Raw genomic sequence first — 57671 nt, forward strand, 5'->3', positions numbered from 1 at the left:
CTCGGCGAACCAGCCGGTGCCGAGGCCGAACTCGACGCGGCCGCCGGACATCCGATCGACCTGCGCGACCTGGATCGCCAGCGGGCCGGGCAGCCGGAAGGTGGCGGCGGTGACCAGCGTGCCCAACCGGATGCGGCGGGTCTCCCTGGCCAGGCCGGCGAGGGTGATCCAGGCGTCGGTGGGGCCGGGCAGACCGTCGGAGCCGCCCATGGCGAGGTAGTGATCGGAGCGGAAGAACGCGTCGAACTCCAAGTCCTCGGCAGCTTTCGCGACGGTCAGCAGGGTCTCGTAGTCCGCGCCTTGCTGCGGCTCGGTGAAGATGCGCAGTTTCATGAAGTCCATCGTGCCCGAGGGATCTGGGTGATTCGCGCCGCGCACCCCGGAGAGTGGCCGATGCCACTAGGGTCGGCTGCGAACGCACCGGCGCACGCCCGTCTTCGAGGAGGACCACCGTGACCGAAGTCCCCGTTGCGCGCGTCGTCGTCATGGGCGTCTCCGGGGCGGGCAAGTCGACCATCGGCGGCAGGCTCGCGCACACCTTGGGTGTCCCGTTCGCCGAGGGCGACGACTTCCACCCACCGGCCAACGTGGCCAAGATGCGAGCGGGCGAACCGCTCACCGATGCCGACCGCGTCCCTTGGCTGGACAGCATCGCCGCCTGGCTGGCCGAACGAACGGCCGGGGGCGTCGTCAGCTGTTCGGCACTGAAGCGCGACTATCGGGATCGGCTACGGGCGGCAACGCCCGACATCCTGTTCGTGCACCTGACGGCCTCCCGCGAAGAGCTTGCCCGCCGGATGTCCACGCGCCGTGACCATTTCATGCCGGCGAGCCTGCTCGACTCCCAGCTGGAAACACTGGAACCGCTGGGAGCAGACGAACGCGGCATCGCCGTCGACGCCACCCGAGCGCCCGCGGACCTGGTCCGCGAGACGATCGCGGTCCTGCACAGCGCCCGCCCATCCTGAATCCGGGAATGTGGCTCGCGTGTCAGCTGGTCCGAGTGGTCGATGGGGTGTCGGTCCATGCGGAGATCACGCGGTGAAGGTTGGCCAGGACGTAGGTGTCGGTTTCGGACCGGATCCTGCGTTGCAGGAGCGGGAGAACTACCCGGTCGTCGCGCAGTTCTGCCGTCTGGATCGCTTGGCGGCGTACCTGCGGTTGTTCGTCGGCGAAAGCACGTGCGATCAGATCCGTTGCGTCACCGTGTGTTTCGGCCAGATAGTACAGGGCTGACGCACGGGTGCGCGGATCCGGTCGTGCAACCAGCGGGGCCAGGTCGGCGACCGTCAGGTCGCCGCTCTCGGCTAGCGCCCACATCGCTTGCCGTGTCACTTCCGTGTCATGGTCTTCGAACAGTGCACGGGCTCGCTCGGCGAGATCGGGTGTGCCAAGGACCCGCAAAACACTGATGGCTTCAGCCCGGACCGAGGCGTCTGGATCGTTCAATGCCGTTCGTGCAGCCGCATCGATCGGGATCTTCGATCTCCATGCGCACCCTAGAACGGTGGCCCGCACGAGTACGGACGGGTCTGCCACCGCGGCCGCCAAGGTAGGTATCGCTGCCGCGGAGAGCCGCGGGAGACATTGCAGCGAGGTGGCCGCACGGGCGCGTCGCTCGGCTGACGGATCGGCCGAGAGGATACCGAGCAGGATGGCTTCGTCTCCGGGAAGTTTGTCGCTGAACCAGTCGACGTTGTAACCAGCGAGCAGTTCATCCAGCCAGCGCTCGTACCATGTCAAGAAGTCGGGATCTTCCAGGACGTATGGAGCCGGGACACCGTTGTGATCGATGGCAACCAGCCGACCGCGCCCAGGTCCGGATATCACGAGCTGGGTGTAGCTGGTGCAGCCGTGATGAACAACAGAGAGCGTTCCCTGTAACGGGTCCGGGCGGTCCTGTTGTCCCGAGAACCGATTCCACCAGTCATCGGAGTACGCGATCCCGGGTACGAACGGACTCGGCTCGGCGAGGTATCCGGTGAAGCAGTCGGCTACCTCACCGTATGCCTCGGCCAACTCGAGCAACCCGTAGCTCGGTCCGGCGCCGCCGTCTGCAATCTCGAGCAGGAACCGGCGATAGCCTTCCGGTAGGACGACATCGTGCTCGGTTTCGAACGCCGCGACGGTCGACTCCGACAGCGGCGGATTCAGCCGAAACCCATGCGTGCGTGCACCGAACGCTTCCAGCAATCCCGGATCGGCTGCGGCCCGCGTGAGCTTGTCCACGATCCGCGACAACTGTGCGTCCACACCGTCCATACTGCCCACTGTAAGGCCGCTACCTCTTACATCGGCGAAACCATCACACACCCAGGCGCTCACCGCACGGCAGCATTCGATGAGCAATCAACCATGCCATGCATAGGCAGTTGTAGGCGGGCAGCCGCAGGGTCCCTCCGTGGTCTGGGCACCGCAGGCGCTGGGACGCGGGGCTCGGCTACGTAAGGGCGGGATCGCTTATTTCGGTTGACGGGCAGGGCACAGTGGATTGTTGTGGAACGCAATGACGATGCGGACTCGATCCGTCGCATGGCTGGGCTGGCTACACCGATGGCGCTGCGGGTTGCGGTGACTCTGAGGCTTCCCGATTCGCTTCTCGGTGATGGAGCTTCCGTCGACGAACTCGCGGCCGAACTCGGGGTCGCCCCGGTTGCGCTCGAGCTTTTGCTGAGCCACCTGGCAACCCTCGGTGTCGTCGAACGGACCTGCACTGGTTACCGGACGACCGAGTACGGAGCGAACCTCTGTGCCGATGCAGGCAACGGCTTGACCGACCTTCTGCATCTGGATGCCGCGGGCGGGCGGGCGGAGTTGGCGTTCATCGAGCTGGCCCACAGCATCACCACCGGCCAGGCGGCCTATCCGCGCCGCTACGGGCAGGACTTCTGGGCCGACCTCGCCGAATATCCGTACCTGCGTGCGTCGTTCGACCGGCAGATGACCCACCGCATCCGCGATCAGATACCGCAGATCGTCGCTGGTTTCGATTGGTCGCGGTTTTCCACCATCGTCGACGTGGGGGGTGGCCAGGGCAGCGTGCTCGCCGCGATCGTCGCCGCTCACCCTCGGATGTACGGCCACCTGGTCGATCTCGAACCGACTGCTGCCCAAGCCAGGCGCACCTTCAGCGCGCACGGTCTCGAGGCGCGGACGCAGGTGACGGCGGGCAGTTTCTTCGACCCGCTCCCGGCGGGAGCGGACGCCTATCTCTTGGTTGACATCCTGCACGACTGGGACGACGAACACGCCCACCGCATCCTGAACCGCTGTGTCGAGGCCGTCCGCCCAGCCGGGCGCGTGCTGGTCGTCGAACCGGTCGGTGGGCTCCGGGCCGCCAGCGAGTTCGATCTGGCCATGCTCGTGATGTTCGGTGGTCGCGAGCGCCGGATCGACGAGTTCCGCGCCCTGGCTGCGCCGCACGGCCTGGTCCTCGACGCGGTGACCGATCTGACCGATCAACGCTGTCTTCTCGACTTCCACCTCGCAGCCGACGAATAGGTGCGAGCGCGGTATCAGGCCCGAATCAGGGAGCCGAAACTCCCGGCGGCGGGCATTCGCCGGAGACCACCGGCAGACAGATCCCCGTCGCATCCGACAACATCAGTCCGCCACCGAACAGCAACGCGGCCAGCGCGAGCGCTCCGAAGAAGAGGACCCACAGCAGCGCGGGGATATGGGTCAGGCGCGCCAGTTGATCGGCGTCGGAGTCGACATTGCCCGGCTGGCCCCAGCGGTGCACCCGCCCGCGTTGCATCTCGACGACGGGGCGCAGCCCGGCCAGCAGCAGGAACCACGCCGCGAGGTAGGCGAAAGCGGCCTGCGTCGTGTCGGTTCCGAACCAGGACACCGCGAACACCGTGGCGCCCAGCGCGAGCACCGTGCACAGGCCATAGATGTTGCGGACCTTGATCAGCACGGCGGCGAGCAGCGCGATGGACGTCCAGAGCATCAGCGTGATGCGTTCGGCGCCGAGCAGGGCCGCGAAGCCCAGGCCGAGCAGCGGCGGCGCGGGGTAGCCCGCCATGGCGGTGAATATCATGCCGGGGCCGTACGGTTTTCCGCTGGAGACGGTCAGCCCCGAGGTGTCCGAATGCAGCGTGATGCTGTTGAGTCTGCGACCGGTGAGCAGCGCGGTGAACGCATGGCCGCCCTCGTGCGCGATGGTGACGACGTTGCGGGTGAGGCGCCACAGCGGGCTGTAGCCGACCAGCACCAGCGCCGCCACTCCGGTGACGACGACCAGCTGCCAGGGTGGCGGGGTCTGCGTGGTGGTGAGCCGATCCGCGATGGAGGCGCCGCGGTCGACCAGTTCGGCGGTGTTCACCGCCGCACCCTATCGGTCGCGCGCCGGAATCGCACCGGGGCGAAGCCGCGCGGGTGTCCGTTCAGGTGAGTGGTACGGCCGTCCCGGAGTCGGAGGAGCGCCGCGCGGCCTCGAGCACTCGCAGCGCCGCGACGGCGTCGCGCGGATCCACCGGGACCGGCGCGCCGTCGAGGATCGCGGCGGCCATCTCGGCGTAGAAGGCGGGATAGTCGCCCGCGAGCGTCGGATACGGCGACAGATCCGGTTCGGCACCGAGCAGTCCCCACCGCTCGGATTCGACCGCGCCCCATTCGTCCTCGCGTGGGTCGCGGCCCGCGCGCAGCGCCTCTTCCTGCGGGTCGAGTCCGTAGGTGACGTATCCGGCGTCCGCGCCGAGTACCCGGAAGCGCGGGCCGAGCTGGGGCGTCACCGCGCTCATCCACAGGTGCGAGCGGACACCGCCGTCGTGGGTCAGCGCGAGGAAGACGTCGTCGTCGGTCTGAATGCCGGGGCGGCGACGGTCCAGTTCGCCGTACACCGAGCGGACCGGGCCGAACAGGGTAAGCGCTTGATCGACCAGGTGGCTGCCCAGATCGAAGAGCAGACCCGCTCCTTCGGCGGCGCTGCCGACCTCCCGCCATCCGCCCTTGGACACCGGACGCCACCGCTCGAACCGGGACTCGAAGCGTCGCACCGCGCCGAGCCTGCCGTCCTCGACCAGTGCGCGGACCGTCCGGAAATCGCCGTCCCAGCGCCGGTTCTGGAAGACCGACATGGCGACGCCCGCCCGTGCGGCGCGTGCCACCAGCTCCTCGGCCTCGGCGACGGTGACCGCGAACGGCTTGTCCACCACCGTCGGAATCCCGGCGTCCAACGCCCGCGCCGCCAGCGGCGCATGGGTGCGATTGGGCGTCGCCACGACCACGAGGCCGATGCCGCGGAGGTCGTCGAACAGCGCGTCGGCGTCCGGGAACACCCGCACCCCGTCGTGCGCGCGGCGGGCCTGCTCCGCTCGCTCCGCCGATCCGGTGACCACCGCCGCCACCCGCATGCGCGGTTCTGCGGCGATCAGCGGTGCGTGAAACACCGCGCCCGCCAAGCCGTATCCGACGATTGCCACCTCCAGGCTGCTCATGCGGCCGACGCTACCGCCAGGCTCCGGCGTGCCGGCGCAGCGGCACGGAGCGCTCGACGCGGTGGGTGTCTCAGCGCGCGCGGTTCGGCGCGAAAGCGGTTCGGTCGGTCAGCAATGCGACCACGGTGAGCAGCCAGGCGCCGACCGCGACAACCAGCAGCAGCGCGGCCACCGCCTGCCACCCAAGCAGCGAGAACCGGGTGCCGAGCAAAGGTTCGTCTATCTGGCGATCCGAGGGACGGACGATCAGCCGCGGAGCGTGTCCGGAGCATTCGGTCGGTGTTCGCGATCGGCTTGTCCTTGCCGGGGTGGGGGCGTGCGGCTGGGGGCATCGGCGGACCGGAAGTGCTCGGCGAGGACAAGTCCGATTGCGCGGAGCGCGTCCGGGTCGGTCATCCGTTCGTGCCGGGCGGGAATGCGGTGTTCGGTGATAGAGCCGGTGATGTGGTTGTTCCATGCGAGAGCCGGAGAGGGGTCGTCGTCTGGGTGGTCCGCGGTGGAGCTGAAGTAGATCAGGTCACCGTCGAAGGACACCAGCCGGTGGTTCCTGGTGAGGTCGATGAGCCGGGTGAAGTCGCGGTGCAAGGTCACGAGATGCTCGGGGGTCAGGGCGGTGAAGAGTCCGCCCTGCCGGTGCAGCAGCTCGGCCGCGACCTCGAAGGTGAGGTCGGAGGGGAGCTCGGAAGCGGCGAGGCCGCCGAACTCGGTAAGCAAATCCACGGTGGTGGGTGTGGGAGTGCTGCCGGTGCGGTCGGTGACGACTCGGGTGTCCATCATGGCCAGGGTCGTGACGTGCTCACCGTCGCGGCGGAGCTGGACGGCCATCGCGTGGGCGATGGTGCCGCCGAGCGAGTAGCCGAGCAAGTGGTAAGGGCCGTGCGGCTGGACGGACCGGATCTCCCGCACGTAGCGGGCGGCGAGTTGGTCCAGCGTGTCGAACCGCGCGGTGGGGTCGGTCAGCGTCGGGGATTGCAGTCCTTGGACGGGACGGTCGGGGTCGAGGTGCTGCACGAGTCCGCTGAAACCCCAGGCCAATCCGATGGCCGGGTGGACGCAGAACAGTGGTGGGGCGGTGCCGGCAGCACGCAGCGGGAGCAGGACCGACAGTGCGTCGCCGGGATCCTGTTCATCGAGGCCGCGCAGGCGGGTGTCGATGCGGCGGGCCAGCAATTGCGGTGTCGGGTCGGTGAATACCCACTGCACCGGCACAGTGGCACCGGTCGATTCCGCCAGCCGCGCCACCAGTTGGGTGGCGGCCAGCGAGTTGCCGCCGAGGGCGAAGAAGCCATCGTCGACGCCGACTCGTTCGATGTCGAGAGTCCGGGTGAAGGCATCACAGACAGTGGCCTCGAGCGGGGTGGACGGCGACCGGAATCGGGCGTGCCGCCGGTCGGGTGCGGGTAGGGCTTTGTAGTCGAGTTTGCCGGTGGAGGTGAGGGGGATCCGGTCGAGGGTGAGGATCGTGGTGGGGATCATGTGGGTGGGTAGCCGGGTCGCGAGGTAGGTGGTCAGTGCGATGGTGTCGGGTGTGGTGTGCGGGGTGGGTACGACGTAGCCGGTGAGTTGATTGTTGCCGTTGGGTTGGGTGTGGATTGTGACGGCGGCGTGGGTGACGCCGGGGTGGCTGCACAGCGCGGCTTCGATGTCGCCGCGTTCGATGCGGTGGCCGTGGATTTTGAGTTGTAGGTCGCTGCGGCCCTTGTATTGCAGCGTTCGGTCGGCGGTCCAGGTGACCAGGTCGCCGGTGCGGTACATCCGTGTCCCTGGCGGCCCATAGGGGTCGGGGACGAATCGGGCTGCTGTGGTTGTGGGTTGCTTGTGGTAGCCGCGGGCGAGTCCCGGTCCGGACACGTACAGTTCGCCGACTACTCCGGGTGGGACCGGGCGTAGTCTGCGGTCGAGTACGACGGCGGTGAATCCGCGGGTCGGGCCGCCGATTGTCATTGGGCCGTTTGTGGTCCAGGGAGCGCCGGCGCAGCTCATGACGGTGGACTCGGTAGCCCCGTAGGAGCTGATCACCGTCCGGCGCGGTATCCACTGTGCTGCCAGGTCCGGTGGGCATGTCTCGCCGCCGACGAGAAGGGTGCCGAGGGTGTCGAGTTCGTCGGGGGGCAGCGATGCGAGCACTGTCGGGGTGAAGGCGGCATGGGTGACGTGTTCGGCTTTGATCACTTCAGCCAGCTCGGTGCCAGCGACTACCGCTGCGGGTGCGAGGACCAGTGTGGCGCCGGCGGCTGCGGCGCTGAGCAATTCGAGGACCGAGACGTCGAAGGTCAGGGCAGCGGCGCCCAGCACTCGTGAGGCCGGGGTGAGTCCGAACCGTTCCCGTGTTTCGGCGGCCAGGTCCGCTATCCCGCTGTGGGTGACCACGACACCTTTGGGAATCCCGGTGGAGCCCGAGGTGTACATCAGGTAGGCCGGGTTGTGCGGCCGTAGCGTGGTTGTGCGGTCGTGGTCGGTGATCGCGGCGGAAGACGCCGACGCTGACTTCGCGGCGAAGGAGGGGTCGTCGAGGGCGAGCCATCCGGTGGTGTCCGGCAGCTGGTCTCGGTGGATCCCGAGTGTCAGCCCTACAGCGGCACCGGAATCGGTGAGCATGCTGGTGATCCGGGCCCGGGGATGGGTGGGGTCGATCTGGACGAACGCGCCACCGGCTTTGGCGACCGCCCAGACCGCGATCACGGCGTCGATGGAGCGCGGTAACGCTATGGCTACCAACGATTCCGGTCCTATTCCTGTCTCGATCAGTACCCGCGCCCACCGATTCGAGGTCTCATCGAGTTCGCGGTAGGACAGCCTTACGCCGTCGCAGACCACCGCTTCCGTGTCCGGCGTCATTGCGGCCGTCAACACCTGAGGCAATACCGACATCATCGCACCGGGCTGACCGCGAACGGGTACCAGCGTGGCTCGTTCGACCGGCGATAGCAGCTGCAGCTGGGTCAGGGGCAGGTCGATGTGTTCGGCGATGGTGTCGAGCACTCGCAGCATTCGGTCGGCGATGGCGTCGATCTGGTGTTGTGTGAACAGTTCCGGCAGGTATTTGAAGGTCAGGTGCACTCGGGCGTCCTGGTGGACAACCAGGCCGAGCGGATAGTGCGCGGCGTCGCGTCCGTGCACGTCGAGGACATGCATTCCGGCGATGTCGGTGTCTTCGGACAGCCCGGCCCGGTCGACCGGGTATGACTCGACGACGGTCACGGTGTCGAACATCGCGCCGGGACCGGCCACGCGCTGGATCTGAGCGAGCCCGAGGTGGTGATGATCGAGCAGCGAGGCTTGTTCGGTTTGGATTCGCCGTAATAGCTGGGCCAGAGTTTCGCGGTGATCGAGCCGGATCCGGACCGGCACGGTGTTGACGAACAGCCCGATCATCGATTCGATGCCGGGAATCTGCGCCGGGCGCCCGGAGACGGTGGTGCCGAAGACCACGTCCTCGCGGGCGGTCGAGGTGGCGAGCACGATCGCCCAGGCGGCTTCGATGAGGGTGTTGAGGGTGGCCTCTTGTCGATGGGCCACCGCGACCAGCGCCGCGGTGCGCTGTTGGCTCAGCTGTACCTGGACTTCGCGCGCGGCGATGGTGGGCCGGCGGCCGCGGTCCGCGGGCGCCAGCAGAGTCGGCTCGGCTGTGCCCTCGAATGTCCGCGCCCACGCGGCTTCCGCCGCGTCTCGATCCTGGGTGTTCAGCCACATCAGGTAGTCGCGGTAGGGACGTACCGGGGGCAGCACCGTGGGGTCGCTGTCGCTGGCGTAGAGCGTCAGCAGTTCCCGGATCAGCAGTGGTGTGGACCAGCCGTCGATCAGGATGTGATGCATACTCAACAGCAGCCGATACCGCCGGGGTGCGGTGCTGATCAGGGTGAGTCGCAGCAGCGGCGCCGCGGTCACGTCGAAGCATGCGCGGCGGTCGGTGTCCATGAGCTGTTCGAGCGCAGCTTCTGCGTCGTCGCGCCCGGCCAGGTCGATCTCGGTGAACGGCACGTCGACGTGCTGGTGTACCACCTGGACCGCTTCGCGTGCGCCATCGCGCACGAACGCGGTCCGCAGGTTCGGGTGCCGTCCGATGAGAGCCTGCGCGGCGCGGCGCAGCCGGTCGGTGTCGACGCGCCCACCGAGTTCCAGACAAAGTTGCACGATGTAGGCGTCGAGGGTGCCGTCGGCGAGCTGGGCGTGGAACAGCAACCCTGCCTGCAGCGGCGTGAGCGGCCATATGTCGTCCAGTGTCGAACGTCCGGTCTCGAGCCGGTCGATCGCGCCTTGGTCGAGGTCGACGAGGGCGACGTCGGAGGGGGTTAGCCCGCCTGCGCCGGGGCGGGACGCGTGTGCGGCCAGAGCGATCACCGCGTCGCGCCACAGTCCCGCGAGGTCGGTGACCTCGGCGGAGGTGAGCACGCCGGTCGGATACTCCCAGGCGGCGGTAAGGGTAGGCCCGTCCGATGTATCGATGGTGGCCGCATTGATGCCCAGCAGGGCTGCGACGGGTGCGTCGGGATTCTGGACGCTGCCGCCGCCGGGGCCGTCGCCTACGGGCATCCACCCGATGTCGCGCAACGTTGCGGGAGTGGTGTCGAGCCGACCGAGATAGTTGAAACTCACTTGGGGGGTGGGCAGTTCACGCAGGATGCGGGCGGTATCGGCGTTGAGGTGGCGCAGCAGCCCATAGCCGATCCCGTGATTGGGGACCTGCCGGAGCTGTTCCTTGACCGACTTGATGACGGCCGCGGCGGCACCCTCGGCGGCGAAGGCTTCGTCGATGTCGATACCGGACAGGTCGAGCCGGACCGGGTAGGTGGTGGTGAACCACCCGAGGGTGCGGGTGAGGTCGGCACCGGGGAGCACCGTGTCGTGGCGGCCGTGGCTTTCGAGGGTGAGCAGCGTCTCGGTGACGGTGTTGCCGTGGCGGCGCCGCCATCGAGTCAGCGCCAGCGCGAGCCCGGCGACGAGGGCGTCGTCCACGTTGCCGTGGAACGCCCGGGGCAGGGTAGTGAGTACGGCGCGGGTCACCGCGGTGGGGAGCGCGACCTCGACGGTGGCGACGGTAGCTTGCACGTCCACGACCGGGTCGATCGGGCGGGCACCGATCGGCGGATCGTCAGCGGCGAGCGTGGACTGCCACCAGTCGAGTTCGTCGAGACTCCCGGCGGCGGTGTCCAGAGCATGCGCCCAGCGTCGCATCGAGGTGCCGACGGGCGCGAGCCGCGGCCGTTGCCCGGCACTCAGCTGGGCCCACGCCGCGGCGAGATCGGGGACGAGGATCCGCCACGACACGCCGTCGATCACCAGGTGGTGCGCGACGACGAGCAGCCGTCCCGGCTGTCCGGCCCAGTCGAACCAGACCAGCTGCAGCACGACTCCGGTTGCGGGGTCGAGACGTTCGGCCGCCGCGTTCGCCTCGGCGTCGGCAAGCACCGCGAAGGCGCTGCTGTCCGGCGCCACATCCACCGGCACGCGCCGGATCAGCCCGGCGGCCGGCATCGCGGTCGGCTGCACCCGTAGCGTCCACCCCGACGTGTGCGCGGGTTCCGGCTGTAGTCGAGCTCGCAGCATGTCGTGGTGATCGATCACCGCCTGGACGGTGGCACCGATTCCGGCGGCGTCGATGCCGGTCGGCAGAGTGAGCATCACCCACTGGCAGAAGCGGTCGAAGCCGCCGCGCTCGATCATCCAGCACATGATCGGCGTCACCGGTACCGGTCCCACACCCCCGCCCGGCAGTTCCGCCGGGAGGGAGGTCGCCGCGGCGCTGTCGTCGAGAACGGCGATCTCGGCCAGCCCGGCAACCGTCTTGCGCTCGAACACCTCGCGCGCGGAGAACACCACACCGGCCGCCCTGGCTCGGGTCACCAACTGGATCGACATGATGCTGTCGCCGCCGAGGGCGAAGAACGAATCATCGGCACCGACCGTGTCGATACCCAACACCTCGGCGAACAGTTCCGCCAGCGTCGTCTCCACTTCGGTGGCCGGTGCCCGGAATTCGGCTCGGCCCGTGGTGAAGTCCGGCTCGGGCAGAGCGCCGCGGTCGAGCTTGCCGTTCGCCGTCACAGGCAGCGCGTCGAGCACCATCACGGTCGCGGGCACCATGTGCGAGGCCAACCGCTCCGCGGCGAACGCCAGGACCGCGGCCGCGTCGAGGTCCGCGTGGTGCTCGGGCTCCACGTACCCGATCAATCGGTCGCCGGTGGCGGGGTCCCGGTGCACATTCGCCGCTGCTCGGGCCACACCAGGGCAGGCGACCAGAGCCGATTCGACCTCGCCGAGCTCGACGCGGAAACCACGAATCTTGACCTGGAAATCCGACCGGCCCACGTAATCGAGCGCCAGACTCCCGTCCGGTAGTCGCAGCCACCGCACCAGGTCGCCGGTCCGATACATGCGTTGCCCCGGGCCCGCGAACGGATCGGCGACGAACCGCGATGCCGTCAGACCCATCCCGTTGCGGTAGCCGCGGGCCAGGCCAGGGCCCGCGAGATACAACTCGCCCACGACCCCGATCGCCACCGGCCGCAGCCACGCGTCGAGCACGACCTGGCCGACCCCGCGGATCGGTCCGCCGATCGTCACCGCCTCACCTGCCGCTATCGGCGCACCGGCATCGGTGAGGATCGTGGCCTCCGCCGGGCCGTAGGTGTTGAAGAATCTCCGGCCCGGTGCCCACCGCGACACCAGTGTGGGTGAGGGCGCTTCGCCACCGGTCACGATGGTCCCGAGGTCGTCGAGCCCCTTGGGATCGACCGTCCCCAAGGCCGCGGGCGTCAGCGCGATATGGGTCACCTTCGTGCGCAACATGATCTGCGCCAGCTCGCTTCCGCCGTAGACGGTCGGGGGCGCGATCACCAGCCGCCCGCCGGCCGCGAACGCCAACAGGTGTTCCAGGACCGCCGCATCGAAACTCGGAGACGCGAAAGCCAGCACCCGCGCGTTCGGCCCGATGCCGAACCGCGAACGTTCCTCGGCCACCAGATTCGCCAACCCTCGATGCGACACCACCACACCCTTCGGCACACCTGTCGAGCCGGACGTGTAGATCACGTACGCCGCATTGTCGACCCGCACCGCCGCCATTCGCTCCGCATCGGTCACCGGCGCCGATGACAACCCCGCGGCCTCCGCTTCGACCTCTGACTCGTCCAGGACCAACCACGGCACAGGCCCTGGCAGCCGATCACGCCACTCCGACCGTGTGATTCCCACCGCCACACCGGAATCGGTGAGCATGTACTCGATCCGGCTCGCCGGGTACTGCGGGTCCACCGGCACGAACGCTGCCCCCGACTTGGCCACCGCCCATACCGCCAGTACCGAATCGACCGACCGCGGCAAACCAACCGCAACACTCGCCTCCGGCCCCACACCCCGACCGATCAACAATCGGGCCAACCGATTCGACTCCGCGTCCAGCTCGTCGTACGTCCACCACCGATCCCCGCACACCACCGCGACCGCCCCCGGATCCCTTTCCACCGCCGCCCCCAGCAACTCTGGCAACACCTGCTCCGGCACCGCCGGATCACCCGAAACCGGCGTCAACTCCCGGTGTTCGGCCGGGGAGAGCAGATCCAGCCGCGCCAGCGGCAGATCCGGGTCGGCGGCAATGACGCCGATGACGCGCAGGACCCTCTGCAGCGTCGCATCCATCGTGTCCCGGTCGAAGAGTTCGGGCAGGTAATTGATTTCGACGTGCAGTCGCGTGTCGACCCGCGCAACCAGCCCCAGCGGATAGTGCGCGCCGTCGGTGCCGGTCACGTCGAGCAGCCGCATGCCTGCGATATCGGTGTCCGAGGTCAGCCCGCCGCGATCGATCGGGAAGGACTCGAACACCGTGATCGTGTCGAATACCGCCGCGGGCCCGGCCACCCGCTCGATGTCGGTCAGACCCACGTAGTGGTGATCGAGCAGCCCGGCCTGCTCCGCCTGGATTCGGTCGAGCAGCTGCCCCACGCTCTCGGCGGGATCGAGGCGGACGCGCACCGGCAGTGTGTTGATGAACAGCCCGATCATCGACTCGATGCCCGCGATCTGCGGGGGCCGTCCGGACACCGCGGCGCCGAACGTCACATCCTCCCGGGACGTGAACGCGCCCAACACGATCGCCCATGCCGTCTGGATCACGGTGTTGAGGGTGACGCCACGGGCCCGCGCCAGGCCGGCCAGCGACGCGGTCTGTTCCTCGGTCAGTTCGCCGAGTACCTCACGTGATTCGGTGTACGGTCGGCCGGGATCGGCCGGAGCCACCAGGGTCGGCCCGTCGGCGCCGTCGAACGCGCGGGCCCAGGCGTCGAGCGACGCGGCCGGGTCCCGCCCGACGATCTCCGCCAGGAAATCCCGGTAGGGGCGTATGCGAGGCAGGATCGCGGCGTCGCCGTCGGTGGCATAGAGGATCAGAAACTCCTTCAGGAGCAGCGGCGTCGACCAGCCGTCGAGCAGCAGGTGATGATTGGTCAACACCAGCCGGTAATGCTCGGGCCCCGTGGTGACCAGCATCCAGCGGAGCAGTGGGGCACGAGCCGGGTCGAACCGGGCCGCCCGGTCCGCGGCCATCAGTCGATCCCACTCGCGATTCCGTGCACTGTCCTCGAGCCCGGACAGGTCGAGCTCCGACCAAGGGACCTCGACGTTTTCGTTGACCACCTGCACCGGTCCGGCGCCGGTGTCGGTGACGAATGCGGTGCGCAGATTCGCATGCCGGTCGAGCAGCACCTGCCCGGCTCGGCGCAGCCGCTCCGGATCGACCCGCCCGCGCAGCTCGAGGACCAACTGCACCAAGTAGGCGTCCATCGACTCCTCGGACACCAGCGCATGGAACAGCAAACCCTCCTGCAACGGAGTCAATGGCCAGACGTCGCTCAACGCCGGATAGCTGTCTTCGAGTCGCTCGATCTCGGACTGCCCGAGCCTGACCAGATCCAGATCCGACGGCGTCCGCCCCCCGGCCCCGGCGCGATGGATATGTGTCGCCAACGCGGTCGAGACCCGGTGCCACGACTCCGCCACCTCGCGCACCTCGTCGACGGTGAGCACCCCGGCGGGATACGACCAGATCGCCCGCAACCGTGACCGGCCCGCATCGTCGAGGGTGAAGGCCTTGATGTCGAGCACCGCCGACACCGGCATATCCGGATCCCGCACGTCGGCGAGTTCGCCCCCCGGGAGGTCGTCGTCCACCGGCATCCATCCGGGCGACTGCATTCCTTCGGGAATCTTCGTGGAGACGTAGTCGAACGCGATCTGCGGCGTCGGCAGACTCCCGAGTATCGGTCCGGTGTCCTCGTTGAGATACCGCAAAAGGCCGTAGCCGATTCCGTTGTCCGGGACCGCGCGCAGCTGTTCCTTGACGGACTTGACCGCTGCCCCCATAGCCGGCCCCCCGGCGCACGCGTCATCGAGATCGATGCCCGAAAGATCCAGGCGCATCGGAAAACTCGTGGAGAACCAGCCGACCGTCCGGGTCAGGTCCGCACCCGGTACGGCGCCTTCCTCACGGCCGTGCCCTTCCAGACCGATCACCACGTTCGCGAGCGGGCCGCCGAAGGCGTCCGTTGCACGCTCGCGCCGCCACTTCGTCACCGCTACCGCCAGCGCGGCCAACAGCCCGTCGCCCACACTGCCGTGGAATGCCGCGGGTACGTCGGTCACCAGCGCCTCGGTCACCTCGGGGGACACGTCGACCTCGACCGTGCGGGCCGTGGCAGCCACATCCATCGCGGGGTCGAGGAGCCGGGACCCGATCACCGGATCGTCCCCGGCTGCCATCGCCTGCCACAAGTCGAGCTCGGCGATCCGCTCCGGGCGCTGGGCTGCCTCGATCAACCCGTGCGCCCACCTGCGCATCGATGTCCCGACCGGGGCCGGATCGGGTGGCTCGCCGGACTCGATCCGCGCACATGCGCCCGCGAGGTCGGCCACCAGCACCCGCCAGGAAGCCCTGTCGATCGCCGAATGATGCACCAGCACAAGCACTCTGCCCGGCTCCGCCGCGTCGACCGGATCGAACCAGACCACCTGCATCACGATCCCGGCGCCCGGATCGAGCCGGTCCGCGGCGGCCTCCAACTCCGCCGCCACCGACGCACGGAACTCGACGCTTCCCGGCTTCCCCTCCATCGCGACCCGGTGGACGACGTCGTCGGCGCGAACCTTCCCGACCGGCAGCACCTCCCACGTCCAGCTCCCCTCGGCGCCAGGGCGCAGCCGCGCGCGCAGCATGTCGTGCCGATCGAGTACCGCCTGCACCGTGCACGCCAGCCGCCGCTGGTCGATCCCCGCAGGCGGAGCAAGCACCACTGCCTGCGAGAAGCGGTCGAACCCCGGCTCCGCGCGTTCGATCAGCCGTTGCATGTTCGGCGTCGCCGGTATCGACCCGACACCCCCGCCGGGCAGTTCCTTCGGAAGGGAGGTCGCCGCGGTGCTGTCGCGGACGGCGATCTGGGCCAGCCCGGCAACGGTTTTGCGCTCGAACACGTCGCGCGCGGAGAACACCACACCCGCCGCCCTCGCTCGGGTCACCAACTGGATCGACATGATGCTGTCGCCGCCGAGGGCGAAGAACGAATCATCGGCACCGACCGTGTCGATACCCAATACACCGGCGAACGATTCGGCGATCGTGCGTTCGAGGGGTGTCTCGGGTGCTCGGAACGCCCTGGTGTCGGTGAACACCGGATCCGGTAGCGCCTTGCGGTCCAACTTGCCCGCCGCGGTCAAGGGAATCCGCTCCAGCACCATGATCGCGGACGGGACCATATAGGACGGCAACCGGCCGGTGAGGTATTCGGTCAGGATCGTGGTATCGATCGAGTTGCCGGGCGCGGCAACGACATACGAAACCAGCGACTGGGCCCCGGCATCGTTGCGATGACCGATCGTGGCGGCGAAATCGACGGTTTCATGGGCGGTGAGTGCCGCATCGATCTCCCCGAGCTCGATGCGCAGACCACGAATCTTGACCTGGAAATCCGACCGGCCGAGATGCTGGATCGCTCCGTGGGCCGTCCATCGGACCAAGTCTCCGGTGCGGTACATGCGTTCGCCAGGCGCCCATGGGCATGCGATGAAACGCGCGGCGGTCAGGCCCGCCCTGCGGTGGTATCCGCGGGCCAGCAAGGCGCCCGCGATATACAATTCGCCTGTCACGCCGACTGCTACGGGTTGTAGTCGTTGATCGAGCACCCATACGGAGGCCCCGCGAATCGGCTTACCGATGGTGACCGGTTCGTCTGCCGTCAATGGGGAAGTCAGCGTCGCGGCGATCGTGGTCTCGGTGGGCCCGTATTCGTTGACCATGCTCCGGCCGCCGTCGCTCCAGCGCTCGACCAATTCGGTGCTGCAGTCCTCGCCGCCGACCAATAGCCTTCTCAAACCCGGTAGCGGCCAACGATTGTGGTCGATGGTGGACAACGCCGAGGGTGTGATCAGGACGTGACTGACGTGCTCGCGGTCGAGTAGTTCGCCGAGTTCGTCGCCGCCGTAGACATCGCTGGGCGCGATGACCATGGTCGCGACCCAGTACACCGCGTCCAGTAATTCCAGTACCGACACATCGAAGCTCGGCGAAGCCAGATGCAGAATACGAGAGCCCGATTCGATTCTCATGAAATGCCGGTGCACAGCGGCGCAGTTGCGGAGTCCGCGGTGGGTGACCGCGACGCCTTTGGGTAGTCCGGTCGATCCGGAGGTGTAGAGGACGTAGGCGATGTCGTCGATACGCAGCGGGCGTACCCGGTCGCTATCGGTGACGGAGCGGTTCTCGGCCTCGGGGAGGTCCTCCGATATCAACCAGTCGATGTCGTCGGGCAATTGTGTTCGCGCGGATCTCACGGTCAGACCGATCGCCGCCTTGGAATCGGTCACCATGTGGGTGATGCGTTCGACGGGATTGGTCGGGTCGATCGGCAGAAAAGCGGCGCCCGATTTGGCGACCGCCCATACCGCGAGTATGGAATCGAGGGAGCGTGGCATGCCGATCGCGACAACATCCTCTGGGCCGATACCGCGCTGAATCAGTATCCGGGCCAGACGATTCGAACGCTCGTCCACCTCTCGATAGCTGAGCTGCTGCCCCTCGAAAACGATCGCCGTGGCATTGGGATCCCTTGCGGCTGCTGCCGTCAACAGGTCGGCCAGTGTGGCGGGCGCCGCTGCGGGTCCACCGGAGCGCGACAACAGATCAGCACGTTCGGCGGGCTCGAGCACCTCGATTATCCCGACCGGGACCGTGGGATCGGTGGCGACCGACTCGAGTACCCGGATCCACCGGTGTGCGAAAGAATCGATCGTCGCGGCATCGAACAAGTCAGTGGCATAGGTGACCGCTACCGCCATCTCGCCACCGTTGTGGTTGTCCGACAGTACGACCTGCAGGTCGAAACGAGACACTTCGTTGGGGAGGTCGACCACCGATACATCGAGACCGGGCAGTTCGAGCTTCACCTGTTCCAGATTCTGGAATGCCAGCATCACCTGGAACAGGGGGTGCCGGGACTGGGACCGTTGGGGAGCGAGTTGATCCACCAGTTGCTCGAACGGCACGTCGGCGTGTCCGAAGGCGTCCAGATCGATCCGCCTCACTCGATCGAGCAGGTCGGTGAATGGTTCATCGAGATCGATTCCGGTCCGCAATACCAGGGTGTTGACGAACATGCCGATCACGTCGTCGAGTTCGGCCGCGCCGCGCCCGGCGATCGGTGTGCCGATCGGAATATCGGTGGTACCGCTCAACCGGGCGAGCAGGACCGCCAACGCGCCGTGGATCACCATGAACAGTGACGAACTATGTTGCCGCGCAAACCTTTCCAACGCCTGCACCAACTCGGCATCCAAGGTGTAGTCGATGGTGGCACCCCGATTGGACGCCACCACCGGCCGTGGCCTGTCGGTCGGCAAACGAAGTTCTTCGGCCACTCCGTCCAGGGTTTCGGTCCAGTACCGGATCTGCTGGGCGCCCAGCGATTCCGGATCGTCGGGCGAGCCGAGGGTAGCTCGTTGCCACAGTGCGTAATCCGCGTACTGGACAGGCAGTGGTGCCCACGAAGGGACTTCTCCGCGCATCCGTGCGGTGTACGCGGTCGTCACGTCGCGGGCCAGCGGAGTCATGGAGAAACCGTCCGCGGCGATGTGGTGCACCACGACGGCCATCACGTATTCGGGCTCCTCGCTACCGGCAACGCGGAACAATCGGGCACGGACCGGCGCCCGGGTGCTCACGTCGAAGCCTCCGGTGACGAATTCGGTTACCGTTGCGTCCAATTGGCTCGGCGGAACCGACACCAAGGCCAGCTCGGGGTCTATCTCGTCGGCGGGTTCGATGAGCTGGATCAGCATTCCGTCGTGGTCCGGGTACCGCGTCCGCAAAGACTCGTGCCTGCGCAGCACGTCGACCATGGCCGATCGCAGGGCGTCGACACTCAACTCGCCACGCAACCGAATAACGATCGGCACGTTGTAGGCGCCCGAGCTGGTGTCGTACTGGTTGAAGAACCACATCCGTTGCTGGGCCGGCGCCAATGGCACGAGATCCGGGCGCGGCCCGGCGATCAGCGGTGGGCGTTGTCGCCCGGTGCTGGAATGCTGCTCGATGCGGGTAGCGAGCGCCGCTACCGTGGCTGCCTCGAACAACAGCCGCACCGGAATCTCGGTACCCAGCGCGGCCCCGAGTCGCGCGGCAACCCGGGTCGCGACCACGCTGTCCCCGCCGAGGGCGAAGAACGAATCGTCGAGACCGACGGTATCGATTTTCAATACCTCGGCGAATGATCTGGCGATCGTGCGTTCGAGGGGTGTCCGGGGTGCTCGGAACGCCTTGTAGTCGGTGAATACCGGATCCGGTAGGGCCTTGCGGTCCAGTTTGCCCACCGGCGTCAAGGGGATCCGCTCCAGCACCATGATCGCGGACGGGACCATATAGGACGGCAACCGGTCGGCCAGGTACTCGGTCAGGATCGTGGTATCGATCGAACCACCGGACGCGGCAACAACATACGAAGCCAGTGACTCGGCCCCGGAATCGTTGCGGTGGCCGATGGTAACGGCGAAACCGACGCTCTCATGGGTGGCGAGCGTCGCATCGATCTCGCCGAGTTCGACACGCAGACCACGAATTTTCACCTGGAAATCGGATCGGCCGAGATGCTGGATCGCTCCATCGGCTGTCCACCGGACAATGTCCCCCGTGCGATACATCCGCTCGCCGGGCGCCCAAGGACACGCTACGAAACGCTCGGCCGTCAAAGCTGCCCGGCGATGATATCCGCGGGCCAGCAGAGGACCCGCGACATACAACTCACCCGCCACGCCAACCGGCACCGGTTGCAGCCGCTGATCCAGCACCCATTGCCGGACACCGCGAATCGGGCCACCGATCGTGACCAACCCACCAGCCACCAACGGGGAAGTCAGCGTCACGGCAATAGTGGCCTCGGTAGGCCCGTATTCGTTGAAGATGTTCCGGCCGTAGCCGCTCCATCGCTCGACCAGCTCGGTGCCGTAGCCCTCGCCACCGACCAGCAGGTATCTCAAATCCGGTAGCGGCCAACGGGTGCGGTCGATGGTGGACAACGCCGTTGGCGTGATCAGGACGTGACTGACGTGCTCACGGTCGAGCAGTCGGCCGAGTTCGTCGCCGCCGAACACATCGCTGGGCGCGATGACCATCGTCGCACCCGCGCACAACGCCAACAGCAATTCCAGTACCGACACATCGAAGCTCGGCGATGCCAAATGCGCAATACGAGAATCGGATTCGATGCTCATGGCATCGCGGTGCTCGGTGGCGCAATTGCCGAGCCCGCGATGGGTGACCGCGACGCCCTTGGGCAGCCCGGTCGATCCGGAGGTGTAGATGACGTAGGCGATATCGTCGACACGCAGTGGGCGTACCCGGTCACCGTCGGTGACAGGACGGTCCTCGGCCTCATCGAGGTCCTCCGGTATCAACCAGTCGATGTCATCGGGCAATTGTGTTCGCGCGGATGTCACCGTCAGGCCGATCGCCGCCTTGGCATCGGTCAGCATGTGGGTGATGCGTTCGACGGGATAGGTCGGGTCGATCGGAAGGAACGCAGCACCCGACTTGGCGACCGCCCATACCGCGAGAACCGAATCCGGAGAGCGCGGCATGCCGATCGCGACGACATCTTCCGGGCCGATACCTCGCTGAATCAGGAGCCGGGCCAAACGATTCGAACGCTCGTCCACCTCCCGATAGCTCAGCTGCTGCCCGTCGAAAACGATCGCCGTGGCGCCGGGATCCCGTGCGGCTGCCGCGGTCAACAAGTCGGCAAAAGTAGTGGGCGCCGCCGTGGGTGTACCGGAGCGTGACAGCAGATCGGCTCGCTCAGCAGGCTCGAGCACCTCGATGCCCCCCACCGCAACCGTGGGATCGGTGGCTATCGACTCGAGTATCCGGATCCACCGGTGTGCGAAAGAATCGATCGTCGGGGCATCGAACAAATCAGTGGCATAGGTGACCGCTACCGCCATGCCGCCACTGTCATGATCGTCCGACAACACGACCTGCAGGTCGGAACGAGACATCTCGTTGGGCAGGTCGGCAACCGACACATCCAGACCGGGTAACTCCAGTGCCACCCGCTCCAGATTCTGGAAAGCCAGCACCACCTGGAACAGCGGGTGCCGCGACTGCGACCGCTGCGGAGCGAGTTGATCCACCAGTTGCTCGAACGGAACATCGGCATGCCCGAAGGCATCCAGATCGATCTGTCCGACCCGGCCGAGCAGGTCGGTGAACGACTCATGGAGATCGACCTCGGTCCGCAACACCAGGGTGTTGACGAACATATCGGCTACGTCGTCGAGCTCGGCCGCACGGCGTACGGCGACCGGTGTGCCGATCGGAATATCGGTCGAACCGCTCAACCGGGCGAGCAGGACAGCCAACGCACCATGAATAACCATGTACAGTGGCGAACCACGTTGCCGCGCAAATCTTTCCAACGCTCGAACCAAATCGGCACCCATCTTGTAGCCGATGGTGGCGCCCCGACTCGACATCACCGCAGGCCGCGACCTGTCCACCGGCAGAGAGAGCTCCTCGGGAAGGTCCGCGAGCGTGGCCCGCCAGAACGCCAGGTTCTCGCGGCGGCGCCGTACCTCGGCGCCGTGGCGGGCGCTGTCGGGGTGGACCTGCCCGAGATCGGTGCCGGGTGCGGCGGCGGCGAAGGCGTCGAGGAACTGCACGAATCTGGTGTAGTGCGCCGACAATTCGGGGCCGGTGTAGAGGTTGGGATTGGCCATGAAGTGGAGGATCGTTTGCGGCGGGTCTCCGGCCTGGTACAGGTCGACCAGCAAATCTTCGACCGGCCCGGAGCTGAGGATATGGAATTCCGCGGTCATCGACCCGAGCCGGAGTTGCTGGGGGAAGAACATGACATTCACCACCGGCCCCGCGAAACGCCGCTGCCCGTTGTGTCCCGCGGCGGCGCGAATGTCGGTGAGGCCGCACCGCTGGTGCCGCAACGCTCCAACCAGGTCGGACTGCACGCGCCGCACCAGCGTCGCGATCGTGTCGCCCGTACCGAGCGTAATCGGAAGCGGCACAACGTTGACGAAGACTCCAGCGGACCGCCGCAGCACCGCGGTGGTACGACCCGATACGGGAATATTGACCAGGACCTTGTCCCGGCCGGTCATACGGGCCAGATAGCTTCCGAATGCGGCGATCACCACCGCGGCTGGGCTCGCCTCCAACGCCTCCGCGGAATGATCGATCCGCCCTACCATCTCGGTGGGCAGTTCGGCTTTTGCCACGACACTGTCCGCGCGTGCGGGTGCGTGTCCGTCGGCCAGGCTGGACTCGTCCTCGACGTCGGCGAGCCTGTCCAGCCAATATGCTTGGTCGCTGGTGAAACGCTTGGACTCCCGGTAACTGCGATCGGCCTCGTAGAGGGTGCGCAGGTCTGCCGCCCGGTTCGGCTCCGCTGTCCGGCCCTGCACCGCCGCTGTGTACAGCGCCGCGACCCGGTTCATCGACGTCATCGCGGCGTAGCCGTCCCCTGCGACGTGGTGGCCTTTGAGGTACCACAGGAAATGCCGATCCCCGACCTGCACGACCACCCATGTCAGCAACCGGTCTCGGATCATGTCCATAGGCGAGGTGTACTCCCGGCGCATCCACTGCAAGGCCGCCGCCATGGGGTCCGGTTCGCCACGCATATCGATGAGCGGCCCCGTCGAATCCAGCGACGGGTCGAACAACTGATGCGGCTCACCATCGATCTCTACCAGCCGCATATACCCCCCCTGGAATTCGTGGCCTGCTTGAATCGAAACCTTGCGAAGTAAGTCGAGATCCAGATCCCCATGGAACTCGAGATACTGTGCCTCACATATCGGCACATCCGGGCTCAATTTCTGCGCCAGCCACAGCCCCCGCTGCCCCGCGGACAGCGGCACCGGCTGAGTGACCGACACGTTGGGCTCGGAGTCCCCGTCTGATCCCTGGTCGGGTGGGAACTGCGGTCGCGGAACGGTCATCACTTGCCTCCAGACCCGACCCGCGCCCAGTATAAGCCGACCGATTGGTATGCGTATACCCCCGAATCCGCGATCCGCATCGCGTAATATATCAAGATTTACGAAATTGATAGACGGCGCTCCGCGACTTCTCTGCGGAGATCGTTGAGGCGCATCAGGGTCCGTATAGCGATCCGCTCGACTACTGAATAATTCGCGACGTCTCGACACCTCGATGCAGTTACTTCGACTCTCCGATTGCGAATTGCTCGCGATCGAGCGTCAGGAACGGCGGGATCGATGACGCGGCATTCGGCCGCGTGGCAGATAGCTTGGGCAATATTTGGACGTGAAGTGCAGGTCCGACACACTTCGCTCGAAGTTGCGTCCTATTTGTCCATATTCGGCGATAAGAATGCCGACGCGAATGCGTTTCGGTCTACTCCCCAGAACTGATGATCTGTTCGATATTGCGCTCAGCCAGCGCGCTGATCGTCAACGCCGGGTTCACTGTTCCGGTGCTGCCGGGCACAGCCGCCCCGTCCATCACGTACAGGCCTCGATAACCGCGTACCCGACCGAACCCGTCTGTTGCGCGTCCGATCACAGCGCCGCCCAACGGATGTGAGGTGAATGAGGCGTCCCCACCTATGATCCGTAGGGCAATGGGCGGGCAGTCGCACGCCGCCTTGGCGTTGACTTCCAGCGCTCGCGCGAGGTAGCCGGCCGCGCCGTCGTCAGGCCACTGCAGGTCCACTCGCCCATTGGCCGGGTTGTAGACGAACCGGCCGCGGGTGTCGTCGAGCACGATGCCCAGCGATCCGAGAGTGCTGATGTCGAAAGGCGTCGCGCCGGGGATGAACCAGTTCTCCAGCGACACAGGTGTGCCCGCCTCGTCCAGAATCCGGCTCGCGGACGGTGCGCCTTGCGTGCCCACGTCGAGTGAGCTGAGCGGTCGCGCCAAGCCGACATCACCGTTACTGCCCCAGCCTTCGCCGACGTGTTCGTTCAGGTTCGGCAGCGCGCCGGTATCCCGCGCGCGTACCAACAGTTCGGAGGTGCCGATCGAGCCCGCACCGAGGAACAACTTGTCACAGGTCAGCGTCCGGGTTCGGAGCACCTCGCCGGTAGGTGCGAGTTTGGTCACGGCAACGGTATAGCGACCTGACGGTCCCGGTTCCTTGGCGATGGCGTCTACGCGGTGGCCCGGGTAGATCCGGGCGCGGCCGGTGTCCTCGGCATAGCGCAGGTAGTTCTGGTTCAGATCGAACTTCGCGCCGTTGGAATTGCCGAGGTTCGAACAGCCGACCGTTGCCGACGGCTTCGATCGTCCTGCCAGCTCGTCGCGGATGATGTTCCAATTCCACATGCCGTCGATACGCTGCGGCATATAGCCGGCAGCGCGGACCTGATCGTCCCAGGCCCGCGCGTGCGCGAACGCGACGGAATGATAGATGTCGTCCGGTATCGGGCTCGGCCGCAACGTATCTCGGACTCTGGGGTAGTAGACGTCATGCATCTCGCGGTAGTCGACCACACCGCCGAACACATGGTCGAAGAACCGCTGCTCGGGCTCGATCATCACCCCGGTGAACACCACCGAGCCACCGCCCACGCACGCGCCGCGCCACACGTCGATGCCCGGGTAAGTGGAAACGTCGAGGACCCCGCCGAACAGATCGAACGACATGGGGACCCTGGTCACTCCGGTAAACGTGGTGCGATGCCAGAAGCCACGGCCATCCGGAATCGTGTCGACGGCGAAGATGTTGCGCCACGGATCATTCGGCCAGCGCGACCCGCGCTCGAGCACCGCGACCTCGGTCCCGGACTGTGCCAGGCGCAACGCGGCGATGGATGCCCCGAACCCCGATCCGATGACGATCGCAGGCACATGGTCGGCCGGATCCGGCAGGGGCGCGAAGATCTCCGGCACCAGTACGCGGTACAGCAACGAATTCGGGCTCGGGCTGTAGTCGTCGGCCAACACCGGAGAAGTGCCAGACGCAAGCGTGCTTCCACCCGCAAGACCCAGCATCGCGGCAGCCAGGCCGACGCCTTTGACGAAACCGCGCCGGTCCACCGTGGCCCTCATGTGATCTGAAGGTCGCTCCATCACATCCCCATACCTCTTGGTTTGTGTTGGGAAACTCGGTTACGCGCGCGCGGGTCGGGACATAGCGATGTGCATCCTCGGAGCTTGCTGATCAAGGCATAGTCCGCTCTACCACGCTACCTGCGTGGCAGGACCGCAGAGCCGGAGTCGGTGCGATCGACCACCGTGACGACCATGAGCAGTGTCTTCTGGCCCCGGTCGTCAACGTCGCCGACGGAGGCTAGCCGAGAATTAGCCAACCGTGCAGGCGGCGGCGCTCTACCATGGGGGAGATCCAGCGTGGGAGGTGACAAATGTTAGCGCGCGCGTGGATACGGTGGCTGGTCCTCCATCGCCTGGCACGGACCTATCTCTTGGTGTCGGCACGTCGGGGCGATCCCCTCGCGCAGATGGTGGTCGGCCCGGATCGCGTGCGCGGCGCGCCGCGCTCCGTAGAGGAGATCCGGCAGCGGGGCCGGATGTCCACGATAGCGCAGCAGGTGCGCGTGACCCCGGACCACGAACTGTGCAGGCTCATCCTGCGGGACCGTCGCTTCGGCACGGTCACGCCCAACAATCGAGCCGTGCCGAAGCTGATCCGATGGGTACTGACCGAGACGGATCTGGGGCTTCCCAACCTCGCGGAACCGCCCTCGATGCTGGTGACCGATCCGCCGGAGCACACCAAGTACCGACGCCTGGTCGGACAGGCATTCGCTCCGAAGGCGATAGCCAAACTCGAGGAGCGGATTGTCGAAGTGACCGATGACCTGCTCGAACGCCTGCAATCGACGCCGCGACCTGACCTGATCAGCGACTTCTCCGAACAGTTGCCCATCGCGATCATCGCCGAAATTCTCGGGTTGCCCGCCGACATGCATTCGACCCTGCTGAGGTGGGGAGACACCGGTGCGCCGCTGCTCGACCGAGGCCTGAGCTGGGCCGCTTTCCGCCGCGCCATCGAAGACTTGGCCGAGGGGCAGCGGTATTTCGACCGGCACATCGCCGGGCTCGCCGCCGAACCGGGCGACGATGTGCTCAGCCTGCTGGTGACAGGTGGCGAGCTCACCCGCCGCGAGCAGGTGGCCAACGCGGCCCTGCTGCTCGACGCCGGATTCTTGACGACGGTGAACATGCTCGGCAACGGAATCGCCCTGCTGACACGCCATCCGGACCAGCTGGAAATGCTGGCGGCGCAGCCGGAGCTGTGGCCGGGCGCGGTCGAGGAAATCCTGCGCTACGACGGTCCCATCCGGATAACGGGCCGCATCGCGAGCTGTGACGTCGACATCGCCGATCAGCACGTCAAATCAGGTTCCCTGGTCCTGCTGTTGCTGCAGGGCGCCAACAAGGACCCCACCGTCTTCCCCGATCCCGAACGATTCGATGTGACCAGGGCCAACGCCGCGGAACATCTCTCGTTCAGTAGCGGGGTGCACAGCTGCCTGGGCGCCCACCTCGCCCGATTGGAAGGCGCCATCGCGCTGCGAGCCCTCTTCGAGCGGTACCCGGATCTGCGGCTGGACGGCCCGCCGATCCCGCGTGGCCTGGTGAACCTGAACAGCTACCGCTCCATGCCCGCCAAACTCTCTGCCAACTAGCTGTTGTGGATTCATGACGTCGATGACATCAGCGCCGGGCCGACCTTCCGCAGCGATCGACGTGCACGGGTACGTCGTCCGCGGCTGGGAGCCGGTGGACCGATAGCTCGCGCGTGCCAGTTGTTGGTGGCTGGATCTGTCCTTACATGCCAGTAGTGGTCATGCTGGGCCAATGCTTCTCCGGCGGTTGGTCGCGCTTTACAGCGGATTGTGGTTGTACGGATTCTCCATGGCGGTCATGGTGCGCGCCGGGCTCGGCCTCGACCCGTGGGACGTGTTCCACCAGGGTGTGGCCAACCACGTGCCGCTCAGTTTCGGCGCGGTCACCGCGGTGACCGGCGCGGTGGTGCTGCTCGCGTGGATTCCGTTGCGGCAGCGCCCCGGCCTGGGCACGATCAGCAATATCGTGGTGATCGGGTTGTCGGTGGACGCAGGACTGTGGCTGTTGCCGACGTGGGAATCGCTGCCGGTGCGCGTCGCCGCGATGCTCGCGGCCGTGGCGCTCAATGCCGCGGCCACCGTGCTCTATATCGGCGCGGGCATGGGTCCGGGGCCGCGCGATGGACTGATGACTGGCCTGGTCCGGCGCACCGGCTGGTCCGTCCGGCTGATTCGCACCGCCATCGAGGTGACGGTGCTGGTCACCGGTTGGCTGCTGGGCGGCAGCGTCGGCATCGGCACCCTCGTCTACGCGTTCGGCATCGGGCCGCTGATCCAGCTCACGATCCCCGCCGTCGACCGCCACCTCCCGGGTTTCCAGGCCGTCCGCGCGCCGAATCCCGCTGCGGCGGAATTGGCTTCGGAGCGCCTCTAGTATCGACACATGATCCAGCTGACCGAGCCACGGCCAGTACCTTCTGCCCTTACCAGCCCGCGGCCGCTGCGGCCAACGGCGGATTTCGGCCCAGATGATCGTCTTCGCGGATGGCTTGTCACCGCATTTCTCACCGCACTCGCGGCGGTCACCCGTTTCACCAATCTGAATTATCCGACCGACGGCGGACATCCGGTATTCGACGAGAAGTACTACGCGTCGCAGGGCTGGGAGATGCTGACCAACGGGATGGGGATCGATGACAATCCGGGGTATTCCGTCATCGTCCATCCGCCGGTCGGGAAGATGGCGATCGCGCTCGGCGAAGCGATATTCGGCTACAACGCCTGGGGTTGGCGGTTCGCCGCCGCGGTAGCCGGAACCGTGTTGGTGCTGATCGTGATTCGTATCGCGCGGCGGCTGACGCGTTCGACCGCGGTCGGCGCGATCGCGGGCATCCTGATGGTCGCCGAGGGCGTGACTTTCGTCCAGTCCCGCATCGGGATGCTCGATATCTTCATGGCTTTGTTCGCCACCGCCGCATTCGGCTGCCTCGTCGTGGATCGCGACGAGACGCGGGCGCGAATGGCCTACGCCGATCTCGCCGGACGCACGCTGTCGACACCGTACGGGCCGAGGCTGGGCGTGCGATGGTGGCGGTTCGGCGCGGGCGTATTCCTGGGGCTCGCCTGCGGGACGAAGTGGTCGGGAAGCTACTTCTTGGTCGCCTTCTTTCTGATGTCCCTGGTCTTCACCGCGGTCGCGCGGCGTTCCTACGGTGTGGCCCGGCCGTGGGCAGGCACGCTCGTGCGCGACCTGCTCCCGTCGATGTACGCGCTGATCGTCGTTCCGATGGGTCTCTACCTCGCCTCGTATGGCGGGTGGTTCGCCAGCGAGACCGGTATCAACAGATACGCGGTCGGAAATCACATAGGCGCGGGGGGATTCTTTTCCTTCGTTCCCGACGCGCTGCGGTCGCTCTGGTACAACAGCGGCGAAGTTCTCGATTTCCATACGCACCTGACGAATTCGGCGGGTAATCACCATCCGTGGGAGTCGAAGCCGTGGACTTGGCCGATGGGGCTGCGTCCGATGCTGTACTACTTCCCCGATCCCGGTACGGCGACCGGCTGTGGCGATTCGCCGTGCGTGAAAGCCGTCATGCTGCTGGGCACGCCCGCCATCTGGTGGCTGGCATTCCCCGTACTGCTCTGGGCCGCTTGGCGATCCGTCGCCGGTCGTGACTGGCGGTACGCGTCCGTGCTGGCGTGCTATCTGGCGGCGTGGCTGCCCTGGTTCGGGTCCCTGGATCGTCAGATGTACTTCTTCTACGCCACGGCGATGGCGCCGTTCCTGGTGATCCTGCTCGCGATCGGACTCGGCGATATTCTGGGCCGCGTATCGGCCGCCCACGAGCGCGGGCGTCTGCAATTGCTGATCGTCTGCCTGTATCTCGGAATCGTGATCGCGAACTTCGTCTGGATATGGCCGGTTCTCACGGCGACGCCGATTTCGATGGACACCTGGAATCGTCAGTTGTGGCTTCCGAGTTGGCGATAGCGCACGTCCGATGCAACCCGCCGTGGGCGCTGAACTTCCGCATCGCGCTCGCCGCACAGGCGGCGAGGCTGCGTTCACCCCGGGCGACGCGATGGCCGGATCCGAGGGTTGCGTGTCCTTGAGGACATGACCGCGCCCGCCCAGACTGGGCGTATGGAATCGGATCGAGGCGATGTGGTGGTGGCGATCGCGGACGGCGTGCTGTTGCTCGACGTCGCCGGACCGGTGCAGGTCCTGCACTGGGCGGGCCACCGCATCCGATTCGCCTCACCGGACGGCGCACCGGCGCGCACCGACGTCGGCGCGCCGCTCGGTGTGGAGGGGACCATCGATGACCTCGCCGCCCGCGCCGACACCTTGATCGTGCCGGGATACGCGGTGGGCGAAGCGCTTTCGCCCCAGCTGGTGCACGCCGTTGCCGCCGCGGCGGCGGACGCGCGCCGGGTGGCGTCGGTCTGTACCGGCGCTTTCGTGCTGGCCGAGGCCGGTCTGCTGGACGGACGGCGGGCCACGACCCATTGGCTGGCGTGTGCCGAACTGGCGCAACGGTTTCCGCGCATCGCCGTGCAGCCGGATGCCATCTATGTGCGCGACGGACGGATCGTCACCTCGGCGGGTGTGAGTGCGGGCATCGACATGGCGCTGGCGCTGGTCGAGGAGGATCACGGGCCGGAGGCGGCGCGGTCGATCGCGAAGCATCTGGTGGTGTTTCTGCGCCGACCGGGCGGGCAGTCGCAGTTCAGCCTGCACACCGGTACCGCGACGCCACGCGCGGGCGGACTGCGTGCGGCGATGGACTCGGTCGTCGCCGACCCGGCGGCCGATCACAGCCTGGCCGCGCTCGCGACCCGCGCCGCGGTGAGCGAACGCCATCTGACCAGGTTGTTCCGCAAGGAGATCGGCATGACCCCGGCGCAGTACGTGGAGCGCGCACGGATCGAGGCGGCCCAGCGCCTGCTGGAGGCGGGCGACGAGGGCGTGTCGACCGTCGCCCGGCGCAGCGGGCTCGGCTCCGAGGAGACCATGCGCCGCACCTTCCTGAAACGGCTCGGCGTCACGCCGACCGATTACCGCAACAGATTCCGCGCCGCAGTGCGCTGAATTCCCGTCCCGCACGCCGTATCCCGCGGCGTCGCGGTGCTTTTCACCGAACGAGGGGAGACCCATGTCCATGTCACGTCGCGCCGCTCTCGGCGCCGGTCTGGCCGGCGCCGCGCTCGCCTGGACCGCCGATCACGCGGCGGCGCAGGCGGATTCGCTCGCCCTGCCGTCCACGCCGCTGGCGAGCCGCGCCACCGAACTGATCGACCGGGAGCTTGCGCCGCACCTGCGCAATCACAGCGTGCGCGGCTACCTGTTCAGCCGGGCCGTCGCGGCCGGGCACGGTCTGGCGCCCGGAACCGGCTACGACGAGGAGCTGATGTATCTGATCTGCGCGCTGCACGACATCGGCCTCGGCGAGATCGCCAACGGCGACCAGCGTTTCGAGGTCGACGGCGCGGACTACGCCGCCCGCTTCCTGGAGGACAACGGTGTCACCGACGACCGGGTGGACGTCGTCTGGGACGCGATCGCCGCGCACACCTCCGGACTCAGCGATTCACCCGTCTACCGCCGCAGGCGCCGCCCGGAGATCTGGATCGCGGTGCAAGGCATCGGCATCGACCTCGGCGGCAGCCCGGCCGACTTACCGCCCGGCTACGCCGACCTGGTGCACGCGCGCTACCCCAGGCTGGGCGGCAGCCGCGCCCTCGCCGACTCCGTCGAAACGCAGGCGCTGGCGAAACCGCACAAGGCGCCGCCCGGCTCGCTGCCAGGCGACATCCTCCGCCAACGACACCCGGAACTGCCCTACCTGACCTGGGACGCGATCCTGGCGACCGGCGGCTGGGGCGACTAGACCGTTTCCTTGGCGGCCAGGTCGGCCTTCCATTCGCGGAAGCCTTCCTCGGTGCGGCCGCGGCGCCAATAGCCCGAGATCGACGCGGCCCACTCCGCGGGCACCTGCCGTTCCCTGCGGATGTAGCGGCGCAGGTCGTGCATCACGGCCTGCGCCTCGCCGTGGATGAAGACCTGGACGCGACCGTCGCGCCACGGGGTGGCCCGCACGGTCTCGGCGAGCAGCTCGCCCGCGGGTCGTGCGCCGCGGTGCAGCCAGGTGAACTCGACACCCTCCGGCTTGTCGAGCTTCAGTTCGTCGTCGGGTCCCGACACCTCGACGAAGGCGTGGCCGACGGCGTCGGCGGGCATCGCCTCCAAGGCGGCAGCGATCGCGGGCAGCGCCGCCTCGTCTCCGGCGAGCAGGTGCCAGTCGGCATCGGCGCGCGGGGTGTACGCGCCGCCAGGGCCGTACAGGTCGATGGTCTCGCCGGGCTGCACCGACGCCGCCCACGGCCCCGCGATGCCCTCCGAACCGTGGAAGACGAAGTCGGCGGCCAGCGTTCCGGCGTCGGCGTCCACCGAGCGGACGGTGTAGGTGCGCAGTACATCGACTCCATCACGCGGGAAGATGAATTTCACGTAGGAGTCGGTGAATTCGCTGGGCCGGAACGCGGCGAAACCCGGACCGCCGAAGTGGACGCGGATCAGGTGCGGGGTCAGCCATTCGGTGCGCAGCACGGTGAGGGTGGTGCGGGGGCGTGCCAAGGTAACCTCCGGGCGGTCGATGATTTAGGTATGCCTTACCAACCGTACCTGGATTCGGGGCGGTGCGGGGTGTGCCGTTCCGCCGCTCGTCGCGTGGCCCGGAGACTTCGCCGCACTACGCGGCCGCGACCTTGGCGACGAGCTCGAAGGAGCGGGCGCGGTCCTCGATGTCGTAGACGAGGGTGTTGAGCATCAGCTCGTCGGCCTCGGTGCGGCGCAGCAGGTCGTCGAGCTGCGCGCGCACCGTCTCCGGCGAGCCCATCACCTGGCCCGCGCGGCGCTGCGCGATGAAATGGCTCTCCCGCTCGGAGGGCTGGAAGGCCGCGGCCTCCTCCGGCGTCGGCAGCGCCCGCGCCCTGCCGGAGGTCAGGTAGAGGAAGGCGAGGTCGCGCGGGCGGGCCAAGGCGTCGGCGCGCTCGTCGGTGTCGGCGCAGATCGCCGAGATGGCGACCATGGCGTGCGGCCGCTCCAGCTGCTCGGAGGGACGGAAGTTGTCGCGATAGAGCGCGAGGGCGGCCTCGGTGTTCGTCGGGCTGATGTGGTGCGCGAAGGCGAAGCGCACCCCGAGCACCGCCGCCACCTGCGCGCTGTAGCCGCTCGACCCGAGGAGCCAGATCTCCGGTGCCGCGCCGCGCCCCGGCGTCGCGGTGATGCCGCCCGGCCCAACGCCGCGAAAGTACCGCAGCAGATCGGCCAGCTCGCTGGGGAACGATTCCGCTGACAGCCCCTCGGCAGTGCGCCGCAGCGCGAGCGCGGTCGCCTGGTCGGTGCCGGGGGCGCGTCCGATGCCGAGATCGATCCGGCCCGGATGCAGGGCGTCCAGGGTGCCGAACTGTTCGGCGACCACCAGCGGCGCGTGGTTGGGCAGCATGACACCGCCCGAACCCACCCGGATGCGCGCGGTAGCCGCGGCCAGGTGCGCGATCACCACGCTCGGCGAGGAGCTGGCGATGCCCGGCATGTTGTGGTGCTCGGCCACCCAGAACCGCTGATAGCCCAATTCCTCGGTCCGCCGGGCCAATTCGGTCGTCGCGGCGAGCGCCTCGCCGGGGCTCGCGCCGGCCTGCACGGGTGCGAGATCCAGAACGGACAGCGGGACGTCGATCATGCGGCTCCTCCATAGCAGACGGCCACCGGTGCAACGTCCCGCGTCGCCGACCTATTTCCGGCGCGTCAGCGGTCGGCGCCGAGGGCGCGGAAGACGATCGCCATCGGCGGCGCCATCGGCACCGGCCTCTTCTACGGCGCGGGCGGGGCCATCGAACAGGCCGGGCCCGCGCTGATCCTGGCCTACCTTGCCGCGGGCCTGGCGATCTTCGTGATCATGCGCGCGCTCGGCGAACTGCTCACTTACCGGCCGGTCTCCGGCAGCTTCGCCGAATACGCGCACGAATTCCTCGGCCGCTTCGCCGGTTTCGTGACGGGCTGGACGTACTGGGCGGTATGGGTCGCGACCTGCATGGCCGAGATCACCGTCGCGGGCAAGTACGTGCAGTACTGGTTCGACATCGAGCCGTGGATCACCGCGCTGGTGGTGCTCGGGGTGATGTTCGCGGCGAACATGATCTCGGTGCGGTTGTTCGGCGAGGGCGAGTTCTGGTTCTCCGCCATCAAGGTCACCGCGATCCTGGCCATGATCGGCATCGGCATCGCCGTGCTGGTCTTCGGCATCGGCCACGCGACCGACCCGACCGTGACGAACCTGTGGAACGACGGCGGCGTGTTCCCGAACGGCTTCGGCCAGTCCCTGCTGGTGCTGCAGATCGTGCTGTTCGCCTACATCACCTCGGTCTCCACCATCGGCATCATCTTCGTCTGGGGCATGATCCTGGTCAGCCACCTGCTCTACCGCGCCAAGGTCAGCCGCGGCCTGCTGCCCGCCAGCGATTACCGCCTGCCCGGCGCGCCGGTGACGTCGGTGGCGGCGCTGGCCTTCCTCGGTCTCGTCGTGGTCCTGCTGTTCTGGACCGAGAGCGGACGCACCGCGATCGTCGTCGGCGTCGTGTGGGCGGTGCTGGTGTGCGCCGGTTACGTGGCGATGGAGAAGTTCGGCGGCGGTGTGCGCGAGAAGGAGGATGTCTCGGTGCGGTGACGCGCCGGGCATCGAACCCGGTAGACCGCTGTCGGAACACATCGCCCCGCGTCCGCCCGGCGCGGGGCGATCCGTCCTCCGGCCACGTTCGCTACGGTTGGTCGAAGGGGGCCGCGAGCCCGATCCGTCCGATGCACGGAGGTAGCGATGGCGCAGAAAACGCTGGCCGAACTGATCCCCGGCGACTTGCCCCCGTCCATCGCCGCGCTGCCGCCGGACCGCAGGGCCGAACTGGCCGCGACAGTGGAGCGCGCGGAGGCCAAGCAGTTCGACGAGCTGCACGCGGCGGCGATCTCCCTGCTGGATCTGCTGCCGCGGATGCTGCGCGGCCCGGTGAAGAAGGCGGTGGGGCGGTGACCGTCCCGACCGTGGGCCCGCAGCTGGTCAAACTGGCGCGGACACTGCGCGTTCCGGTGGACGACCTCGGATACCTGGCCGACGTGCCCGATGTGGAACTGCGTCAGTTCCGTATGCAGGTCGCCGACATGCTCTTCGACCACCAGGCCTTCGGGCTGCGTCGAATGGCGCGCGCCGCCAAGGTCATTCCGACACCGATCCTGGTCAAGCTGGTCGGCCGCCACCACAACGCGCTGCTGGCCGCCAAGATGTCGGCGGTGCTCGACCCGGGGCACGCGGTGGAGGTGGCCAAACGCCTGCCCGTCGATTTTCTCGCCGACATCGCCGCTCAGCTCGACGCCCGCCACGCGGCGACCATCATCGCCGGGCTGCCCCCGGCCACCGTGCGGGCCGTCGCCGAGCGACTCGCCGCGCGCGGCGACTGGATCACGCTGGGCGATCTGATGTCGTCGGTCTCCGACGACACGGCGCGCGCCACCGTCGCGGGACTGGACGGGGTCGCGCTGACCCGCACGGCGTTCCTGGTCGACCAGGCCGTGCAGCTCGAGCGCTTCGTCGGGCTCGTGCCCGAATCGAAGCTCGCGGACATGCTTTCCGCGACCGCCGATCACGATCTATGGGCCGAGTTCCACACCACCCTTGCCGCGCTCTCACCGGACGCCGTTCGATCCGTGCGCGGGGCGGCCACCGGCCTGCCCACCGTCCAGCGCGACCGCGCTCTCGCCGAGATCGAAGGCCGCCGCGTCACGGAGTGACCAGGTGCCGGAATCAGGTCGTGCCGTCTGCGCTGCGGCGCGGCATCATGGCCGAGGCCACCAGCATGACCGCGGCCATCGCCGCGACCGTCACGAAGACCAAGTGCACCGCCGAGGCCAAGATATGCGGGGCGGGATGGTCGGTTTCGCCGACCCTCGAGTTGACGATCGCGCCGAACACGGCGACGCCGACGGCGCTGCCGATCGAGCGGGCGAACATATTGGCCGAGGTCACCACCCCGCGCTCGGACCATTCGGCGCTCGTCTGCGCGGCGATCAAGGTCGGCGTCGCGACCAAGCCCATGCCGGCGCCGATCACGAAACAGGACGCGGAGATCTGCCACAGCGTGGAGTGCTCATCGATGAGCATCGTGGACGCGGCTCCCAGCGCGGCGAGTCCGCTGCCGATGAGGGCGCTGCCGCGAAAGCCGATGCGTAGGTAGACCTTTCCGGCCTGGGAGGCGGCCAGCGGCCAGCCGAGGGTCAGCGCGCCGACGGTGAGCCCGGCGACCAGCGCGCTGGTGCCGAGCACGCCCTGGGTGAAGGTCGGCACGTAGGAGGTCAGGCCGATCAGCACCGCGCCGATCAGCACCGAGACCAGGCTGCTCGCCACGACCACCCTGCGGGTGAAGACCCACAGCGGCAGAATCGGATTGGCCGCCCGCCGCTCCACGAGCGCGAACAGGACGAGCACGAGACCGCCTCCGGCGAAGATGCCGATGCTCGCGGGCGAGGACCACGCCCACGCCTGCCCGCCTTCGAGCAGGCCGAGGATGATCGCGCCCGCGCCCAGCGTCAGCAGGGCGGCGCCGAGATAGTCGATGTCCTGGCTGCGCCGTACCGTCCGCTCGGTGAAGCTGCGCACCAGCATCCAGGCGGCGACCGCCGAGAGCGGCAGGTTGACCAGGAAGATCCAGCGCCAGCTGACGAAGTCGGCGAACACACCGCCCAGCAACGGACCCGCCACCGAGGACATCGCCCACACGCTGGCCAGATAGCCCTGTACCCTGGCGCGCTCGGTCAGTGTGTAGAGGTCGCCCGCGATCACCATGGTCATCGGCTGGATGGCGCCCGCGCCGATGCCCTGCACCGCGCGGAAGACGATCAGCGCGAGCATGCTGCCCGCGAGCCCGCACAGCAGCGAACCCAGCGCGAACACCGCGATGCCGAACAGGATCACCGGTTTGCGTCCGACCGTGTCGGCGAGTTTGCCGTAGATCGGCACCGTCACGGCCTGCGCGAGCAAATAGATCGAGAAGAGCCAGGGGAACTGGGCGAACCCGCCGAGGCTGTCCGTGATGGACAGCACCGCGGTGGCGATGATGGTCGAATCGAGGGCGACGAGCCCGGTCGACAGCATCAGCGACCCGAGAATCGCCCCGCGTTCGGACCGGAGGCCGATGGACGACTGCGTGGTCTCGGTCGCCACCGGCGGCCCCTTTCGTTCGTTCGACTAAGCATCTCGAACGAACGTATCCCCGGCCCAGCTATTCCCGCACGGAAATTTCCGGGGGCACTCGACGCAGCCCGCCGATCGGACGCGAGGCGAATTTCGACGGCCTTCCTCCCGCTCCGGCCAGTAGGCTGGCTTGGTCGCTCGGCCTACCGTGGCGCGGCGCGATCCGATCTCGACAGCGAAGGGGCCGGAATGTCATTGCGAGGACAGCTCGGCGTGGCGGAGTCGGCGGGCGCGCTCGTCTTCGGGACTCCGCAGGAGACCGCCGACGGGTCGGTCATCGTCACCGCCGCGCGGGTCGGCTGGTTGCGCGGCACGGCGCGGCCGCTCGGCGTCTTCGTCGTCAAGGACGGTCAGGCCACCTGGACGCCGGCCGTCGACGCGGGCCGGATCGCCCTTCTCGGCGAGACGATCGGTCTGGTGGCCGTGACGCTCGGCTTGCTCGCGATCGTCCGGCGCCCGCCGTGGCCGGACCTGTCCCGCTGATCGGTCGACCGATCTGTCTCGGGAAAGCCCAGGTCGTACGGCTCGGAAAGCGTTCCCGCCGTGCGGTATCGGGTCCGTTCCGTCCCGGATTGCAAGACAGAGCGACGATCTCGGGGCGAGTCGTGCGACTATGGGACGCAGGTCGCGAACCAGGCGGACGCACATCATCGGCGATGGGCACACACCCGCTCGGCACGGCCAGGCGGTGCCGCCGGTGTTTCGCGGTGATCCGGCGCGATGTCGGACCGGACCGTTAAGCTCGGCTCAACCGTGATGCGACAGCGAGAGTTTGGTTTTCCGTGAAGGGGGAACGATGGACACGCTGAAGCTCGACCCGGCGGCGATGGCCGCCTACACCGCGATAGCGGAGACCGTGGCGCAACAGCTGGCGCAGGCATCGGCCGCCGCGTCCGGCGCGGTGAACCCGCAGAAGCTCGACGCCGATCTCGGCATGGTCGGCGCGGAGTTCGTCGCGCGGTTCACCGCCGCGGTGTCCGAGCACACCCAGGCACTGTCCACCGCGGGCCAGCTGGTGGCCGCCTACGGTCAGGTGCTGCGCGACTACGGCGCGGCCATGCAGACCGGCGACGCGGAGACCGCCGCCGCTCTGGGGAAGACCGAGGAGGAGCTGGCATGAGGCGGCTCAGCGCGTTACGCAGGCGGCGCCCCACCGAACAGACCAGCACCGATACGCTGCCGGTGGTCAGCAACGATCCCACCTCCGACCCGCCGATCGTCGCGGCACTGGTGCAGCCGATGCTCTCGCTGCGCGCCACGCTCGGTACCGGAGCCACCCTGCCCGATCGGGCCATCACGGGCGCGCTGTCGGCCGCGTCCACGCACACCGCCGATTCCGAGGGCCCGCACCGGGACGGTCTGTACGCGCTGGAGTCCACCTGGACCTCGCGCGGCGCGGACGCCGCCGTGCCCGCACTGCGCACCACCCAGACCGAGATCGGCGAGATCTCCGATCGGGGCCCCGCCTACCTGTCGGTGCTCGGCGACGCCCAAGCCACCAGTGCGCGCGCCGCGCGCCGGGTGGACCAGATCATCGCCGACTTCCGCCGCGACGCCAGGGTGATTCTCGGCAACGCGACCGCCGCGCCCGACACCGACGCGGTCATCGAGCGCGCGGCCCAGGCGCTGCGCGACGCGATCACCACCGTCGGCGCCGCGCGCACCGAGATGAACGACCACACCCGTCGATTGGACGAGATGGGCCCGCTCACCGTCACCGCACCGGGCGGTGTCGGCGGCACGAGCCAGCCGTATGTCGGCGGCACCTCGCCCGCCGCCGTTCCCGGCGTCACCGTGCAGGGCCAGCCCTTGGATCCGGCGCAGGCCGCCCAGCTCCAGTTGCAGCAGCAGCTCATCTCGGCGGGCGTGCAGCTGGGCACCTCGGCCATTTCCGCCGGTGTCGACATCGGCACGCATCTGATCGACAAGATCGTCGAAGTCGGCACGCACGCCATGGACACCGTGGCGGCCTCCGCGGACAAGGTGATCGAGAAGGCGATCCCAGAACTGATCAACCCGGGCAGCACCACGAACGGCGCCAACAACGGCGGCACGTCCGGTACGCCTTCGAAGGTGATCGACTTCGGCGGCGGATCGTCGCCGTCGAACCCGTCGCAGAACGTGACGGGCCCGAGCGCGAAACCGGACGCCCCGAAGCCGGAGTCCAGGCCCGCGCCGCCCGCATCGATCATCCCGTCCACGCCGCAGGACGGGCCGCCCAAACCGCCCGAGCCGACCGGACAGCCTGGCACGCACGGCGGCGTCGCGATGCCGCCGCCGATGGGCGGCGATCAAGACCGCAGGCCGCGCGACGGCCAGCTCGGTGTGACGGTTCCCGCGGCCGCGATGATTCCGGAATCGGTGACCGTCCCGGCCGCCGTGATCGGCGACTTCGGCGATGACGCGCCCTGACCAGGGCCCGACGAACAAGCAGCAGGGCCAGCCGAATCCGTTCGACACCGGGCTGCCGATGCTGCGCCTGCCCGCGCCGCCGACCGGTAAGCGTCGACGGCGTCGGCCATCGGCGCGTCGGTCCGGGTCGTCGTCCAGTGCACCGCTGCGTGCGCCGGAACCGCCGCGCACACCGCCACATCCGCCCGAGCCGTCGCGCGCTGCGCCGCGCCCGATGCCGGAGCCGTTCTACGGGCCTGAATCACCGCACCCCGCAACGCCGCTCGCAGAGCCGGGGCCGTCCTACAGGCCCGAATTGCCGCGCGCCGCGTCGCCCGCGATGCCGGAGCCGTTCTACGGGCCCGAATCACCGCACCCCGCAACGCCGCTCGCGGAGCCGGGGCCGTTCTACGAGCATGAACCGCCGCGGGCCGAGCCGCCGCCGGTGCGCCAACCGCCGCGACGGATGGGCGAGTGGGCCGAATGGCTCGACCCGCCGATCCGCTCCGAGGAACCCGCGGAGTCGCCGACCGTCGAAATCCAGGTTCCGGTCGACGAGGAGCCGGAACCGGAGCGCGGTGGCGACGATGACGTACCGCTGGTCCCCGCGATCATCGACCGCACCGGCGGCAATCCCGGTCCGGCGCTGCGCCGTCCGCGTCAGCAGGAGCAGCAGCCCGAGCGCGGCAACAAGATCCTCGCGGTGCTGATCGTTCTCGGCCTGCTCGTGGCGGTGGGTTCGATTCTGTGGGCGGTGCTGCCCAGCTCGGGAACTCGCGCCGCGCCGACGCCGACGAGCTCGGCGCCCGCGGCCGACGACGCCAGGCCGACCGTGTCGCCGACGCCGACCGGGCCAGAATCTCCGGCGGCGGTGGCGACTCCAGGATGCGAACAGCGCCGCACGGGTGATGTCGTCTCGGGCACCGGCGTCGGTGGCACCACCGACGGCCCCTCGGCGATCCTGGCCTTCGAGCGCGCCTACTACGTGCAACGCTCGGGCATCGCGGCCCGCGCCGTGGTGGCCACGGATGCGACGGTCCCGCCCGCCGAGCAGATCCAGCGCGGCATCGATCAGGTGCCGGTCGGCACCCGCTACTGCGTGCAAATCACCCGCACCGCCGCAGGGGCGGGGGATGGGCAGTCGCACTGGGAAGTTCGGCTCACCCAGCAGTATCCGGATCAGCTGCCGAAGACCTTCACCCAGATCATCACCACCAAGACCGTCACCGGACGGACCGTGATCACCGGCATCTCGATGGCCTGACTCCCGCGCGAGCCACCGGTCCACCTGCGCGGCCAGCCGAGCCAGCAGCACCGGCGGCGGCGTGTCCGAGTGCTCCTCCGGCAGGAACTCCGCGTTCACCGCGCCACGGGCCACCACGTCTGCGCCTTCGCGAACATCGTCGTGACGCCGCGTTCGAACGGGCAAGTGTCCGTGGACAGTTCGTGTAGACGGACCGCGTCGGCGATCGATTCCCACGCGGCGGCTAGCGTCTCGGCAGGCACGCGGTCGGCGGGCACGCCGGGTACCGCGCTCGTCACCAGGCAGGCGGCGTCGGCTTTCTCGCGCCACTCGAGCGGCTGCGGCCCGGATATACCACGGGTACAAAGCCATTCGGAACGGTCGCGCTCTCGTGCCAGCTCGGCCGTCGTGTTCTCCGCGACGCACTTCGCGTACAGCGAGCCGTCGGCGGCGCGGAATACGGCGGCTCCCGACTCTCCGCTGCCGACCGGCTCCCACTCGCCGTCGGAGGGCAGAACGGATCGGAATCGAGTCAGCGCGCTGGACACGATTCGACGTCAGCAGCGCGTTCCCGATCCGAACCGAGCTCGACCGTCGATTGCGGATCGCCCTCGGCGCGCAGCCTGCCGTTCTCCAGCAGTAGACAGTGGTCGGCGCGCAGTGCTTCGTCGCGTTGGTGGGTGGCGTGCACGACGGTGACACCGCCGATGTCGGCGAGCAGATCCGCGATCCGTTGCCGCGCTTGCGAATCCAGTCCCGTGGTGGGCTCGTCGAGGAGCAGCAGGTCGGCTTCCTGGGCGAGCGCCTGGGCGAGCAGTGTCCGCTGACGTTGCCCGCCCGAGAGGGTGTCGAGCCTGCGTCCGGCCAGATCGGCGATGTCCATCCGCGCCAGGCACTCCTCGATGACGAGGTGGTCGGCGCGCCGCAGCCGCCGCCACGGTCCGCGGTGCGCCCACCGCCCCATGGCGACCGTCTCCCGGACGGTGATCGGCAGCGTCGCGGGCACCGTGCTGTGCTGCACCACGAACGCGGTCCGCCGGACACCGGGCCGTTCGATCGTCCCCGCCACCGGCTTCAGGACGCCGGCGAGCGCGGCGAGCAGGGTCGACTTGCCGGATCCGTTGTGGCCGAGCACCGCGGTGATCCGGCCCGCCGGAATGGTCGCGGTGATGTCCGCCAGCACGGTCCGCCCGCGGTAGCCCGCCGACAGTCCCGCCAGTCGCAGGTCCGCTGGGTGCACGCTGTGTCTCCCGTCGCTAACTTGTAATGATAACCATTTTCATTCTATGGTGTCGCCTCATGGAGTGGTTGATCGCCCCTTTCGAGGTGTCGTTCGTGCAGCGGGCTCTCTGGGGCGGTCTGCTCGTCGCCTGCCTGTGCGCGATCGCCGGAACGTGGGTTGTGGTGCGCGGCATGGCCTTTCTCGCCGACGCGATGGCGCACGGCATGCTGCCCGGGATCGCGATCGCCGCGCTGCTCGGCGGGAACCTGTTGGTTGGGGCCGCGTTCAGCGCGGGCGCGATGGCGCTCGGGGTTTCCGCGCTGACCAGGAACACCCGGCTTTCGGCGGATATCGGGATCGGGCTGCTGTTCGTCGGCATGCTGTCGATCGGCGTCGTGATCGTCTCGCGCGCGCAGTCGTTCGCCGTCGACCTGACCGGCTTCCTGTTCGGCGACGTGCTGGCGATCCGCGACCGGGATCTGGTCTATCTGGCCCTCGCGCTGCTGGCCGCGGCCGCGGTCGCGCTGCTCGGGCACCGGGCCTTCGTCGCGCTGGCCTTCGATTCGCGCACCGCGCACACGCTGGGGTTGCGTCCGAAGCTGGCGCAGGTGGCCCTGGTCGGGCTGATCACGCTGGCCATTGTCGCCTCCTTCCACATCGTCGGCACGCTGCTGGTCTTCGGTCTGCTCATCGCGCCGCCCGCCGCCGCGATGTATTGGGCGCACCGGCTTCCTGTCGTCATGGCGGTGGCGGCGCTGCTCGGGTCCGCGGCGACGGTCGTCGGGTTGCTGATCTCCTGGCACCTCGGCACCGCGGCGGGCGCCACCATCGCGGCGGTCGCGGTGGCGCTGTTCTTCCTTTCCGCACTGGGTTCCGCGCTGCGCAGCCGAATTCGGTTCTCCGGCAACCTGATCGGTCCGGTAGCAACGCTGGTGGCGCTCGTGACCGTCCTTCCGCTCGCGGGCTGCGGCGCCGAGCGGCCCGTCGACGAGCCCGAACCGACGCCGCACGGCTACCTCGCGGGCGCGGAGGAGGCCGCCGAACCCCAGCCGCGACTCGTCTTGGCGGACAAGGAATCCGGAGCGGTGCGGGTGCTGGATCTGATCTCCGAAGACGTCACCGACCTCGCGCCCGCTCCGGGGGTCACGCGGCTGACGAGCGACGGCCGCTACGGGTATCTCTCGACCCACAACGGGATTCGGATCGTCGACACCGGGACCTGGCTGGTGGACCACGGCGACCACGTCCACTACTACAAGGCTCCGGTCCGCGATCTCGGCGCGCACCCCGGCGGACCGGTGGTCGCGGCGGCCGCTGACCCGTCGGTGGCCGCTCTCGTGCTGGACAACGCCGAGACCGTCCTGCTGGACCGTGCCGCGCTGGACACGGGCTCGCCGCTGGATCGTGTTGCGCGGGTGGACGGGCCCGCCGTGCCGTCGGGCGAGCACACGGTGGTGGCGCGCCGGACCGACGGCAGGGTGGAGGTGCGCGGCCGCGACGGCGCGGTGGTCGCCGCGGTCGCGGAGACGTGCCCGGCGCCGCGCGGCACGGCCAGGACCCGGATCGGCGTCGTCTTCGGCTGCGCCGACGGCGCACTCGTGGTCGGCGTGCAGGAAGGGGCCGTCACCGCGACCAAGATCGCCTACCCGCGACCCGCCCCCGACGACGAACGCGCGGTCGAATTCCACCACCGTCCCGGCAGCACCACGCTCGCCGCGCGAGCGGGGGAGCGCGGTGTCTGGCTGCTCGACATCCGCCGCAGGACATGGACTTTCGTGGACACCGGCTCGGTGCTCGCGACGAACACCGCGGGCGAGGGCGCGCCGCTGCTCGCGCTGAAGGCCGACGGCGTGCTGCACGCCTACGACGCCGCGACGGGTACCGAACGCACGCGCAAACAGCTCGTCGCACCCGGCTCCGCCGCGGGGATCGTGGTCGATTCCCACCGCGCATACGTCAACGATCCGGGCGGGCGGCAGGTGCTGGAGGTCGACTATTCCGATCTGCGCATCGCGAGGACCTTCGCGTTGGACATCGCTCCCGCGCTGATGGCGGAGGCGGGCGAATGAGGGCGGCACTGCGTCTCGGCCTGATCCTCGCCGTCCTGCTGGCCGCCGGATGCCTGTCCTCCGGTGCGGAGCGCCGCGAGATCATCGTGACCACAAACATTCTCGGCGATCTGACCGCCGCGATCGTGGGTGACGCGACCGAGGTGACGGTGCTCATGCAGCCAGACGCCGACCCGCACTTCTTCGCGATCTCGGCCCAGCAGGCCGCGCGGATGGAGCGCGCGGGCCTCATCGTGCACAACGGTCTCGGCCTGGAGGAGGGCGTGCAGCGCCACGTCGACGCCGCCGCGCACGCCGGTATCGCGACGGTGGCGGTCGGCGAACGGGTCGACCCGCTGCGCTACCGCCCCGAGGTCGGCGCCGACCGCCCCGACCCGCACTTCTGGACCGACCCGCGGCGGGTGCGCCGCGCCGTCGAAGTGATCCGCGACGAGGTGATCGCGCACGTCGCGGAGATCGACGCCGCGGCGATCCGCGAGCGCGCCGAACGCTACCTCGGCGAACTCGACGAGCTCGACCGGTGGATGACCGAGCGATTCGCCGCCATCCCCGCCGAACGGCGCAAGCTCGTCACGAACCATCACGTATTCGGTTATCTCGCCCAGCGTTACGACCTCCAGGTGATCGGCGCCGTGATACCGGGCGGCACCACGCTCGCCTCGCCGAGCCCCGCGGACCTGGCCGGGCTCGCCGAGGCCGTTCGCGCCGCGGGCGTCGGCGCGATCTTCGCCGACTCCGCCCAGCCCGACCGCCTCGCTCGGGTGCTCGCCGAACAGGCCGGGCTGCACGTCCGTGTCGTCCCGCTGCATTCGGAATCGCTCACCGGGCCGGGCGGTGGCGCCGCGACCTACCTGGAGATGATGCGCGCCAACACCGAGGCGATCGCGCGCGGGCTGGCCCCATGAACGCAGTGTCACGACGAAAAAGGGAGCACCACATGCACTTTCGGTATCGGGCTCGCGGCGGGCTAGCGCTGTCGGGTCTACTCACCGCGGCCGTCGCGCTGGCCGGATGCGGCTCGGACGAGGCCGAACCCGCTGGCAAGCGGATCGCCGAGCCGATCGCGGTCACCTACGACGGCGGCATCCACGTGCTCGACGGCGCGACGCTCGAACTTCGGGGCAGCACCGCGCTCGACGGCTTCAACCGGCTCAACCCCGCGGGCGACGATAGGCATCTGATGGTGTCGCACAAAGACGCGTTCCGCGTCTACGACGCCACCGAGGCCGCGTTCACCGACATCGAATTCCCCGGTGCGAAACCGGGTCACGTGGTTCGGCACGCCGGGCGAACAGTACTGTTCGCCGACGGCCCCGGCGAGGTCACCTCGTTCGACCCGGCGCTGCTGTCGGGCGGCAAGCCCGCCACCCAGGTGTACAAGTCGGCCGCTCCGCACCACGGCGTCGCGATCGAGCTGGCCGACGGTTCGCTGGTCGTCACGCTCGGCACCGAGGAGAAGCGCACAGGCATCGCCGTGCTGGACGCGCAGCGCAAGGAGATCGCCCGCAACGAGGACTGCCCCGGCGTGCACGGCGAGGCGGTCGCCCAAGGCGACGCCGTGGTCGTCGGCTGCCAGACCGGGGCGCTGGTCTACCGCGCAGGCGTCATCACCAAGGTGGCCGCCCCCACGCCGTACGGTCGCATCGGCAACCAGGCGGGCAGCCCGGAATCGACCGTCGTGCTCGGCGACTACAAGAAGGACAAGGACGCGGAACTCGAACGGCCGCAGCAGGTCTCGCTGATCGATACGGCCACCGGCACGCTGCGCCTCGTCGACATCGGCACCAGCTACACATTCCGTTCGCTGGCCCGCGGCCCGCGGGGCGAGGCGCTGGTGCTCGGCACCGACGGCCGCATCCACGTCATCGACCCGGTGGCGGGCACGCTCACCCGGACCATCCCGGTCATCGACCCATGGCAGGAGCCGTTGAAGTGGCAGCAGGCGCGCCCGGCCCTGTTCGTCCGCGACGCCGTCGCCTACGTCTCGGACCCCGCCACCAAGAAGGTGCACCGCGTCGACCTGACGACCGGCACGATCACCGCCTCCGTCGCCCTGCCGGACAGCCCGAACGAGCTGAGCGGCGTTCTGGTCCACTGATTTCCGAGTCGGTCGCGCACGGGAGCCGTGAAGCGGACCTTGCTGCCACAAAGCAGGCGGCAGCGCCGGCGGGTCATTCGGCCAGGGCGGGCGCGAGCCGGCGCGACTTCGCACGGCGGTCGCGCCGCAGAATGGCGACGGCCAGCGCTGCCCCGAGGGCGGTGATCAGCGCCCCGGCATTTCCGGCCACCGCGCCGATGCCATAGCCCAGCAGCAGCGCGGGCATCGCACTCGCCGCGAATCCCGCGACCTCGGTGAGCAGCGGCGCGATGTAGGTGAAGACCGCTACCACGCCGAGATTGCCCACGGCCGTGAGTGCGACCGCAAGCTGAACGTCGCGATCGGCGAACACCCGCAGCTCGCCGAAGACGGAACCCGATGCGGCAGCGGGCCCTGCGGGAACGAAGCGCCTCACGAGCGGCAGTGCGACGAGTGCGCCCGGTCTTGATCGCCTCGACACTCGATCGCGGCTCGGCTCACTCTCCGTCGCCGATCAGCGAACCCTGCGCGATCTGCTTCGCGCCTTGGTCGAATCCGATTCGGAGTAGGTCGTTCGTCGATATTGGATGCCGGAGGCGCACAAAGGTCGACAGGCCTTGGGTGCGTCTGTGTTCTCAGCCGAGCAGTTCGCTGTTGAGGTGGATGAGATAGTCGCGGCCGTACGTCCCGTTCTCCAGGTTCTCCAGCAGCACGGCCGGAAGGTCCTGTGTGATTTCGGGGGAGCGTGCGGCGGCGGCGAGGGCGATCGTCGCGACGGTGTCCACGTCTCCGGTGAACGCGACGCAGGTGCGCAGCAGGTCGCTCATCGTGGCGCTGGTGGACAGTGCGGTGAGTGCCGCACCGACACTCATGCGTCCTTTGGAGCCGACCTTGCCGCGCCAGGGCCGCGACCATCCGTTCGGGACGTGACCGTCCATCCACTGCGGGAGTTTCGCCACCGGGCCCAGTTCGTAGTGGCAGTAGTGGACCGCGAGCGCCGCCGCCTGCGCTGCGGTGATCCCCGCCGGAGTGTCGTGGGTGACCGCCGCCTGCACCGCGGCGTGGTGCAGCACGTCGTCGACGGTGGGGAGCAAGCCGATCGGCGTCGCTCGCATGGCGGCGCCGCTCTTGTCGCTGTCGGGCCGGATCCGGCGCAGGAATTCCGCACCGTCGTGCACCGAGCGCAGGAAGTCGTAGAACCGTCCGGCGTAGCCTTCACGCGGATCGCGGTGGAATGCCGCGACGAATCGGTTGGCCAGCTCCAGTGGCGTCCACGGATTCCCGGCGACCAGCAATTCGGCTATGGCCAAGGTCATTTGGGTGTCGTCGGTGTACGCGCCAGGGCGGATGCCGAGATGCCTCGGATGCTGCACGTAGCCCCGCAGTGTGTTGTGCGCCGCCACGAACGCCGGATCCGCATACTCGAACCCCGCACCGTACGCATCGCCGACCGCCGATTCGACCAGCAACCCGCCGCCCCCTTCTGCCGGGATCACCGACCAGGACGGTCGGCGCTCCATCGAATTTTCTTACCTGCCACAGTGTTACGGCTATATATCCAGGACGGCTCACCGATCGCGAAGTCGGTGGGCGCCAAGAAAACGATCGTGCACGATCGGCCATCGATCTTCCGATAGCAGCCTTCTCACCGTTCTACCCGCGCGGCGATCCCGTGTCGTCCCATTTTCCGCGATCGACGGATCTTTCTGGCGCACCTGAGATTTCGCCAGCCGAACCTGTCAGACCCACTCGTTTCGGCAAGGGCGGCGCCGGGCGGCTGGGAACCGTGCCGAAGCGGACACGGCGGTGACCTCGGATGTCCGCTCTCCGAACGGCGCAGTCGTGGTGGTTCCGGCTGAACGGAACCGCCACGAGCAACTGACGCCCGAAAGGCCTAGGGCATCCAGGTGATTCGGCCGCCTTGGAAGTCCTGGGCCTTGCCGCCCTGGTAGTCGTATTCATCGCCGGTGGGGTAGCCGTAGCGGCCGTTCTCGGCGCCCGCGCGGACCCAGTCGTCGCGAATGGCGCCCCAGACGACGTGGGCGCCGGTGCTCGCGGACCAGAAGATGGCGCCGCCCGCGAAGAGGTTGTAGCGGCCGTTGTCCGCGGCGGCGGTGGCTTCGTCGGTGATGGGGAAGCCGAGCGCGCCGCCTTCCCAGCCGTAAGCGCCCCATTTGTCGCGGATGGCGCCGCCGATCTGGTGTGCGTCGGTGCCGAGAGACCAGTAGATGGATCCGCCTTGGAAGTGGTTGAAGCGGCCCGGCCTGCCCGGTGTGGCCAGTTCCCCGGTGACGGGATAACCGAGAACGCCGTTCTCCCAGCCGAACGTGCCCCACTCGACGCGGATCGAGCCACCGATCTGGTTGGCGCCGACCTCGGGGTGCCAGTAGACGGACGCGTTGCGTTCGAAGGCTTGGAATCGTCCGCCGCGGCCCGCGTCGTGTTCGGGAGTGACCGGGTCGCCGAGGACGGCGGGCCCGCCCACGCGGTCGTATTCGACCTCGATGGCTCCGCCGACGTCGAAGGCGCCGACGGGGCGCGCGGCGGCGGCGCCGATGCCCGCGGTGAGCGCGAGCGCGAGCGCGGCGATGGCGATGGCGCCGCAGCGGGACGCGGACAGGCTGTTGATGCGACGTTGCCGAGCCAAGTGAACTCCTTGACAGGTGTGTACCGGAGGGCGGACCGGGATCGCGAGGCGCCCGGTGTCGACGTGCGAGGTCAGCGTACTGGCGTCGGCGGGTGAGGCCCTGCTCGACTCGCGTAACGACCTGGGCGAAAGCGCACGAACGCCAGGCGCGGCCGCGGGTGCCGGTGTCGACGGTGATCCGCGCGCGGTCGTTGGCAAGCCTTGCGATTTTGCCTGCTCGGTCCGCTTCGCTGTGGGGCGATGCCGGGGCTCGTCTTGACTATTCGGCGGCGATGGTCAGGATGTCCTCGATCGGCAGACGGGGTGTGGGCGGCACGGGGTCCGGCTCGGGTGCGGTGCCCACTCGCACGACGACCTGGGGGCGCAGGTGGCCGGGTATCAGTGCCGCGATCACACGGCGGGCGGCGGGCAGCTCCGTGATGTGCGTGAGCGGGCACGTCGACAGCCCGGCGCCGGTGCACTCCAGCAGCACCGCCGACAGTGCCTCGCCGGTGCGCAACCACTGGGCGGGCGTGTCGCCGGAGGAGCTCAGCGCCAGTAGCCGGGCTCGATCCTCGTCCGTCGTCCTGCGGGTGGTTCCCGGCGGGACGGGGAAGTCGCGGCGAACCGGCACGCGCCCCGCCTCGGCCGCGGTCGCGAGGGCGGTCGGGGGAATGCCTTCGGAGGTGTCGAAATGCCCTGACCACCAGCGCAATTCGCTTTGATACGGCTGGTCGTAGCGGCGCAGCGCCGCGGCCTGGTCGGAGGCGGCGGCGAGCCTGTCGCGCACCGAGTCGGGCAGGTCGTCGAGCGTGATCTCGCACGCGCGCGCCACTTCCGTCACACCGGGCAGGAGGGCGTCCCAGCCCTCGGGTGCGTCCATCGGGAGCCGGTCGGAGTACCTGCGCCCGATGATGCGGGCCTGATTGCGGATGCGCTCGGGCGGGTCGGGCCAAGGCCGGAAGGCGAGTGCGGCGAGATAGCGCGGCCGCGCCGGATCGGGTAGCCGGACGACTTCGGTATGCCAGCCATTTGCGGCGAAGGCGGTCCTGGTGTGGTGCAACAGCGCGCCGCAGCTGATCACCTGCTGGCGTCCTTCCGGATCGGCCATCGGAAGCGACCGGTCGGGGTCGCTGTACATGTGCAGCCGCCTTCCGTCGAAAATCAGACGCCAGGGCTGGGAGTTGTGCAGGGAGGGAGCGCGGCGGGCGACCTGCAGCGCGGCGGCGACGGCCGAGGCGTCGGGAACTGCAGATCCGGCACGAGCGTTTTCTGCGGTCATGCCTGACGAGTATGGCACGAGGTAGCCGAGAATTCGCGGAGTCCGTCATCCAGGTCCCAGGTAGAGGCATATTTTTGTGGGAATCGCCGATATTGCGCCGCGCGCTGTGTTGTGCTCGACGCGTGAGCCAAGTCCACTTGGGGCACATCTTTCACGTCACTGGACAACCGACCGTCCAGGAGGCGGCGGCCGCGCTGGTGTCGATACCGGACGGCGCCCTGATCGTCGGCGGCGACGGGCGGATCGCCTACTGCGGCGCCAGGGACGAGATCCCGGCCGAATTCCGCGGCGTGCCCCCGATGGACCACCGCCCCGGCTTCCTGCTCCCGGGCTTCGTCGACACCCACATTCACTTCCCGCAGACCTTCGCGGGCGACGCCTACGGCGGCGGCCAGCTGCTCGAATGGCTCACGCGCTGCATCTACCCGTCCGAAGCCCAGCTGGCCGACCCGGTGTACGCGCAGCGGGCGGCCGTCGAGTTCTGCTCCCGCCGCCTCGCGGCGGGCACCACCGCCGCGCTGGTCTTCGGCTCGGCCTTCCCGCATGCCCAGGACGCGCTGTTCGCCGAGACGCGCCGCCGCGGCCTGCGCATGGTCAGCGGCCGGGGCATCCAGACCACGGGCGAGGAGTCCGTCGCGCCGCTGATCACCTCCGAGAACGAGGCGATCCGGCTGACCGAATCGGAGATCGACACCTGGCATGCCGTCGATACCGGCCACGTCGACACGGCCCTGCTGCACGTGGCGGTGGTTCCGCGCTTCGCGCTGGCGGTGACCCGCACAACGCTGCGCAACCTCGGTGAGCTGTACGACTCCGTGCGCGATCGGGGTGTCTATTTCCACAGCCACCTGAACGAGAACAACCGCCCCGGCACCGGCGAGGTCGACAGCACCAAACAGGTATACGAGGTGGATTCCTACCTGGACACCTACGACGGGAAGTTCCTGCCCGGCTCGCAGGTGGGCGGCAAGAGCCTGCTCGGCAGGCGCAGCATCCTCGCGCACGGCGTGCACTGCCAGGACGCGGAACTGCGGCGCCTGGCGCAGACGGGCAGTTCGATCGCGCACTGCCCGGTGTCGCAACAGTTCCTGGGGTCCGGCACGATGCCGTGGAAACGGACGCTCGCCTCGGGCGTCACGGTGGCGGCGGGCACCGACTACGGCGGCGGCGACGAATGGTCGATCCCGCGGGTGCTCTCGGCGGCGTTCAAGGTGCACATCTCCGAGCCGGGCGAGGACGGTGTCTCGATGCACCCGGCGGAGATGCTGTTCACCGGAACGCTGGCCGGTGCGCGCGCCCTCGACATGGAGAGCCGGTTCGGCAACTTCGATGCGGGCAAGGAGGCCGACTTCCTCGTCGTCGATCCCGCCGGCACACCGGCGCTGGAAGCCACCCTGGCGCAAGGGGTTCGATCCGACGATCCGGTCCTCGCGCGCGATCAGACGCTCTTCGCGCTGCTGATGGGGATGGACGAATCGACGATCGCGCAGGTCTACGTCCGAGGTCGTCGCGTCGACGACCGCTAGCGGCCCGCCGATGAACGCGACCGCAGTCACCGTCTTCCATCGTCCCGCGGACGGCGCGGCCTTCACCGCCTGGTTGGATCGGATGACCGAAATCGCCTCGGCCGCAGAGGGATTCGTCGAGAGTTGCCGCGCTGTGAGCGACGACCCCGCGCTGGAACCCGGGTTCAGCGCCACGTTCGGCACCGAGCGACAGGTGAACGATTTCCTGGACTCGGCCGCCCGGTACCGTGCGATCGCCGAGGGGGAGAGGCTCGGTTTTCATCGGAAGAGCTCGGATTTGGTCATCGTCGAGGGAGGGTTGCCGCCGCCGGGCGTCGGCGTGTTCCAGCACAGCGTCACCAGGGGCAAGGCGGCGGAATTCATTGCGGCGGAGGCGGAATTGGTCACCCTGAGCGCCACGTTTCCCGGATTCGAGGGCGTCGCGCTGTTTCCTCGCGGCGACACCGGCCGGTGGTTCACCGTGCTGCGGTTCCGCACGTCCCAGCATCTGGCGGACTGGATGCGCTCGGAGGAGCGCGCCGCGGCACTGCCCGCGTTGCGCGCCGAACTGACCGAGGACTTCTCGGTCGTCGCGCACACCACGCCGTTCGGGTCGACGCTGCGCACGGTCGACGGCGAGACCCGGGTGACGCCCACCTGGAAGATCGCGATGCTGGTGCTGCTCGTGCTGTATCCGACCGTGATGACGCTGTCCCGGTTCCTCGGCCCGGTGCTTGACGAGAACGGCGCGCCGCCCTGGCTGGCGATGTGGCTCAGCCAGATCGTGAGCGTCGCGTTGATGAGCTGGATTCTCTCGCCCGCCGTGGCCGCCTGGTTCCGGTGGTGGGTCGATCCGATCGACGGCGCGGGCTGGCGCGTGAGCGCGCTGGGAGCGGCGATCGTCGTGGCCCTCTACGGCCTGACGCTGCTGCTGTTCGCGTCGGTGAAGTGGCTGCACTACTGGGACTACAACCGATGATCAGCGGGCCATCGCGGTCCCGCCGATCGAGACGTACACGAGCATCGCGGTGAACAGGAACCACCCCGCACCCTGCCAGATCGGCCAGACCCGGCCGCGGCGCCAGCGCAGATAGATGACGACGAAGGCGCCGATGCCGCCCGCCAGCAGGACGACGGCGGGCACCAGCAGCACCGCGATGCCGGAGGCCGCGTCGCACAGCAGCGGGCCGGACAGGCATTCGTCACGGCCTGCGGCCCAGATCGTGGCCACCAGCGCGACGAGTGCCGCGGTGCCGAGAACCGCGAGGTCGTAGCGGACGGCCTGGCGAAATCCCTTCGGATCGGACCAGCGCTTCTCGACGTCGTTCACCATCCGGCTCACCTCCGATCGCGGTCAGGGCCTCGAAAACGCCCGTGTTCGGAGTTGCCGGACCGCTCGCTCCCAAACTCGCGGTCGACCGCTCAGTGCGCGGCGGTCAGATCCGGCGGGTCGGCGCGGCGGTGGCGCATTTCGAACCAGTACGTGGCGATCACCGTGCCGTAAGCGGCGGCGGCGACGGAGGCGGTGACGGCGAGCACGATCAAGAGCATCAACAGCAGAAAAGCCATGTACCCTCCCCGGAATCGGTGTCAGGTCGGCGTCGAAACAGGGACGGTGCCGCGTCGCGCCCGGTCCCATTCAGTCCCCCTGCACCCCTCGAATCCTAGAACCGCGGGCTATTCATGGCACGGGTACGCCGCTGTGAGTCGAGTCATAACGAATTGGGTGTGTCTGGCCCATCACATGATCTTGCTGAGGTTGAATTGGAGAGTTCTGCCGTTTTCGAAGTAACGCGCTCTCGTGAGAACGAATCCCCAGCATCACTCCAGCATCCGCGAAGGAGCATGACAGTGAGCACGATCCTCTGCGCGCTACACGACACTGTCCTCGCGCAGTACGACAATCCGACCCCGGAAGCGCCGCCGCTGGCGGACAAGCTCATGCAGATGGGTCGGTACTTCACCTGGCTCGTCCAGCTGTCCGGGATCACTGCCATTACCTACGGCGGTGGCCGTTTTGCCTGGGAGAAGTGGAACGGCGGCGGTCTGCAGTCGCCGAAGATGATCGCCAGCGCGATGGCCGGAGGCGCCGTCGCGACGAGCGCGGGGACGATCATGAACGCGGTGATCTAGCCGCTCTGCGGGTCGCGTATCGCGGACGGAACCGACTCCGCCCGCGATGTGCGGCCCGTTTCACATGCCATATTAGTTGTGTGCAACTTAGTTGCCCGCTACCGTTCATGGGGCACGGAACGCTCTTCGAGAAAGGCACCCCATGAACACCCTCTACACCGCACAGGCCACCGCGACCGGCGCCGGACGCGGCGGGTACGTCCGCTCCTCCGACCAGGCCCTCGACCTGGAACTGAGCATCCCGAAGGAACTCGGCGGCGCGGGCGGTGCTGGCACCAACCCCGAACAGCTGTTCGCCGCGGGATACGCCGCCTGCTTCCACAGCGCGCTCCAGCTCGTCGCCCGCCGCGAGAAGGTGAAGATCGCGGACTCCGCGGTGACCGGCGCGGTAGGCATCGGCCCGAAGGGCGAAGGTTTCGGTCTGGCCGTCACCCTCACCGTCGACCTGCCCGGCATCGACCCCGCCGCGGCGCGCTCCCTGGTCGAGGCGGCGCACCAGGTCTGCCCGTACTCGAACGCCACCCGCGGCAACATCGACGTCGACCTCGTGCTGGCCTGAGCCGCAAGTCCGCGCACCAGAATCGGCTTGCCCGTCCGCGCTCGCACGGCCACGAAATCCATCCCGTGCGAGCGGCGGGTCGCTCTCTCGGCGGATACAAATCGCCGCGCGCGGGTAGGCGTGCGGTATGACATGGACACGTCCACTCGCCCTGGTGACCGGAGCCTCCAGTGGCATCGGGCTGGAACTCGCGAAACAGTTCGTGGCACACGGTTACGACGTGGTGATGGCCGCCGAGGACGCGGCCGTCGAGACCGCCGCCGACCAAGTTCGCCAGCCCGGGGTCGAAGTCCGCGCGGTGCAGGTGGATTTACGGACGGCGAAGGGGGTGGAGCGTCTCTACTCGGCGGCGACCGAGGACGAACGACCACTCGACGCCGTCGCGTTGAACGCGGGCGTCGGCCGCGGCGGTGACTTCGTGGCGACCGACCTCGACGACGACTTCGACATGATCGCCCGCAACGTGCGCTCGACAGTGCACCTCGCGAAACTCGTGCTCGGCGACATGGTGCGGCGCGACACCGGCAAACTGCTGTTCACGTCATCGATCGCCGCGACGATGCCCGGCGCGAGGCAGGCGGTCTACAACGCGTCGAAATCGTTCGTGCAATCCCTCGCCGAGGCGTTGCGCGAGGAGGTGCGCGGCACCGGCGTCACGGTGACCGTGCTGATGCCGGGACCGACCGACACCGATTTCTTCCGCTGGGCCAAGATGCTGGAGACGGTGATCGGCAAGGGGCCCGAGGACGATCCGGCCGACGTGGCGCGCCAGGGCGTCGATGCGTTGCTGCGCGGCGACCAGAAGGTGGCGGCCGGGTCGCTGGGCACCAAGCTGCTGACGACGATCAACCACGTCCTTCCCGATTCGGTGAAGGCGGCCGCCAACCGCGTCGCCGCGGCCGCCCCGTTGCCGCACCGGCACTGAACCCCATGGAGTCGGCAACGCCACGGCCCTCCGACCCGTCTAGGTGCGGCCGACCGGCCATCCAGTAGCTTTGGCGGCAGGGTGGCCGCGTCCCTCGCACGAGCCGACGATGCCGCCGCGGAACCAGTTTTCGCACACCCACCGGACCTGACGAACGAAGAGAGCTGATCGATGCCGACCTCTACCGCGCGTGCACAAATCGGTGTTACCGGCCTGGCTGTCATGGGCAGCAACATCGCCCGCAACTTCGCCAGGCACGGGTACACCGTCGCGCTGCACAACCGTTCCGTCGCCAAGACCGACGCGCTGATCGCCGAGCACGGCGGCGACGGCGATTTCGTTCGCACCGAGACTGTCGAGGAGTTCGTCGCGGCACTGGAGAAGCCGCGCCGAGTGCTGATCATGGTCAAGGCGGGTGACGCGACCGACGCCGTCATCGAGGAGCTCGCCGCGGTGATGGAGCAGGGCGACATCATCATCGACGGCGGCAACGCCCTCTACACCGACACGATTCGCCGCGAGGCCGCCATGCGCGAGCGCGGACTGAACTTCGTCGGGGCGGGCATCTCGGGCGGCGAGGAGGGTGCGCTCAACGGTCCGGCGATCATGCCGGGCGGCCCGAAGGAGTCCTACGAGTCGCTCGGTCCGCTGCTGGAGTCGATCGCGGCGCAGGTCGACGGCACCCCGTGCTGCACCCACATCGGCCCCGACGGTTCCGGGCACTTCGTCAAGATGGTGCACAACGGCATCGAGTACGCCGACATGCAGCTGATCGGCGAGGCCTACCACCTGTTCCGCGACGCGCTCGGTCTGGACGCCAAGCAGATCGCGGACGTGTTCACCCAGTGGAACTCCGGCGACCTGGAGAGCTACCTGGTCGAGATCACCGCCGAGGTGCTCGCGCAGGTCGACGCGAAGACCGGCCGTCCGCTGGTCGACGTGATCGTCGACGCGGCCGAGCAGAAGGGTACCGGCCGCTGGACCGTCAAGTCCGCGCTCGATCTCGGCGTCCCGGTGACCGGCATCGCCGAGGCGGTCTTCGCCAGGGCGCTGTCCGGTTCCCGCGCGCAGCGCAAGGCCGCGGTGGGCCTCGCCTCCGGCGCGCTGGCCGAAAAGCCCACGGACGTCGAACAATTCACCGAGGACATCCGCCAGGCGCTGTACGCGTCGAAGGTCGTCGCGTACGCGCAGGGCTTCGACCAGATCGCCGCGGGCAGCGCCGAATACGACTGGGATCTGCGCCCGGGCGACCTGGCGACGATCTGGCGCGGCGGCTGCATCATCCGGGCCCGGTTCCTGAACCGGATCAAGGAGGCCTACGACCAGGATCCCGCTCTGCCGAGCCTGATCCTCGCGCCGTACTTCCGCGAAGCAATCGAAACGGCCATCGACAGCTGGCGGCGCGTGGTCTCCACCGCGACCCTGCTCGGCATCCCGGTCCCGGCCTTCGCGTCCTCGCTGTCCTACTACGACGCGCTGCGCGCCGAGCGCCTGCCCGCCGCGCTCACCCAGGGACAGCGCGACTTCTTCGGCGCGCACACCTACGAGCGCATCGACGCCGAGGGCAAGTTCCACACGCTGTGGAGCGGTGACCGCAGCGAGGTTGCCGCGGGCTGAGCGGCGCGGGTCACGCGGTGACCCCGTCGTAAGCCGCCGCGACGATGTCGAACGACCGATCGTCGGTGAGCGATCGGTCGTCGTCGAGCATCCGGTTCATGACGTAGGACACCGTCATCCGCGTGTCCATGTCGACCCAGACGAGCGAGCCACCCCAGCCGCCCCAGAAACACGTACGGGCGCTGGGTGATTCGCCGCCGCCGAGACCGTACCCGAGGCCGTAACGCATGGGTGCGCCCAGCACGGTGTCCATGCCGCGGAACTGCTCGTAAACGGCGCGTTCGCAGCCTTCGCGCGACAGCAACCGCACGCCGCGCCAGGCGCCGCCGTTCGCCAGCACCGACTGCACGGCGGTCACCGAACGCGCGTTGCCGAATCCGCCGACGGCCGGAATCTCGGCGCGCCGCCAGGCCGCGGTGTTGGCCGCAGCGGCGGGCACCGAGGGATTGCCGGGGCCGCGCGGCGCGGAATCGTCGCGCCCCGAGCTGGCGGGCGGCGCGATGATCGGCGCCACGCGGTGGTCGTGCTCGGCGGGCAACCCGATGTGGAAGTCGGCCTCCAGCGGCCCGGCGATCTCCTCGGCGAAGAAGACGCCCAGACTGCGACCGGTGATCCGCCGGACGATCTCGCCCACCAGATAGCCCTGGGTGAGCCCGTGATAGCCGGCCGCAGTCCCCGGCGACCAGCGGAGAGGTTGCGCCGCAAGCCGTGCCGTAGCGGCCGGCCAATCGTAGAGATCTTCCACCGTCATCGGCTCGTCCCAGGTCGGCAGGCCCGCGGTATGCGAGAGCACGTGCCGCACCAGCACGCTTTCCTTGCCCGCGACGCCGAATTCGGGCCAGTACTCGGCCACCGGCGCCGCCGGATCGAGGTCGCCCCGGTCCGCGAGCACCAGCGCGCACAGCGCTGTCATGGTTTTGGTCGTCGACCAGACGTTGGTGATGGTGTCGCGCTGCCACCGCGCGGTGCGCGACTCGTCGGTGTATCCGCCCCAGATGTCGACCACGAGCTCGTCGCCCACCGACACCGCCACCGAGGCGCCCACGTCGTCGCGATCCAACGACGCCGCCAAAGTATCTGCCACCGTGCCGAATTCGCTCGCACACCGCCCGTGGATCTCAGCCATACGGGGCAAGCTAATCCGGGACGTCCGCCCGAGCCACCGATTTTCGCGCGCGGCGATCGAGACGGCCTGAATGCTTCGGTCACGGAACAGATATCCGGGATCCGGTCGGGCGGCTGCGGTCCCGGAACATACGACGGTTCACGAAGCACCCGCACTCTCGTACAGTGCAGATATGCCCGAAGACGCGCATCCAGGCACGGTCGAGGCCGCCGCCGCGGGCACCGATGACGTGCTCTCGCTCGCGGCCCAGCTGTGCTTTGCCCTGTATTCGACCTCGCGCTCGATGACCGCCGCCTACCGGCCGTATCTCGACGCCATGCGGGTGACCTACCCGCAGTACCTCACGCTGCTCGCGCTCTGGGAGAACCCGGGGATGACGATGAAGCAGCTCGCCGACCGGCTACGGCTCGACTACGGCACCGTCTCCCCGCTCGTGCAGCGGCTCCAGGCGCGCGGCCTGGTCGAGAGCGTGCGCAGCTCGCACGACCGGCGGGCTGTCCATCTGCACGCCACCGAGGCGGGGTTCGCGTTGGAACAGCAAGCCAGGCAGATGATCGCCGCGGTGCTGGCGGAGGTCGGCTACTCGATCGAGACGGTGGCCGAGCTG

At 68.4% G+C, this 57671-nt stretch carries 41 protein-coding genes and 1 pseudogene (2 of these 42 running past the window's edge); 24 read left to right on the forward strand and 18 right to left on the reverse strand.

The features are described 5' to 3' along the window. On the reverse strand, positions 1–333 hold the start of the coding sequence (locus AB0H50_RS12170) for an LLM class F420-dependent oxidoreductase (RefSeq protein WP_357450293.1). 588 nt of this gene lie to the left of the window's left edge; only the first 333 of its 921 coding nucleotides appear in the window; its start codon is at positions 331–333; the stop codon falls past the left edge of the window. Between the two features lie 152 nt (positions 334–485). Between AB0H50_RS12170 and AB0H50_RS12175 the strand changes: the two genes are divergently transcribed. After that, positions 486–968 (forward strand): gluconokinase, encoded by a 483-nt coding sequence (locus AB0H50_RS12175; RefSeq protein ID WP_357451535.1) that lies wholly within the window; start codon positions 486–488, stop codon positions 966–968. A gap of 22 nt (positions 969–990) precedes the next feature. Here AB0H50_RS12175 and AB0H50_RS12180 read toward each other — a convergent pair whose 3' ends face one another. Continuing rightward, complete coding sequence (locus AB0H50_RS12180) at positions 991–2262, reverse strand: HEAT repeat domain-containing protein (RefSeq protein WP_357450295.1); 1272 nt, start codon at positions 2260–2262, stop codon at positions 991–993. Positions 2263–2769: 507 nt separating this feature from the next. Between AB0H50_RS12180 and AB0H50_RS12185 the strand changes: the two genes are divergently transcribed. Further along, a complete protein-coding gene (locus AB0H50_RS12185) occupies positions 2770–3501 on the forward strand; it encodes a methyltransferase (protein ID WP_357450298.1) in 732 nt (243 codons plus the stop codon). A gap of 25 nt (positions 3502–3526) precedes the next feature. Here the strand turns inward: AB0H50_RS12185 and AB0H50_RS12190 are convergent, their stop codons facing one another. The 4 genes from AB0H50_RS12190 to AB0H50_RS12205 all read right to left on the reverse strand — a co-directional run bounded on the left by AB0H50_RS12190 (position 3527) and on the right by AB0H50_RS12205 (position 25005). After that, the gene (locus AB0H50_RS12190) at positions 3527–4327 is read right to left on the reverse strand and encodes a M50 family metallopeptidase (protein ID WP_357450301.1); all 801 of its coding nucleotides are present in this window, start codon (positions 4325–4327) and stop codon (positions 3527–3529) included. A 61-nt stretch (positions 4328–4388) separates the two neighbouring features. Then, positions 4389–5441, reverse strand: coding sequence for a Gfo/Idh/MocA family oxidoreductase (locus AB0H50_RS12195; RefSeq protein ID WP_357450304.1), 1053 nt, complete (start codon positions 5439–5441; stop codon positions 4389–4391). 246 nt (positions 5442–5687) lie between these two features. Further along, positions 5688–23141, reverse strand: a complete 17454-nt coding sequence (locus tag AB0H50_RS12200) for an amino acid adenylation domain-containing protein (RefSeq protein WP_357450307.1) — start codon at positions 23139–23141, stop codon at positions 5688–5690. A gap of 208 nt (positions 23142–23349) precedes the next feature. Then, entirely contained in the window at positions 23350–25005 is a 1656-nt protein-coding gene (locus AB0H50_RS12205; RefSeq protein ID WP_357450309.1) for a GMC oxidoreductase, read from the reverse strand. A gap of 314 nt (positions 25006–25319) precedes the next feature. On the opposite strand from AB0H50_RS12205, the gene AB0H50_RS12210 reads away from it, so the two are divergent. The 5 genes from AB0H50_RS12210 to AB0H50_RS12230 all read left to right on the forward strand — a co-directional run bounded on the left by AB0H50_RS12210 (position 25320) and on the right by AB0H50_RS12230 (position 30880). Continuing rightward, positions 25320–26606 carry a cytochrome P450 gene (locus tag AB0H50_RS12210; protein ID WP_357450311.1) on the forward strand — a complete coding sequence of 429 codons (1287 nt, stop codon included), beginning with the start codon at positions 25320–25322 and terminating at the stop codon, positions 26604–26606. Between the two features lie 172 nt (positions 26607–26778). Continuing rightward, on the forward strand, positions 26779–27420 hold the full coding sequence (locus AB0H50_RS12215) for a hypothetical protein (protein WP_357450313.1): 642 nt from the start codon (positions 26779–26781) through the stop codon (positions 27418–27420). Positions 27421–27429: 9 nt separating this feature from the next. Then, complete coding sequence (locus AB0H50_RS12220) at positions 27430–28980, forward strand: phospholipid carrier-dependent glycosyltransferase (protein WP_357450316.1); 1551 nt, start codon at positions 27430–27432, stop codon at positions 28978–28980. A 153-nt stretch (positions 28981–29133) separates the two neighbouring features. Continuing rightward, positions 29134–30081, forward strand: coding sequence for a DJ-1/PfpI family protein (locus AB0H50_RS12225; RefSeq protein WP_357450319.1), 948 nt, complete (start codon positions 29134–29136; stop codon positions 30079–30081). A 64-nt stretch (positions 30082–30145) separates the two neighbouring features. Then, positions 30146–30880, forward strand: coding sequence for an HD domain-containing protein (locus AB0H50_RS12230; protein ID WP_357450322.1), 735 nt, complete (start codon positions 30146–30148; stop codon positions 30878–30880). On the opposite strand, the gene AB0H50_RS12235 is transcribed toward AB0H50_RS12230, so the two are convergent. Next, the gene (locus AB0H50_RS12235; protein WP_357450325.1) at positions 30877–31626 is read right to left on the reverse strand and encodes a siderophore-interacting protein; all 750 of its coding nucleotides are present in this window, start codon (positions 31624–31626) and stop codon (positions 30877–30879) included. The genes AB0H50_RS12230 and AB0H50_RS12235 overlap by 4 nt on opposite strands. Positions 31627–31741: 115 nt before the next feature. Next, a complete protein-coding gene (locus AB0H50_RS12240; protein WP_357450328.1) occupies positions 31742–32734 on the reverse strand; it encodes an LLM class flavin-dependent oxidoreductase in 993 nt (330 codons plus the stop codon). Between the two features lie 96 nt (positions 32735–32830). Here AB0H50_RS12240 and AB0H50_RS12245 point away from each other — a divergent pair. The 3 genes and pseudogenes from AB0H50_RS12245 to AB0H50_RS12255 all read left to right on the forward strand — a co-directional run. Further along, positions 32831–33718 (forward strand): annotated as a pseudogene (locus tag AB0H50_RS12245) (amino acid permease); the annotation flags it as partial. A gap of 147 nt (positions 33719–33865) precedes the next feature. Beyond that, entirely contained in the window at positions 33866–34075 is a 210-nt protein-coding gene (locus tag AB0H50_RS12250) for a hypothetical protein (RefSeq protein WP_357450331.1), read from the forward strand. Further along, positions 34072–34830 carry a hypothetical protein gene (locus AB0H50_RS12255; RefSeq protein WP_357450334.1) on the forward strand — a complete coding sequence of 253 codons (759 nt, stop codon included), beginning with the start codon at positions 34072–34074 and terminating at the stop codon, positions 34828–34830. Before AB0H50_RS12250 ends, AB0H50_RS12255 begins: the two co-directional genes overlap by 4 nt. Before the next feature lie 13 nt (positions 34831–34843). On the opposite strand, the gene AB0H50_RS12260 is transcribed toward AB0H50_RS12255, so the two are convergent. Further along, positions 34844–36259 carry an MDR family MFS transporter gene (locus AB0H50_RS12260; RefSeq protein WP_357450337.1) on the reverse strand — a complete coding sequence of 472 codons (1416 nt, stop codon included), beginning with the start codon at positions 36257–36259 and terminating at the stop codon, positions 34844–34846. Between the two features lie 219 nt (positions 36260–36478). On the opposite strand from AB0H50_RS12260, the gene AB0H50_RS12265 reads away from it, so the two are divergent. The 4 genes from AB0H50_RS12265 (at position 36479) to AB0H50_RS12280 (ending at position 39944) form a co-directional block, all read left to right on the forward strand. Then, entirely contained in the window at positions 36479–36772 is a 294-nt protein-coding gene (locus AB0H50_RS12265; protein WP_357450340.1) for a hypothetical protein, read from the forward strand. Positions 36773–37085: 313 nt separating this feature from the next. Further along, complete coding sequence (locus AB0H50_RS12270) at positions 37086–37409, forward strand: hypothetical protein (RefSeq protein WP_357450343.1); 324 nt, start codon at positions 37086–37088, stop codon at positions 37407–37409. Continuing rightward, positions 37406–38701, forward strand: a complete 1296-nt coding sequence (locus tag AB0H50_RS12275) for a hypothetical protein (protein WP_357450346.1) — start codon at positions 37406–37408, stop codon at positions 38699–38701. The genes AB0H50_RS12270 and AB0H50_RS12275 overlap by 4 nt, the downstream gene beginning before the upstream one ends. Next, the gene (locus AB0H50_RS12280; protein WP_357450349.1) at positions 38688–39944 is read left to right on the forward strand and encodes a hypothetical protein; all 1257 of its coding nucleotides are present in this window, start codon (positions 38688–38690) and stop codon (positions 39942–39944) included. Before AB0H50_RS12275 ends, AB0H50_RS12280 begins: the two co-directional genes overlap by 14 nt. Before the next feature lie 95 nt (positions 39945–40039). On the opposite strand, the gene AB0H50_RS12285 is transcribed toward AB0H50_RS12280, so the two are convergent. Both AB0H50_RS12285 and aztA read right to left on the reverse strand, forming a co-directional pair. Next, positions 40040–40471, reverse strand: a complete 432-nt coding sequence (locus AB0H50_RS12285; protein ID WP_357450351.1) for a phosphotransferase — start codon at positions 40469–40471, stop codon at positions 40040–40042. Beyond that, entirely contained in the window at positions 40456–41163 is a 708-nt protein-coding gene (gene aztA / locus AB0H50_RS12290; protein WP_357450354.1) for a zinc ABC transporter ATP-binding protein AztA, read from the reverse strand. The genes AB0H50_RS12285 and aztA overlap by 16 nt, the downstream gene beginning before the upstream one ends. A 59-nt stretch (positions 41164–41222) precedes the next feature. On the opposite strand from aztA, the gene aztB reads away from it, so the two are divergent. The 3 genes from aztB to aztD are packed head-to-tail and all read left to right on the forward strand — an operon-like array spanning position 41223 to position 45312. After that, positions 41223–43214, forward strand: coding sequence for a zinc ABC transporter permease AztB (gene aztB, locus AB0H50_RS12295; protein ID WP_357450357.1), 1992 nt, complete (start codon positions 41223–41225; stop codon positions 43212–43214). Continuing rightward, complete coding sequence (gene aztC, locus AB0H50_RS12300; protein WP_357450360.1) at positions 43211–44119, forward strand: zinc ABC transporter substrate-binding protein AztC; 909 nt, start codon at positions 43211–43213, stop codon at positions 44117–44119. The genes aztB and aztC overlap by 4 nt, the downstream gene beginning before the upstream one ends. A gap of 32 nt (positions 44120–44151) precedes the next feature. After that, positions 44152–45312 (forward strand): zinc metallochaperone AztD, encoded by a 1161-nt coding sequence (gene aztD, locus AB0H50_RS12305; RefSeq protein ID WP_357450363.1) that lies wholly within the window; start codon positions 44152–44154, stop codon positions 45310–45312. 73 nt (positions 45313–45385) lie between these two features. Here the strand turns inward: aztD and AB0H50_RS12310 are convergent, their stop codons facing one another. From AB0H50_RS12310 to AB0H50_RS12325, 4 genes are all read right to left on the reverse strand, one after another. After that, positions 45386–45727, reverse strand: a complete 342-nt coding sequence (locus AB0H50_RS12310; protein ID WP_357450366.1) for a hypothetical protein — start codon at positions 45725–45727, stop codon at positions 45386–45388. Positions 45728–45926: 199 nt separating this feature from the next. Further along, a complete protein-coding gene (locus AB0H50_RS12315; protein WP_357450369.1) occupies positions 45927–46811 on the reverse strand; it encodes an ADP-ribosylglycohydrolase family protein in 885 nt (294 codons plus the stop codon). A 374-nt stretch (positions 46812–47185) separates the two neighbouring features. After that, positions 47186–47938, reverse strand: a complete 753-nt coding sequence (locus tag AB0H50_RS12320) for a hypothetical protein (RefSeq protein WP_357450372.1) — start codon at positions 47936–47938, stop codon at positions 47186–47188. Positions 47939–48197: 259 nt separating this feature from the next. Next, the gene (locus tag AB0H50_RS12325; RefSeq protein WP_357450375.1) at positions 48198–49199 is read right to left on the reverse strand and encodes a hypothetical protein; all 1002 of its coding nucleotides are present in this window, start codon (positions 49197–49199) and stop codon (positions 48198–48200) included. A 122-nt stretch (positions 49200–49321) separates the two neighbouring features. On the opposite strand from AB0H50_RS12325, the gene AB0H50_RS12330 reads away from it, so the two are divergent. Together AB0H50_RS12330 and AB0H50_RS12335 are read left to right on the forward strand one after the other, a co-directional pair. Next, positions 49322–50725, forward strand: coding sequence for an amidohydrolase family protein (locus AB0H50_RS12330; protein ID WP_357450378.1), 1404 nt, complete (start codon positions 49322–49324; stop codon positions 50723–50725). Between the two features lie 10 nt (positions 50726–50735). Beyond that, positions 50736–51683 (forward strand): antibiotic biosynthesis monooxygenase, encoded by a 948-nt coding sequence (locus AB0H50_RS12335; RefSeq protein ID WP_357450381.1) that lies wholly within the window; start codon positions 50736–50738, stop codon positions 51681–51683. Here the strand turns inward: AB0H50_RS12335 and AB0H50_RS12340 are convergent, their stop codons facing one another. Together AB0H50_RS12340 and AB0H50_RS12345 are read right to left on the reverse strand one after the other, a co-directional pair. Further along, on the reverse strand, positions 51684–52037 hold the full coding sequence (locus AB0H50_RS12340) for a hypothetical protein (protein WP_357450384.1): 354 nt from the start codon (positions 52035–52037) through the stop codon (positions 51684–51686). Between the two features lie 89 nt (positions 52038–52126). Continuing rightward, complete coding sequence (locus AB0H50_RS12345; RefSeq protein ID WP_357450387.1) at positions 52127–52273, reverse strand: hypothetical protein; 147 nt, start codon at positions 52271–52273, stop codon at positions 52127–52129. A gap of 282 nt (positions 52274–52555) precedes the next feature. Here AB0H50_RS12345 and AB0H50_RS12350 point away from each other — a divergent pair, with 282 nt between their 5' ends. From AB0H50_RS12350 to gndA, 4 genes are all read left to right on the forward strand, one after another. Beyond that, a complete protein-coding gene (locus AB0H50_RS12350; protein WP_357450390.1) occupies positions 52556–52837 on the forward strand; it encodes a hypothetical protein in 282 nt (93 codons plus the stop codon). 142 nt (positions 52838–52979) lie between these two features. Next, positions 52980–53396 (forward strand): organic hydroperoxide resistance protein, encoded by a 417-nt coding sequence (locus AB0H50_RS12355; protein WP_357450392.1) that lies wholly within the window; start codon positions 52980–52982, stop codon positions 53394–53396. Positions 53397–53523: 127 nt separating this feature from the next. Continuing rightward, positions 53524–54321, forward strand: coding sequence for an SDR family NAD(P)-dependent oxidoreductase (locus AB0H50_RS12360; RefSeq protein ID WP_357450395.1), 798 nt, complete (start codon positions 53524–53526; stop codon positions 54319–54321). 171 nt (positions 54322–54492) lie between these two features. Next, positions 54493–55938 carry an NADP-dependent phosphogluconate dehydrogenase gene (gndA, locus tag AB0H50_RS12365; protein WP_357450397.1) on the forward strand — a complete coding sequence of 482 codons (1446 nt, stop codon included), beginning with the start codon at positions 54493–54495 and terminating at the stop codon, positions 55936–55938. A 10-nt stretch (positions 55939–55948) separates the two neighbouring features. On the opposite strand, the gene AB0H50_RS12370 is transcribed toward gndA, so the two are convergent. Beyond that, a complete protein-coding gene (locus AB0H50_RS12370) occupies positions 55949–57064 on the reverse strand; it encodes a serine hydrolase domain-containing protein (protein ID WP_357450400.1) in 1116 nt (371 codons plus the stop codon). A 172-nt stretch (positions 57065–57236) separates the two neighbouring features. On the opposite strand from AB0H50_RS12370, the gene AB0H50_RS12375 reads away from it, so the two are divergent. After that, positions 57237–57671 carry the 5' portion of a MarR family transcriptional regulator gene (locus AB0H50_RS12375; protein WP_357450402.1) on the forward strand. It continues 66 nt past the right edge of the window, so only the first 435 of its 501 coding nucleotides appear in the window; it begins with the start codon at positions 57237–57239; its stop codon lies off the right edge, out of view.

The sequence above is a fragment of the Nocardia sp. NPDC050793 genome, assembly GCF_040654065.1.
Lineage (GTDB): Bacteria > Actinomycetota > Actinomycetes > Mycobacteriales > Mycobacteriaceae > Nocardia.

What these genes read in the sequence shown, in the direction of transcription:
- AB0H50_RS12175 (WP_357451535.1), top strand. Translation starts at nt 486, where the DNA reads ATGGGCGTCTCCGGGGCGGGCAAGTCGACCATCGGCGGCAGGCTCGCG.
- AB0H50_RS12180 (WP_357450295.1), bottom strand. Translation starts at nt 2,262, where the DNA reads ATGGACGGTGTGGACGCACAGTTGTCGCGGATCGTGGACAAGCTCACG.
- AB0H50_RS12195 (WP_357450304.1), bottom strand. Translation starts at nt 5,441, where the DNA reads ATGAGCAGCCTGGAGGTGGCAATCGTCGGATACGGCTTGGCGGGCGCG.
- AB0H50_RS12205 (WP_357450309.1), bottom strand. Translation starts at nt 25,005, where the DNA reads ATGAGGGCCACGGTGGACCGGCGCGGTTTCGTCAAAGGCGTCGGCCTG.
- AB0H50_RS12210 (WP_357450311.1), top strand. Translation starts at nt 25,320, where the DNA reads ATGTTAGCGCGCGCGTGGATACGGTGGCTGGTCCTCCATCGCCTGGCA.
- AB0H50_RS12215 (WP_357450313.1), top strand. Translation starts at nt 26,779, where the DNA reads ATGCTTCTCCGGCGGTTGGTCGCGCTTTACAGCGGATTGTGGTTGTAC.
- AB0H50_RS12220 (WP_357450316.1), top strand. Translation starts at nt 27,430, where the DNA reads ATGATCCAGCTGACCGAGCCACGGCCAGTACCTTCTGCCCTTACCAGC.
- AB0H50_RS12225 (WP_357450319.1), top strand. Translation starts at nt 29,134, where the DNA reads ATGGAATCGGATCGAGGCGATGTGGTGGTGGCGATCGCGGACGGCGTG.
- AB0H50_RS12230 (WP_357450322.1), top strand. Translation starts at nt 30,146, where the DNA reads ATGTCCATGTCACGTCGCGCCGCTCTCGGCGCCGGTCTGGCCGGCGCC.
- AB0H50_RS12240 (WP_357450328.1), bottom strand. Translation starts at nt 32,734, where the DNA reads ATGATCGACGTCCCGCTGTCCGTTCTGGATCTCGCACCCGTGCAGGCC.
- AB0H50_RS12250 (WP_357450331.1), top strand. Translation starts at nt 33,866, where the DNA reads ATGGCGCAGAAAACGCTGGCCGAACTGATCCCCGGCGACTTGCCCCCG.
- AB0H50_RS12265 (WP_357450340.1), top strand. Translation starts at nt 36,479, where the DNA reads ATGTCATTGCGAGGACAGCTCGGCGTGGCGGAGTCGGCGGGCGCGCTC.
- AB0H50_RS12270 (WP_357450343.1), top strand. Translation starts at nt 37,086, where the DNA reads ATGGACACGCTGAAGCTCGACCCGGCGGCGATGGCCGCCTACACCGCG.
- AB0H50_RS12275 (WP_357450346.1), top strand. Translation starts at nt 37,406, where the DNA reads ATGAGGCGGCTCAGCGCGTTACGCAGGCGGCGCCCCACCGAACAGACC.
- AB0H50_RS12280 (WP_357450349.1), top strand. Translation starts at nt 38,688, where the DNA reads ATGACGCGCCCTGACCAGGGCCCGACGAACAAGCAGCAGGGCCAGCCG.
- aztB (WP_357450357.1), top strand. Translation starts at nt 41,223, where the DNA reads ATGGAGTGGTTGATCGCCCCTTTCGAGGTGTCGTTCGTGCAGCGGGCT.
- aztC (WP_357450360.1), top strand. Translation starts at nt 43,211, where the DNA reads ATGAGGGCGGCACTGCGTCTCGGCCTGATCCTCGCCGTCCTGCTGGCC.
- aztD (WP_357450363.1), top strand. Translation starts at nt 44,152, where the DNA reads ATGCACTTTCGGTATCGGGCTCGCGGCGGGCTAGCGCTGTCGGGTCTA.
- AB0H50_RS12315 (WP_357450369.1), bottom strand. Translation starts at nt 46,811, where the DNA reads ATGGAGCGCCGACCGTCCTGGTCGGTGATCCCGGCAGAAGGGGGCGGC.
- AB0H50_RS12325 (WP_357450375.1), bottom strand. Translation starts at nt 49,199, where the DNA reads ATGACCGCAGAAAACGCTCGTGCCGGATCTGCAGTTCCCGACGCCTCG.
- AB0H50_RS12335 (WP_357450381.1), top strand. Translation starts at nt 50,736, where the DNA reads ATGAACGCGACCGCAGTCACCGTCTTCCATCGTCCCGCGGACGGCGCG.
- AB0H50_RS12340 (WP_357450384.1), bottom strand. Translation starts at nt 52,037, where the DNA reads ATGGTGAACGACGTCGAGAAGCGCTGGTCCGATCCGAAGGGATTTCGC.
- AB0H50_RS12345 (WP_357450387.1), bottom strand. Translation starts at nt 52,273, where the DNA reads ATGGCTTTTCTGCTGTTGATGCTCTTGATCGTGCTCGCCGTCACCGCC.
- AB0H50_RS12355 (WP_357450392.1), top strand. Translation starts at nt 52,980, where the DNA reads ATGAACACCCTCTACACCGCACAGGCCACCGCGACCGGCGCCGGACGC.
- AB0H50_RS12360 (WP_357450395.1), top strand. Translation starts at nt 53,524, where the DNA reads ATGACATGGACACGTCCACTCGCCCTGGTGACCGGAGCCTCCAGTGGC.
- gndA (WP_357450397.1), top strand. Translation starts at nt 54,493, where the DNA reads ATGCCGACCTCTACCGCGCGTGCACAAATCGGTGTTACCGGCCTGGCT.
- AB0H50_RS12370 (WP_357450400.1), bottom strand. Translation starts at nt 57,064, where the DNA reads ATGGCTGAGATCCACGGGCGGTGTGCGAGCGAATTCGGCACGGTGGCA.